The organism is Anoxybacteroides rupiense (genome assembly GCF_014196195.1).
Taxonomy (GTDB): Bacteria; Bacillota; Bacilli; order Bacillales; family Anoxybacillaceae; genus Anoxybacteroides; species Anoxybacteroides rupiense.
On record NZ_JACIDF010000001.1, the window covers coordinates 692,058 to 744,774 of the forward strand.

Genomic DNA, 52,717 nt, shown 5'->3' on the forward strand with positions numbered 1-52,717 from the left:
TCTTGATAAGAATGACAGCTTCTATTCATTTTTTTGAAATTTTCGTTTTGCAAATTTAATTCGAATTATGACAGGGATCATGCAGATTGTCAATTATTTTTTTACCGCTTGCTGAAAAAGATCGAGCTTAGCGATGCGCCGTGCCGCTTCTGTCAAACGTTCTTCGCTTGTCAACAGCCCGACGCGCACATATCCTTCCCCGTGCTCGCCAAATCCAATCCCAGGCGCCACCACAACATGCGCCTGCTCAAGCAATAAATCAGCAAAGCGTTCCGAAGTCCAGCCCTTTGGTACCGGCAGCCAAGCAAAAAAGGAGCCGGCTGGAGCACTTACGTTCCAACCAATTTCCTGTAAAGCTCCAATGAACGCATTGCGCCGTGATTCATACAACGCTACCAACTCCGTCACGCATTGCTGTGACTCAAGCAGCGCAACCGCTGCCGCTTCCTGAATCGCACCAAACAAGCTGACATATAAGTGGTCTTGCAAAAGATTGATCGCAGCAATCACACTTTCATTGCCAATCGCAAAACCTATGCGCCAGCCAGCCATATTATACGTTTTGGAAAATGTATAAATTTCAATACCGACATCCTTGGCTCCTTCCGTCTGCAAAAAGCTGATCGGTTTTTGCCCGTCAAATCCAATCGCACCATAAGCAAAGTCATGGACAACGCAAATTCCATGCTTTTGTGCAAATGAAACGGTCTCTGCAAAAAACGAGTCTGTCGCTACAGCCCCCGTCGGGTTATTAGGATAATTTAAAAACATCAGCTTGGCTTTCTCAACCACCTTTTCATCCAATTGACGATAATCAGGCAAAAAGCCGTTTTCGCTATAAAGCGGCATCATTTCCATTTTTGCACGCGCTAATGCCACTCCCGACCAATAATCAGGGTATCCGGGATCCGGCACAAGCACAACATCGCCCGGATTTAATAAGCACTGCGGAATTTCCACAAGCCCTGCCTTTCCACCGAATAAGACAGCTACCTCTCTCTCAGGATCAACCGTAACGCCATATTCGCGCTGATAGAAAGCAGCCACCGCCTCTTTTAAAAACGAATAGCCACGAAACGGAGAATACTTATGGTATTTTGGATTAGCCGCCGCTTTTTGCAGCGCTTCTACGATATGCGGAGGCGTCTGTTGATCAGGATTTCCTTGACCAAGATTAATCACATCATGTCCTTGAGCCACCACTTTTCCTACTTTGTCGACAAGCGAAGCAAAAAACTGCTTCGGAAGACTTTGCAACAACTCGGATTGGACAAATGATTTCAATTGCTTCACCTACTCAAAAAATTCTTGAAATTCTAGTCAAACATCATATATCGTAAAAATTAAATTGTAAAGACATTTTTTTGGGGTGAACAATTATGACATTAAAAATTGCTTGTCTTCAGCTCGATATTGCTTTCGGAAATCCTGCGGAAAATAAACGCCACGTTCAACAAGAGATCGAAAAAGTTTGTCAAAGCTCTGTTGACGTCATCGTCCTTCCTGAACTATGGACAACCGGATACGATCTCGCACGCCTTGACGACATTGCTGATGAGAATGGCGCTGATACCAAATCGTTTATTAGCAAGCTCGCACGCCTGCACAACGTCTGTATTGTTGCTGGCTCCATTGCCAAAAAAACCGCTGCCGGCATCACCAATACCATGTACATCGTCAATCGAGACGGCGACATTGTAGGAGAATATAGCAAGCTCCATCTCTTTCAGCTCATGGATGAGCATTTGTATTTACAATCCGGTGAATCGAGCGGCTTATTTACCTTGGAGCAAACGTTGTGCGCGGGAGTCATTTGCTATGACATTCGCTTTCCTGAATGGATTCGCGCCCATACAACCCAAGGCGCAGAGTTATTGTTTGTGGTCGCCGAATGGCCACAGCCCCGCCTTGAACATTGGCGAACCCTTTTGCAAGCGCGCGCGATTGAAAATCAATGCTATGTAATCGCCTGCAATCGTGCTGGAAAAGATCCGAACAATCAATTTGCTGGCCATTCACTTGTCATTGATCCATGGGGAGTCATCCTCGCCGAAGCCGATGAACATCCATGCTCTCTTATGGCCGAAATCCAGCTGTCAAAAGTGAAAGAAGTTCGAAAGCAAATTCCTATTTTCCAAGACCGCCGACCTGAGCACTATATTTCGGCCGAAAAAAATTTTCAAAAAAACAGTTGACAAAACTGGCAAATCGAATGTATGATTCGAATCAAGCGAATTGAAAAAAGTTTTGCATTGTTAAAAACATTCGAATAAAACCGAACAAACTCTTATCAAGAGCAGGTGGAGGGACGAGCCCGATGAAGCCCGGCAACCGACTTAACCAACGTTAAGCACGGTGCTAATTCTTGCAGCAACACGCTGAGAGATAAGAGGGGAGAAGCCGACTTCAAACCTCTTTCGAAAAGCGAAGGAGGTTTTTTCATTGTTTCATTGATTGAGTGAATGATAAGGAGGGTACAAATGATGACACATTCTAAACAATCCGTCTACGAGCCTTTAACGGAATCGGGAGCGGTTGCACTTGCTGCTCGATTAGGCTTATTTCCGGAAGGAACACCATTCATTTGTCAAGAAATTGGCGATGGTAACTTAAATCTTGTGTTCCATGTATTCGATCCCCAAACAAAGAAAGGAGTCATTATTAAACAAGCGCTACCATATGCAAAAGTGGTCGGTGAAAGCTGGCCGCTTACGCTTAAGCGGGCTGTCATTGAAAGCAATGCGTTGCGCACGTTTGCCGACTACGTTCCGCAATACGTGCCAAAGGTATACTACTCAGATGAGTCATTAGCGATTACCGTGATGGAGGATTTATCGCATCTGCAAATTGCTCGAAAAGGATTCATTGCTGGAAAAACATATCCGCTTCTTTCCCAGCACATTGGAGAGTTTATCGCTAAAACGTTATTTTACACATCGGACTTTGGCATGAACCAGCAGCAGAAAAAACAGCTGCAGCAAAATTTCATCAATCCAGAGTTATGTAAAATTACCGAAGATCTCGTCTTTACTGATCCGTTTTTCGACCATGAAACGAATAATTTTGAAGAGGAGTTGCGCCGTGACGTAGAGGCTCTTTGGAATGACGATGCGCTTCATCTTGAAGTAGCAAAACTCAAGCGGAAATTTTTAACGGAAGCCGATGCGCTCATTCATGGGGATTTACATACTGGAAGCATTTTTGCAAGCGACACAGAAACAAAAGTCATTGATCCTGAGTTTGCGTTTTACGGCCCATTTGGGTTTGATATCGGCCAATTTTTTGCCAATTTACTCCTAAATGCGTTGTCCCGTTCAGAACATGAGCCGCTATTGGCTCACATCGAAAAAACATGGAATGTATTTACGCACACGTTTGCTGCCCTTTGGGAACAGCATAATGTAGAACCGTATGCAAAAACCGAAGGATTGTTGCAAGACGTGCTGCAGCAAACGCTCATCGATGCGGTCGGTTTTGCTGGTTGTGAAATCATCCGGCGCACGATCGGCTTAGCTCATGTCGCCGATCTTGACGGAATCGAAGATCAACCTACGCGCATCCATGCCAAACAGCTTGCCCTTCAGCTCGGGCGACAACTGATTTTACATCGCCAGACGATCCATGAAGTGCAACAAATACGCTCTTTGTTCTTTCAAACATTTGCTGCCACTCATTAAACGAAAGGAAGAAGAATATGGATTCATTGCTCTCCATTCCGCGTTCTGTTGAATGGAATCACACACATTTGACCATTTTAAATCAGCAAAAGCTTCCAAATGAGACTGAATATTTAGAATTAAAAGATATTCAATCTGTGTGGGATGCAATTGCCACATTGAAGGTTCGCGGTGCTCCAGCGATTGGCATCACAGCTGCATACGGTCTTGCTTTAGCGGCACACAGCTATCAAACGAATTCTCTCGAAGATTTTCGCAACCTTCTGAAAAAGGATCGTGATTATTTGGCAAGTGCCAGACCGACAGCCGTCAATTTATTTTGGGCGCTCGACCGCTTGATGGCCAGCATTGCGAACGTTTCGTCTGTCGCCGATGCCAAAAAAGCATTGGTTCATGAGGCAATCCGTATTCAAAGCGAGGATGAGAACACATGCCGCTCCATCGGTGAACATGCCCTTTCTCTTTTTCAAGAGGGAGATCGCATTTTAACCATCTGCAACGCTGGATCAATCGCTACGGCTCGGTATGGTACCGCGCTTGCTCCCCTTTATTTGGCAAAAGAACGCGGAATTCGTCTGCATGTCTATGCTTGCGAAACAAGACCCATTTTGCAAGGCGCGCGGCTGACGACATGGGAGCTCATGCAAGCAGGCGTTGATGTAACGCTGATCACTGATAATATGGCAGCACAAACTATAAAGACAAAAGACATCACAGCTGTCATCGTCGGTGCTGACCGCATTGCCGCAAACGGAGATACCGCCAATAAAATCGGTACATTTGGCTTGGCATTGCTCGCTAAAGCATTCAACATTCCTTTTTATGTAGCGGCTCCCCTGTCCACTATTGATTTATCGACTAAGACAGGGGCAGATATTCCGATTGAAGAGCGTCCGTCTGAAGAAATAACCGAGCTGGCAGGAACACGAATCGCTCCTCCTGGAGTAAAAGTATACAATCCTGCTTTTGATGTGACGCCTCACGAGCTGATTACAGCCATTATTACTGAAAAAGGAATCATAAGCGGCCATTATGAAAGCGTGCTGACAGCTTTGTTTAAGGAGGAAATCAAGCGATGAAAAAACGACACACATTTTTGTTGGCAATCCTATTGTTATTCGGCATCATGCTCGGAGGCTGTACCAATGAACAAGATGCTGTAAGCTCTAAACCAGCGGCTAAACAAGAAAACACGGAACAGAAGGCGACGAACAATACAGCCAATGAATCCGCTTCCGCTGAGCAGGCCGCTATTCCAAATCAATTAAAAAAACCCATTAAAATTGCGGCCATTATGCAATTTTCGATCGGTACCTTCTCCTCTCAATATATTGCTGGCGTAAAAGATCAAGTGCAGAAATTTGGCGGAGAAGTACAAGTTTACAATGCTGATAACGACTTAACGAAAATGGCTTCATATGTAGAAACCGCGATCACGCAAAATGTCGATGCCATCCTTTTGGACCACGGACGAGCCGACGCATTAAAAGGGCCGGTTGAAAAAGCGGTGGCCAAAGGCATTCCTGTTGTCGCTTTTGACAACGACTTAAATATTCCCGGCGTAACCGTCATTGACCAAGATGACTATAGCCTTGCTTGGAAAACATTAAAAACATTAGCAGAAGATTTAAATGGCGAAGGAAAAATTGTTACCATCTGGGTCGGTGGTTTTACACCAATGGAACGGCGTTATGTCATTTATGACGCATTTAAAAAACGGTATCCAAGCATTAAAGAAATTGCTAAATTCGGCAATGCCAGCTCTAATACAGCATTAGACACACAAACGCAAATGGAAGCGATTTTGAAAAAATATCCGAACAAAGGCGATATCGATGCTGTATTCGCTACATGGGACGAATTTGCGAAAGGAGCCACACGAGCCATTCAACAGGCGGGCCGTACCGAAATCAAAGTATACGGCATTGATTTAAGCGATGAAGATTTGCAAATGATTCAGCAGCCAGACAGCCCATGGGTAGCAACAACCGCGACTGACCCTGCCGAAGTCGGCCGAGTCCAAGTACGGTTTGCTTATCAAAAAATTGCAGGTGAGAAAACGCCAAGTATTTATTCTCTCGAGCCACATCTGGTGAAAAAGACAGACTTGCCTAATCAGCAAGTAACAATGGGAGATCTGCATCAATACATTACTGGCTGGGGTCAATCCAACGTCGCTCTCTCTCCATGGATGAAAACATTAGAAGAACAGGGGAAAACAAAATGAGCGGGCTTTTCATGAACAATATTTATAAATCGTTCGATCGCGTGACCGTATTAAATGGCGTGAATTTCCATGTAAAGAAAGGGGAAGTTCACGCCCTTTTAGGAATGAATGGAGCCGGAAAAAGTACATTAATGAAAATTTTAGCTGGAGATCTTCAACCCAATGAGGGAACTATCACGATCGACGGCACAGACGTCAACTTTCCAAATCCGGCGGCCGCCAAGAAGGCCGGCATTGGCTTAGTGGTTCAAGAAGTCGACACAGCGCTATTCCCCTTTTTAACAGTCTATGAAAATATTGTGGCTGATGATTTGGTCCATGCCGCCCGCCATCCATTCCTTTCATGGAAAAAGCAAAAGCAGCGGGCAGCCCAAGTACTGCAGCAAATCGGGCTATCGCTTCCGCTTGATAAACGGATTCACGAGTGTACGCTGCATGAAAAACAGCTTATTGTACTAGCGAAAGTGCTTTTCTCTTCTGCCCGTTACATTATTCTGGATGAACCGACAGCCGCCTTAAGCGAGGTAGAAACAAAACGCCTTTTTTCGATTATGAAACAATTAAAAAATCAAGGCGTTTCCTTTATCTATATTTCTCATAAGCTCAAAGAGGTGAAGGAAATTTGCGATCAGGTAACCATCCTGCGCGATGGTTCCGTCGTCCATCAAGGTGATGCTGCCCAGCTGTCAATCGAAGAGATGATTTATCATATGGTTGGACGGACTCAGCAACGAAAAGAAAGAGAGCGACGCACATACGGCGAGGACATCCTTTTTGAAGTCAAGCAATTGCAAATTCCGAAAACAAACACGATGATTGATCTGCAAATTCGCAAAGGGGAAATTGTCGGAATTGCCGGATTGGTGGGGGCAGGAAAAACAGAGCTAGCCGAAAGCCTATTTGCCCATACGAAAACAACCGGGGAATGGTTGATTCATGGAAAGCGTCATACGTTTTCTTCACCAAAAGAAGCGATTGCTGCCGGCATGTGCTTTATTCCTGAAGAACGGCGAAAGCAAGGACTCTTTATGAGCGAAACGACTCGCACCAATTTAACTGTCCGTTTACTATCATCACTAGCAAAATGGCAATGGATTTCTAGAAAACAGGAGAAAGAAAGGGCTCAGCAGCTCATCGATACACTCCATATCCAGCCTTCCTCCCAGCAAGCCATCGTCAAGCAACTAAGCGGCGGCAATCAGCAAAAAATTGTCATTGGCAAATGGCTACAAACAGGCGGCGAGGTTTTTATTTTTGATGAACCAACAAAAGGCATTGATGTGAGCGCAAAAGCAGAGGTATTTGCGATTATTCGCTCCCTGGCCGAGCAAAGGAAAGCCGTTCTATATTTAACAAATGAATTTCAAGAGCTGCTCGATATCGCTGATACAATCTATGTCATGGTTGATGGACAGCTTGTACAGCGTTTTACAGCAGAGGAAGCAACATATGAACAACTGATCTATTACAGCAGCGGAGGTGGCGAAGAAAATGGCACAAGTACAAACAACAACGCTTTCAACCGTAAAGCGATCTCCTCTTAATTTTCTATATAAACACGGAACATTGCTTGCCATTCTAGTTGTCATTGCTTATTTCAGCATTACGCTTGATCGTTTTTTGACGTATGAAAATTTTAGTGATATTTTGCGGTCCATTTCGATTGTAACACTCGTAGCCATTGGCATTACATTTTCTCTTATTGTCGACGGCTTTGATTTATCCGTCGGTTCAACGGTCAGTCTCGCCACAATCGCGAGTGCAGCTTCTCTCGTTTTATATCGACAAGAAATTTTGGTCACTCTTCTCGTTCCGCTTTTATTAGGAATAGCAGTGGGCCTATTAAATTCGTTGCTCATTGTCAAACTAAAGCTCCCTGATCTTCTGGCAACACTGGCAACCATGTATGCCATCAATGGGGTGCATCTCACTTATACAAAAGGGTTTTCCATCTACAATGACATGCCCCTTCCAGACGGAGGAACGGCGCCGGGAAAGTTTATTCCGTCCTTTTTATTTATCGGCCAAGGAGAAGTAGGCGGCATTCCATTCTCTGTATTACTCATGTTATTCATTGTTGCCGCTTCCCATTTCTTTCTGACCTATACAAAGCCTGGCCGTTTATTCTACATGACAGGAGAAAATCGGGAAGCTGCCCGACTTTCGGGAATTCCAGTCAATCGCTATCGAACATATGCATATGTCATTAGCGGATTTTTCGCAGCACTTGGCGGTATCGTCCTTGCCTCGCGAATCGGAACCGGACAAGTTTCTGCCGGAGCCTCCTTTTTAATGGACGGAGTGGCCGCTGCCTATATCGGCTTTTCCGTATTCGGCGCAGGGAAACCAAACGTTATCGGCACTTTATTCGGATCCATTTTAATTGGTGTACTTTTAAACGGTTTAACCATGATGAATGTCCCATACTATGCCCAAGATATTATTAAGGGAGCGATTTTAGTAGGGGCGTTAGCGCTCTCACATCTCCAAAAGAAATAGGAATGTTTCCCCATCGGCTTATATGAAATTTTGTGATATGATAAAATTACTAGCGCATTTGTCTTATGAACGGGGGAACAAGCGGATGACGACAGCAACAACTCTTACTCACTTATTAAACAGTGCCATTCATTCGATCAAAACGGTAATTCCAGCGGGGATTGAGATTGAAAAACCGGCTTTATACCATGCTAGTTCAATCCGCTCATCTTTATCCGTGCTGATTGGAATGACTGGACAAATTCATGGGCAGTTAGTCATCGCAGGAACGAATGATCTTTTTGCGCAAATCAGTCAACTTATGTATGGAATGATGCTAGAGGGAGAAATGCTCGAATCATTTACATGCGAGTTAGGAAACATGATCGCTGGCCAATTGGCGACACACGCATCGAGCCAGCAAATGATGATGGACATCACTCCTCCCACTTTGCTTGTAGGAGAAGCGAATGTAAAAGGGTTTCAAAAAGCGATTGTTGTTCCTGTCAATATTGTAGAAAAAGGAACATTAAATATGATTGTCACTCTCCATCATGAATAAAAAAACTAGAAGCGATTTTTGCTTCTAGTTTTTTTATTCTCTAGCATAGCTTTGCTCTAAGTTTAACAGCTTTTCTTTTATATCTGTTCGACTTCCCGCATAGCCGGTTAATGAGCGATTCTTGCCAATGACGCGGTGACACGGAACTACAATGGCAAGCTCATTAGAACGGTTCGCCTGGCCGACCGCCCTTACCGCTTTCGGATTTCCAATTTTCTCAGCAATCTCGCTATAGCTTACCGTTTCGCCATATGGAATCTCGCAAAGCGCTTGCCATACCTTTTCTTGAAACGGTGTACCCTTCCATTTCAATGGAAGCTGAAATCTTTTCCGCTTTCCTCGGAAATATTCATCCATTTGTTCAAGTGCCGTTTGCAGCAACTCAGAATCGCTTTTCACCATTTCGTGGTTGCTGCTCAATTCTTCCCAGTCGTCAGCAAATAGCTCGATTTTCACAATGGCTTCCCCGTCTGAGACAATATACAAATCTCCTAGCTCTTTGGAGCTATAAACATTGTATTCTAGCTTCATGATCTCCCTCTTTTTCTGTTCTTTCAATCGGCAACGTAATATGGAAAGTCGTTCCTATCCCCACTTCGCTTTCCACATCAATTTTTCCTTGATGCTCCTCAATAATTTTATAGCTAACCATCAGCCCGAGTCCAGTTCCACGTTCTTTAGTCGTATAAAACGGTTCACCCAGCTTTTTTATTTTGTCCTGAGGAATACCGCATCCTTGATCCTTGACGGAAACGCGAATCGATTGGCGATCCACTCTTTGAATGCGCACCTGTATTTCTCCGCCTTTTGGCATCACTTCAATGGCATTTTTTAAGATATTGATAAATACTTGCTTAAGCTGATTCGGTTCGCAGTAAATATACGGCAAATCTTCGGCAAAGTCAGGGATAATTTGCACATTATGCATCATCGCCTGAGCGCTAATTAAATCAATTGTATCTTTCATAATTTTGCAAACATCATTTTGCTGGTATTGAATGGCCTGCGGTTTTGCGAGCACAAGAAACTCGGTAATAATGGACTCAATTCTCTTTAACTCAGACATAATCACATCAAAGTACATGGAGTAATCTTCGCTAATGCTGCCTTGCAACAACTGAATAAATCCTTTTAATGCTGTCATCGGATTACGAATCTCATGAGCAATTCCTGCTGCCAGCTCACCCACCACATTAAGCGTATCTGATTTACGAAGCTGCCACTCCAGTTCTTTTCTCTCAGTCACATCCCGCAGCATCATCATACCAACATTAGGAATAATTTCCCTTTTTAATGAAATTTCAACTGTTCGTTGCTCTCCCTTATTTGTTAACAGCGTCATTTCCGCATAAGCTTTGCCAAATTGCTCGCACTGCTTAATCAATTTATAAAACACCTTCTGCTCTTTTTCCGGGACCCAGTGGACAAACGGCTCATGAATTAATTGCTGCTTTGTTGCTTGAAAAATTTCGCAAGCGATTGGGTTCGCATCCAAAATACGATACCCCTCTCCCCAAAGCAGAATGCCATTCATCGAGTGATCAAAAATGCTGCGAAATTTTTGTTCGCTCTCCTGCAGTTCTTTTTCCATTTTGCGTCTTTCGGTGACGTTGCGGAAAATAGCCAAATGGAAGCCGTCAATAACTCCCTGCTTCATCGTAAACTCAAGCTGCTTATCCTCTCCATTCGGCATATGAAAGGTTAGTTCATCGCGAATTTCGCCCGTTTTTCGGAAAAGCTCAAACACATGGTGTGCCTTTTCGTCGCGATAGTCAATAAAATCAAGCAAATTTCTTCTTATGAGCAAATTGAGCGGCAGTTCGAACGTTCGGCTTGCAGCAGGATTGGCATTGACAATGTGTCCATAGTCGTTCCAAATTAAAATCGCCTCATGCGCTTGTTCAAACATCGCACGGAATCGCTCTTCGCTTTTTTGGAGCTTAATCTCCATATTTTTCTTTTCCGTGACATCGCGCATAATTGCCATATAAAATCCGCTATATACATTTGATGTCATGGTTAATTCAAACATTTTGACCGTTCCGTCAAACCGGATAAACGACAGTTCTCCCTTCGCCGTTCCTTTTTCTTTTAGTTCAACTAAAAGCTGAACAAAATCGTCTTTGCATTCTGGTGCAACGAATTGCTGGAAGGACAAATTCAGCAGCTTGGCTTTTTCTAAATTTAAGCTCATGCAAAAAGCGGGGTTTACATCAATAAACCGCCCGAATTCATCGAAAATGATAATGCTGTCTACTGCGCGATTAAATACATCCTTAAATAAAAACTCGTTGATGATTCGTTCTCGTTCCAGCGCTTTTCGCGCCGAAATATCACGCATAATGGCTAAATCAAAGTGGTTGAATGCATCTTTTTTCATCGAAAATTCAATGTGCTTGATCTTCCCGTTCGCTAGCTTAATCAGCAATTCATCGCTAAAGGAGCCAAACTTATGTAACATGGATTGCTGAAATGCTAAAATGTCTGGGGGAACCAAATCAAGAAACAAGGTAAACGATTTCCCCACCAGTTCTCCCTTGTCCATTTCAAACAGCTGACACGCTGCCTCATTCACCTCTACAAACTCACCGTTTTTATTAAAAATCACGATCGCATCTAGTGATCTTTCAAAAATAATGGAATACCCGCATAGCTGTTCTCTCAGGCGTCTATTTTCTTCTTCTAACGACCTGACGTTAATCATTAAATCTTCTTCTTCCCGATGAGAAAGGCTGTTATTCACCATTAGCACCTCTCCTTCTCCCATAACGGCATAATATTCAATTATATTCGCTATAAAAAAGGGTACTCCTTCCATTGTTTTCGAAAAAATTCCTATTAATATTCAATAAAAGGGATATTTTGTTTTTAACTGTCAAGTTGCGCTGATATTTGCTTTTTTCTTTTATCACCAATATATACTGCTTTTGTTTTTTTCATTTATCTTTTGACAAAACTGTGGTATATTAGAGTGTTGTTTTGAGACTTAAACGCTGATCTATTGAAATTCTTATTGATTAATGAACAGTCGCGATAGGCTAAGCTGTAAGCATTGCTTAGAATGTTGTGAATAAAGGAGTTTTTGCCTATGAATATCATCTGTGCGACATTAAATGCTAAGTATATCCATACAAATTTAGCGATTCGCTACTTAAAAGCATATGTTGAACCAGATTTTACCATCCAGCTTGCGGAATATACCATTAAAGATCCGGCGATGAATATTGTGACAGATCTTTATCGAAAAAAACCGGATATTATCGGTTTTAGCTGTTATATTTGGAATATTGAAGAAACCATTAAAGTCGTGAAAATGCTGAAAAAAATTGATCCTACCATTACGATTGTCGTCGGCGGACCTGAAGTATCGTATGATGTCCGCGAGTGGCTCGAAACCGTTCCCGAATTTGATTTTATCGTCATCGGGGAAGGGGAAGAAACGTTTAAACAATTTCTGGCGCAAATGAATGGAGAGCGCGATTTTAATCAGGTACACGGACTCGCCTTTCGTCAAGAAGGACGAATCGTCATCAATCCTCAACGAAACAAAATCCGTTTAGCGGAAATGCCTTCTCCTTTCCGTTTTCCGGAGGACATTCCGCATTTATCCAAGCGCATTACTTATATTGAGACAAGCAGAGGCTGTCCATTCAGCTGTCAGTTTTGTTTATCGTCCATTGAAGTAGGTGTTCGCTATTTTGACAAGGAAAAAGTGAAAGAAGATATTCGCTATTTAATGAAGCATGGGGCGCGCACGATTAAATTTGTCGATCGGACCTTTAATATAAGCCGCAGCTATGCGATGGACATGTTTCAATTTCTTATTGAGGAGCATGTTCCCGGAACCGTGTTTCAATTTGAAATTACAGCTGACATTATGCGCCCAGAAGTCATTGAGTTTTTAAATCAACATGCGCCGCCGGGTCTTTTTCGATTTGAAATCGGCGTTCAGTCAACCAATGACGAAGTAAATAAGCTCGTGATGAGAAAACAAAATTTCGCCAAGCTCACTCGCACAGTAACGATGGTAAAAGAGGGAGGAAAAATTGCCCAACATCTCGATTTAATCGCTGGATTGCCTGAGGAAGATTACACCTCCTTCCGAAATACATTTAATGATGTGTTCGCGCTTCGTCCAGAAGAGCTGCAGTTAGGATTTTTAAAAATGCTGCGCGGCACCGGATTGCGTCTGCGCGCTGCTGAATACGGATATGTATTTATGGATCACGCACCATATGAAGTATTACAAAATCATGTTTTGTCATTTGCTGAAATCATCCGCATCAAGCAAGTAGAAGATGTATTAGAAAAATATTGGAATGCCCATCGGATGGATGAAACAATCGAATACTTAGTCACCCATACGTTTTCTACACCTTTTGATTTCTTTCAAGAGTTTGGGACCTATTGGGATGAACAAGGCTGGGGACGCATCGGCCATCAGCTCGAAGATTTATTCCGTCGTCTTCATCAATTTTTGCAGGAAAAAGCCTGTGAAGATCTTTCGGTGGTTGAAGCATTGATGAAGTATGATTATTTGCGCAACCAGAAGCATAAGCCGCGGAAGCCTTGGTGGGAGGAAAAAACAGACAAAGAACGGCGCGCTGCTCTTTATCGCTCTCTTCTTGAACAGCCGTCCATTTTAGGAGAAGCTTTTATGTCTCTCCATTTAGACGAAAAAGATTTATTTAAGCATACGATTATGGAATTGGTTTCAATCGATATTGGACATTACTTGGAAACAAAAGAAATCCATTACACTCCGACCGTGATGATTGCTTATTTTGATCCAATTAAGCTGCAAACGATGATTTTCTCCGCTCCATTGTCATTATTTTCATCGACATTAAAAAAGTAGGGAACTTTCCCTACTTTTTCTTTTTTGACTTCCTCATTTCTTCCATTAGCGCCAGTATTTGCTGTGCATTGAAATCTCCTGTTTCAAAGGCAAACTCCTCTTGATTGCGATTGTCCATACGGCTATGTTCTTGGTTTTTCTTGTTCATTCGCCTTGCATTCCTTTTTTCGAATTGCGGTTAGCCCCGCGAATCATCGGTTCATCGCTTGCGTATTGCGCAATAGCTTCCGATTCGGGCAAGCTTTCCGTTGGGGTTTTGTTATTGTTTTTGGCTGCATTTTCCTTGACTTTTCGTTTCATCCTTAGGCCTCCATTATTTTTTCTTATGCTTGTATGCAATAAGGACAATCTCTTCTCCTGTTTCCTCCCGCAGCGATTTTTCAAGCTGCTGTAATTTCTTCAATGAATCGTCCCGCAAATGGGCTACAGGAAAGGCAGTATTGTTCATGACACATCCCCTTTTTTTCTTTACTTTTCGTAAAAGCTGTTTGTTTTATTCATAATATTTTGCGACGGGTTCAAACTATAATAGAGGTGAAAAATATGGACAAAGACAGCAAATTAGAATCACCCATTTTAGATGAAACGCTTCCTCATCAAATTCATGCCCCTTCTTTTAAAGGAACAGGCATTCAAATGAAACCGCCATTTGTGAATCAATATGGAGTCATTATCGGCGACAGCAAATACAATTCCCCTCATTCTCCGTTGAATCAATGGAGCGATGAAGTGGATCCAAGCGTCATGTCCGGAGAGGAATGGGTGCATCCAACCAATGATATCGGTTGGAATACACCCGAAAACCGCGAGCTACTGGAAGCAAAAAAGCGGCCGCAATCCGTTCCGTTCATGCATCCAAGCATTGACACAAGCTATGGACAAGATTGACCTTTTCTTTAATTAAGCAGGAGCTCCTTATCATTGATTGGAGATCTTTCTAAGTGGTAGACAAAGTTAAAATAGACTTTGTCTACTCTCATTTTAAAGATCGTGAATTCATTGCCATTTTCCCTCATGAGGCAAGGAACGAAGCCGAATGCGAACCAAGAAAGTGCTTGCCAACACCCACCTCCACTCCGTTAAGAGGTCGGAGACTTGTCGGTGGATCATGTAAAAAGGATCTCCTCTATTGCTTGGAGATCCTTTTTTATTTTAGTCATCATGGTTTGAGTACAACTTTAATGCAGCCATCCTTCTTTTCATCAAAAATTTCATACGCGTGCGCCGCATCCTTTAAAGGCAAACGGTGGGTAATAATGTCGGTAGGGTCGAATTTTTCTTCCACAATCCACTGATATAAAGTCGGAAGATAGTGAATCACAGGTGCTTGTCCCATCTTTAAAGTAACATTGCGGGCAAATAAATCCCCAAGCGGAAACTGGTTATAGCGCGAGCCATAGACCCCTACTAGCTGAATGGTGCCGCCTTTGCGAACCGCTTGTGTAGCAATGACAATAGCTCCCATCGCTCCCCCTTGCAGCTTTAATGCAGATTCAACCATCTCAAGCACCGTCTTTTTGCCATCTAAACCGACACAGTCAATCACGATATCCGCTCCGCCGCCTGTGATTTCTCTTATATATTCTCCCACATTTTCATATTCAGTAAAATTAATGGTCTCCACCCGATTCACATTTCGTGCATGCTCCAAGCGATAGCCGATGTAATCAACCGCAATCACTCGTTTGGCTCCTTTTAGCCAAGCAAATTTTTGCGTCAACAGTCCGACAGGGCCGCAGCCGAGAACAACTACCGTATCCCCGTCCTTTACTCCGGCTTCATCAACACCCCAAAAGGCTGTAGGAATAATATCGGATAAAAATAACAGCTTTTCATCCTCAAGTTCACAATCTTGCGGGACAACAAAAGAGGTAAAATTAGCGAATGGAACGCGCAAATATTCCGCTTGTCCCCCTGCGTAACCGCCGAACGTTTCAGAATAGCCAAAATAAGCGCCAGCATCTCCATGTTGATTCGATGTATCGCATTGGCTTTCTAATCCATGACGGCAATACCAGCATTGGCCGCAGGCAATCGTAAATGGCACAATGACTCGATCCCCTTTTTTTACCTTCGTTACTCCTGGACCGACTTCCTCTACAATGCCCATCGGTTCATGACCGATGACAAAATCATGCGGCATATTCGGAATCATTCCATGGATAAGATGCAGATCAGAGCCGCAAATAGCCGTGCTTGTAATTCGTACGATCATATCATCATCCTTGACAATAGACGGATCAGGTACATTTTTCACTTGTACGTTTTTAATGCCTTGATAAGTAACCGCTTGCATCATGCGTTTTCTCCTTTCTTTGATGGTTTTATTCCTGCCACAATCACCACACTGGCCAGCACGCATAAACCAGCTAATACGTAAAACATCATATCCGTTGATTTCTTCATTAATAGGGCAACGACTGGCGGGCCTGAAGCCACGCCGATAAAGCGCATCGAGCTATAAATCGAAGTGATGGTTCCTCGTTCTTTTTTCTCAATTCCTTCGGTAATGAGCGCATCTAGACAAGGTAAGGCAACACCAATCCCAATGCCGCTTAAAAAGAAAATGGTTAATTGAAGCCAAATATTTTCAAAAAAACTTAATAAAAATGTAGCGATGGCTAGGAGCGATACCCCAGCAAAGGTAAGCCACTTCATCAATAGTTTGTTCTTTTCAATTTTCTTTCCGGTAAGAAATGAAGCGATGCAAAGCGCCCCAAGCGGCAAAGCAAGCGCAAATCCTTTTTTTACCCCGTCCATATGATGACGGCTCTCAAGCATACTCGATAAAAAGAATAAGACGCCAAATAAAGCAAACATTAAAATTCCGCCGATCATAAAAATGGCATAAAGCCAACGCCCTTCCCTCTGAAAAATTCCTTTCATCTCATGTAAAAATTGTTTGAACGGCATAGGTTCTTGAGACTTGCGCGGAGTTTTAATAAAAAATAGCATAAGCGCAATAGAAATCGCACAAAAAATCGGAAATGAAAAAAAAGGGAAAAACCAACTAAACCCAGCAAGAAAAGCACCTAATATCGGGCTCAATACTTTCCCAAATGTATTCGCTGTCTCAATCGTCCCTAAACAGCTGCTCATTTCGCTTTCATTTTTATACAGATCGCCAACAAGGGGCAAAACGATCGGAGCTGCTCCAGCTGCCCCTGCACCTTGAAGCATTCGACCGATTAAAATAAACATATACGAATGATCCATTTTCCAGGCGGCCCACCCGGAAACAAGGCCACCAATCGCCGCTAAAATTAAACTTGGAATGATGACTTTCTTCCGTCCAATACGATCGCTTAAATATCCAGCAATCGGTATTAAAATAATAGCCACGATGGAGTACACGGTAATAATCATGCTTGATTGAAAGGATGAAATCGCCAATTCTCGCTCCATAGTCGGCAAAACAGGAATTAACATCGAATTCCCTAATGTCATGACTAAGGGAATCGATGACAAGGATATAATAGCCAGTTTTTTTCCTTTTGACTCTTCTCCTTCTCTTTTCACATTTTTATCTTGTTGAGACAACTGCTCTATCCATTCCATATAACATTCCTACCTTACATTAATATATAAATGATTAGCTCATATGAACGCGTTTTTTGCATTTTTATTCGTTCGAGTTCGATGATTGGAAATGCTGTATATAAACTTAGGCACTCCCGTCATCCTCTCCACCTCTTTTCAGCATGATGGAGCAAAGATTATCCACTTCTTTTCTCATGGTGAATGGCCTTATTGTGTGGCAAAACCTCGTAGTTCTGTTATAAAAACAGCGGACAATAACAATGAGAAGCATTTCTTTCTATAGCCTGCCTTTTAGGAAATGTACCAGCTTAATGATGGATATAGATGCCCCTAAGGCGATCCTGTTGATCCTTCCCCGTTCTAGGCATGACAAAAAGCCAAACAAGGCTGCCCCTACTCATAGATCTGTACAGCGATTCGTTAGTTCATCATTCAATAGCCGGAAAAACAACAGATACATACCAATGCTAAACGGCATCTATGGTGAAGCTATAGTAAAGGAAGAAGTTGATTTTCTCAAAGCTTTCATCATTCGTACGTCCTTTATTCCCCCTTTACGCGCTAAATGGATTCATACACGTTTAGCATCTCCTTCAATTATCATGACATTCTGTAAATTTTTTCAAAACAAAAAAGCTGATCTTATTAAAGAAGATTTTTCGATACATGTATAGAATGGAACATCTGTGAAGCTTTCTATACACGTCATCGATGACATTTCTTCTTTCTTAAGATCAGCATTTCAATCTATGCGCTCAGGCGGGTTAATTATCCAATATTCCTCGCTTTTCTGTTGAAGTTTAGCGATATCATTCTGTTTTTTAAGTAAAATAATGGAAAATCAATGGTGTGCGCTATTTTCCACCTGTAAATGATATTCCTTTGATGAAATAACGATTAAAAAAGATATAAATGAGAAGCACGGGCAAGGTGAACACCATGGATGCTGACATAATATAATTCCAATAGCTAATATACTGTCCTTTAAAGCTGTTTAAGCCAAGCGGCAAGGTAAACATTGCTGGATCAGAAAGAATAATAAGCGGACGCATAAAATCATTCCATGACCCCATAAACACAAAAATGGCTTGTGCCGCTAAAGCGGGCCTCGCTAACGGAAGCACGATCCGAAAAAAGGTTCCAATCCGGCTAAGGCCGTCCAATGCCGCCGCTTCTTCCAATTCCTTTGGGAAATTAATAAAAAACTGGCGCATCATAAAAATAAAGGTAGCATTCATCATCGTCGGTACGATCATCCCTTGATACGAGTTGAGCCATCCAAACCACTTTAAGATAAGGTAATTGGGAATCAGCGTCACCTGTGCAGGAATCATTAATACGGCTAAAATAATCACAAAAAGAGGCTTTTTGCCCGGAAATCGCAACCGCGCGAGCGCATAGCCCGCCATTGAATTAAACAACAAATTCAAAACGGTAACGGCTGCCGCAACAATCACGCTGTTAAGCAGCCATCGCGGAAACATTTCCTGTTCAACAAAAATTTTCCGGTAATTCTCAAGCGTAAACTGTTTAGGAATAAAAGAAACCGTTCCACTTACAATTTCCTCAAGTGTTTTAAACGAAGAAGAAAGCGCCCATAAAAACGGAAGCATCGTCGCTACAGCATAAAGCACAAGAATAATGTATAACAATCCTTTGGCTATCCCGATTTTTTTCTTCATCGCACCCATCTCCTTTAGTAAAGAGACTCCTCTTTTGAAAATTTTCGCTGCAACCATGTCGCCATCAAAATAATGAGCGCTAAAATAAAGGCGAGCGCTGCAGCATATCCCATCGTCCCTAATGTTTTAAACGCATATTGATAAATGAGAAGCACAATGGTGAGTGTCGAATTATCTGGACCTCCTGAACCCGCTGAAAAAATATAGGATTGATCGAACAATTGAAACGTGCCAATAAGTCCCATAATAACGACAAACGAGGTCACCGGACGCAAATAGGGCACCGTTACATACCAAAATTTTTGCAAAGCGTTAGCTCCATCCAACTCAGCTGCTTCATAAAGCGAATCAGGAATATCTTGCAGCGCTGCCAAATAAATGACCATAAAATACGGAGCGGTCGACCAAATATTCATCGCCATAATGGCGCTCAGTGCCACTTTCGGATCTCCAAGCCAATTGTAGGTTGGAAGCCCGATCGCTGCCAACACATGATTAATTAAGCCGTTTTGATTATACATCCACATAAAAATGAGCGTTAAGACCGCCGAAGAAGTTAGTGTCGGCAAAAAATAAATAATGCGAAACCACTTTTGTCCTTTTAACCCTGCGTTTAACGTAGCTGCTAATATAAGAGCAAGCACGGTTTGACAAGGCACTACAATGATGACGTACTTAATGGTATTCCATAGGGCAATTTTCGCACGCAAATCCCCACCCATTCTTTTAAAGTTGTCAATCCCGACAAATTCAAAGGAAGTGGCACCAAGCAACTGCACTTTATGGAATGAGAGAAAAACGATAAACAAAATCGGGCCGATAATAAATAACAGCAGTACAAACAGTGTTGGTGAAAGCAGGGCATAGGCGGCGCCCGCTTCTCGCCACGCTTTTTTTCTCATATTCATTCCTCTCCTTAAATGAAGGAAATTCCGTTGACTTTTCCCCTAAACGCTATTCTTTTTATCACGATCTTATATAACGCAGGTAGCTGATAGAAGAAAGCTCTTCTATCAGCTACCTCCTTTATTCGTTTCCTTTAATTTCTTTATTAGCGGTTTCTTGAGCTTCTTTTAAAGCCTCTTTCAAAGAGCGGTCGCCTAAAAATGCACTGACAAATTGGTTATTAAAGTTGTTCATAATAATTGGCAGGTTCGTCCCGTTTTGCCATACGGTTGCATAAGAAGCTCCTGCCACTATTGGCGCGCGCAATGGATCTTTGTCAAATCCAAGCTCAGCAGCGACAGATTTGCGTGATGGAAGCTCTAATCCTTTACTTGTCCATATTTTCATTCCTTCTTTTCCGGTTAAAAAGGAAAGTAATTCCCATGCTGCTTCTTTATTCTTCGCGTCTTTGTTCATAACATAGGCTACTGTATATGCCATCGTCGCTTTCTTTCCATCCAATGTTGGCACTTCAGCTGTTCCGTACTCTAAGTTCGGGAAGGTTTCATCTAAAAATGGGATAGCCCAGTTTCCTTCAATCACCATTGCTGCTTTTCCTTGTCCAAACATTTCACTGCCTGAACTCGCTCCCACTTCTTTAGGCTCTGCTGTCGACCGGTCTTTAAGATGCATATCCACAATTGGTTGAAGCGCTTCCACTACTTTTGAATCGGCAAAGCTTGCTTTATTATCAGTGACTACCTTTCCGCCTTTTGATTCTGCGAGGTAGTAAAGGCGAGCTAATTCCGGCATCACTCCAAATCCATATACGTCCTTCCCCTTTGTTAATTTTTTCGCAGCTTCCCTTAATTCATCCCATGTTTGTGGTACTTCCACACCAGCTTCATCTAGCATTTTTTTGTTATAAAATAAGGCGAGTGTTGAATATCCTTTTGGAAACCCATAAATTTTTCCATCCTTTCCTTTGAACGCATCAAGCAACGGCTTTTCAAAATCGTTTATATCAAAATCATTGGTTACATAAGAATTAAGTGGCTCTAGCACTCCCGTTTCAATTAAAGCAGGGGCTTCAAAAGCATCAAGATAAAAAACATCCGGCCCTTCTCCACCCACAAGACGTGTTTTAATCACATCCATATATTGATCTGAAATCACTTCATATTTCACCTTAATATTTGGATGGGTTTTTTCAAATTCATCTAGCGTCTGCTGAAGCAGCTTTTGCTCTGTCGGATTTCCTCCCCATCCAGCAAGCGTTACTTCCACTTTCCCATTGTTGTTTGTGCTTTCTTTGCCGCTTCCGGCCTTTTCATTGCCGCTGCTGCATCCTGATAAAGCGCTTCCAACTAATAATGAAGTCATCGCAATGGTGGCTAATTTTTTCCCCTTCATGTTTAAAAACCCCTTTCTTAAATAAAATGATCATATATACAAGGAAGAGAAGACTCTTCCTTATGTAGAAACAAAAACAAGATCGTAGCCGGTTGTATTTTCATGAACGTGAACGTTCATTTTTCCTTGCTCCCGCACAACCGTTAAGGACAGTTGTCCATCGCCAATCGCCATATTGCTTATTTTTAAAAAATTCATCGAATCCAGCAAAGTTGGTGATAGTCGAATTTCTTTTGTTAAGCTATTTGGAAACAAGCCAAGCAATGCTTGAATAAAGACAAGCGGAGTTCCTGCCGCCCAAGCTTGCGGCGAACAAGCCACGGGGTATTTCACAGGCTTGCCAAATGACTTGTCATAACCGCAAAACAATTCCGGCAAACGATCATATTCAAAATGTTCAGCCGCCTCAATCAGCCCGCTCATAATCAATGTTGCTGCGTCTCGCCGCCCCAATTTGCTCAATCCGAGTAAAATGATACTGTTATCATGAGGCCAGATGCTTCCATCATGGTAGCTCATCGGATTATATCCCGTTTCTCCTTTCCCCATTGTGCGAATTCCGTAACCAGAAAACATTTTCGGAGACAGGAGCATGCGGACGACGGCGTCTGCCCGATCTTGATTAAGCATATCGGCAAACAAAACGTGTCCCGGATTCGAAGTAATGGTGCCAACCTGCCGTTTCTGCTCATCTAACGCAATAGCATAAAACTCGACATCCTCCATCCAAAACTGCTCGTCAAATTGGTCTTTTAATGCCTTCGCCTGTTGGCGAAGTTTTTCGGCACGTTCTCCCTCATTCAATTTTTCAAAAATATCAGCAAGCCCTTTTTTCGCTTGATAAACATATCCTTGTACTTCTGCGAGAGCAATAGGAGATTTTGCGTATTCGCCGTTGCGATGCACAATAGAGTCACCGGAGTCTTTCCATCCCTGGTTGGCAATTCCTTTGCTTGATTCTTGATGATATTCAACAAACAAGTCGCCATCGCGATCGCCGTATTGATCGATCCAAGCGAGGGCAGCATCAACATTTTCTTTTAATTGGTCAACAATGGCCAAATCTCCCGTCCATTTCACATATTCTGTTAATAACACAAGAAATAACGGGGTGGCATCAATCGTTCCATAATACGGCGTAAACGGAATTTGATGGGTGTTGGCCAACTCGCCAAACCGAATCTCATGCATAATTTTTCCCGGTTGTTCATCACGCCATGGATCAAGCTTTGTTCCTTGATAACGAGCCATAGTCAAAAGAGTGCCTTTGGCAATTTCCGGATTAAAAGCAAGCAACTGTAGCGCCGCAATTAAACTATCGCGTCCAAAAGGAACCCCGAACCAAGGCAATCCTGCCACCGGAAACGGTCCGTATCCTAAATCGGTCAACAACACCCGCACATCGTTAATACCACGATGAACAAGACGTTGCAGCGGTTCGTAATCGGTCTCTATTTCTGTAATTTTTTCCTGCCATTGTTGATAAGACCACTTTAAGCGCCGCAGCGCCTCATCTGGATGAAGGACCTCGTTGGCCGCTTCTTGACCGATTTGCGGCTGCACAATAAATGTTACGGTTTCTTCAGCCGCAGGCTGGAGAGAAAAACGAAATGCGATGTCTCCATGCTCAAAAGCGGCCTTTTCTTGACGATCCCAACTAATTTTGGTGGTTCGTGTAAGCTCGTCTTCCCCCTCATAGTGGAACATAAGCGAGCGTTCTCCGACTGTTTGGCCTGTACGTGTCCCCACTTTTCCTGTTTGGAATCCGCGCACTAGAAACATGTCAGCAAAATCAACATCAACCTGGATGTTCAAATCGAAGGTCACTGGCTTTGGATAGTAATTTTTTAATTTCACGACTTCATAAAGAACATTTTCATAAATAAATCGTTTCCTTTCTATTTCGATCGACTCGCGCCATAAAATCAATTCTCCACCTTTCTCCATATGCGGATTTGTGAGCAGAATCGTCGCTGCATAGTTTTCCGCTGCATCGGACGAAAGCAGCACAGGCTCTTCGCCATTGATTCGCAAATCCCATTTGCTCAAAAAACGCGTATCTTTTATGTACAATCCTAGACCGTACGGATGATTTTCTGGGATATTCCCTTTTTGATCCGTTAACAGAAATAGCTCATTCTCTTTAATCACTCGATATTCCATTCACTGATGCCTCCTCTTGCTTGAAAGCGTTTTGGAGATCCATACGCCAAATCCGAAACGTTTTGATTTTCGTTTCCAAAACGTTTCGGATCATCAACTAAAAAAAAGCAACCTATTCCAAAACGTTTTCAATTTTCACCTTTTAAAAACCACTCCTACTCGTGGTTTTTAAAAGTCGATTCGCGTACTTTTAATTCTGTCTCTAACACTTTAATATGGGAGGTTGCTTTTCCCTCCAGCATCTCAATCAACAGCTTAGCTGCTTCATATCCCATCGCAAATTGATTTTGAGCCACCGTCGATAACGGCGGGGTCGTATAGGACGCCAAAATAATATCATCATATCCTACTACCGCTACATCTTCAGGAATGCGCTTTCCAAGTTTTTTAATCGCCTTCATGGCTCCCAGCGCCATTAAGTCACTTGCACAAAAAAACGCTGTAATTTCCGGATAGCCAGTCAATAGCCGCAACGCTTCCTGCTCCGCTTTTTCTTCCTTGAAGGCTCCATCCGCCACTAGCTGCTCGCGAAAAGGCACTTCTGCTTCCAGCAACGCTTCACAAAATCCTCTCAGCCTTTGTTCGCTAACAAATGCGTATTCATAGCCATTAATCATCGCAATGTCGCGATGACCGAGCGCAAGCAAATGGCGAACGGCTTTTTTTGCCCCAAGAACATTATCGGTTGTCACATATCCAACCGTCTCCGATTCGATCGGAATATCAATAAGCACGCAAGGAATGTCGCTCTCTACGACTTCCTGCAAATACGGATCATCAATGCGGATTCCTTGCAAAATCGCTCCGTCTACACGCCGCTCGCGGCAAAGCTGCGTATACGTTTTTTCGCGCTGCTTCGTCGATGTCGTGCTGAATAAAACCATATCATAATCTACTTCGCTTACGTATTGATTGACACCTGATAAAATTTCAAATGTAAAGTTGTCCTTTGCGCTTTCGCGCGTCAATCCTGAAACGAGCAAACCAATCGTTTTGGATTTATTCATCACGAGACCCCGGGCAAGCGTATTCGGACTGTAGTTGAGCTGTTTAGCAATTTCAATAATTTTTTGTCGTGTCTTTTCATTTACGTCAGAGTAGCCGTTCAGGGCTCTTGAGACAGTCGTAATCGAAACCCCGGCCGCTTTGGCAATATCTTTAATCGTCGTCACCATTCTTCCTCCAAAACGTTTCGGATTGCTTTCTGATTGCATTTTATCTTAACTTCTAACGGATTGCAATAAAAAAATAAACGAAGCAAACAAAATATCTGAATTTTTCTTCCTCTCCTTGACTCATCATCTTTGTATCACCATTGGCGTAATGCTCAAACGAACATACAAAGCATCAACCGAGTCATTGAACAATGGCTCATTGCCAAAAAATTGCCGCTGCCTCTGTAATTGCCATTATAAATTATTTCTCACGCCACATACTAACATTGCAAGACCATTTATCACATTAGGAGGAGAAAAAGATGGCTCGAAACAGCAACAAACTACTCGTACCTGGAATTGAACAAGCACTTGATCAGATAAAATATGAAATCGCTCAGGAATTTGGCGTACAGCTTGGCTCAGACACAGCATCTCGCGCAAACGGTTCTGTCGGCGGAGAAATTACAAAACGTTTAATAGCACAGGCTCAAAGCCAACTTGCTGGATCTTTCCAACCAACTGAATAAAAATGGCTGATTATAAATGAAGAGGCTATTCCTTTTGAATAGCCTCTCAGTCTGTTCAGACACACTTCCCGTCACCGACCTCGCCCGTCCGCCCACGAACGGCTTTCGCTCCGATTCGTATCTTCGCTTGGCTGCAGTCCTTGACAACCAAACGTTTTCATTTTGAAATGAAAAAATCAAAAAATAGGTGCTTAAAATGGCGATAGACAAAGGCCATTTTGACTTTGTCTATCGCCTCTTTTGATTTACTGTTGTTCTGGGGTAAATGTCCGCTTCGCTAACTCACTATCGAGCATAAACATGGCATTGTCGTCGTTTTGAATGCGAACAAGTTTTTGAATCATCGTATCAAACATCGATTCTTCTTCCACTTGCTCATCAATAAACCATTTTAAAAAGTTAATGGTCGCATGCTCCCGTTCATCCCACGCGATATCCGACAAGCGGTAAATTCGTTTCGTCACTTCTTTTTCATGAGCAAGCGCCTTTTCAAAGCAATCCAACACAGAGGCAAACTCATTATTTGGCGAATCGAATCCTGTTATCGTTGCACGTAAACCTAACGCATTAATAAAGTTGTAAAATTTCATGGCATGGAACCGCTCTTCCTCGGCTTGAACAAGAAAGAAGTGAGCAAATCCATCCAAGCTTTCTGACGAACAGTATGCTGCCATCGCCATGTAAGCATGTGCAGAAAAGAACTCAAAGTTCATCTGCTCATTTAACCCTTGCAAAAGCTCTTCACTAAGCATCTGTTTTCACCCCGCTTCATTCATAGTATGTCCATTATAGCAAAAAACAGAAAAGGAATGCACCTTTGCTCAAAAAAAGACCTTTGCGTTTTTTAGCAAAGGTCTTTCCAACATCATAACATTAGCTTACTTTTTCATTTGCCTCAGCTGGTCCGTTCAATGTGCTATGTCTGCGGCCATATGCAAAATAAATAACAAGACCGATGATTAACCACGATCCAAAACCAATCCATGTAGTGGCTGGAAGCTGAAGCACTAAATATCCGCAGAAAGCAACAGCCAGCAACGGAACCCAAGGAACTAATGGAGTTTTAAACGCACGTTTTAAATCAGGCTGTGTTCTACGCAATACGAGCACTCCGATTGACACGGTAATGAAAGCAAAAAGCGTTCCGATGTTTGTTAGCTCTGCTAATTTATTTAAAGGTACTACTCCTGCAAAGAAAGCAACGATTAATCCTGTCAACCATGTATTCACATATGGTACTTGTTTTTGTTGGCTAACACGTGAAAATACTTTTGGTAACAAACCGTCACGGCTAATCGCATAGAACAAACGTGTTTGTCCATACATCATAACGAGCAATACCGTAGTAATACCAGTAATCGCTCCAAGTGAGATGAAGCCGGCTACCCAATCTTGATGAATGTAATTTAACGCAAAGGCAACTGGGTTTTTCACGTTCAATTGGTCATAAGGAACAATACCTGTTAATACGAGTGACACAACGATGTATAAAGCCGTACATATTAGCAATGAAGCAATAATTCCGATCGGCATATCGCGCTGCGGATTTCTTACTTCCTCCGCCGCTGTTGAAACCGCATCAAAACCGATGTAAGCAAAGAATACAGTTGCCGCACCCGTCGCTACGCCTGAAAATCCATATGGCATAAATGGAGTCCAGTTATCTGGCTTAACATACCATGCACCCACAGCAAGGAATAAAAGAACAACGGCAACTTTAATGATAACCATAACAGCATTAAAGCGAGCAGACTCTTTCACACCGCGTGTGAGCAATAATACAATTAAAAGAACAATCAAAATCGCTGGCAAATCAATAAAGGTTCCTTTTGCTGGATCGTATGCGCTTGTTAGCGCTTTCGGAAGTTCAATTCCAAAACCGGCAAGCAATCCTTGGAAATACCCTGACCAACCAGCTGCTACTGCTGAAGAAGCGACCCCATATTCCAAAATGAGATCCCAACCTAAAATCCAAGCAATCAACTCACCAAAGGCCGCATAACTGTAAGTGTACGCACTTCCCGATACAGGAACAGTTGAGGCGAACTCTGCATAACAAAGAGCTGCAAATACGCAAGCAAGACCCGAAAGAATAAAGGAAATGACAAGTGCAGGACCCGCGTGTTCAGCAGCTGCAACCCCAGTCAATACGAAAATCCCTGTACCGATGATGGCTCCGACTCCAAGCATCGTTAAATCGAAGGCGCTTAAAGATTTTTTTAAGGACGCCCCTTTCCCTCCTGCTTCTTTCAGAAGGACATCAATCGATTTCTTTCTGAATAAACTCATTGTTTGTCTCCCCTTGTCGTTTTCTGTAGAATTTTGCAGAAGTACACGTCAAACATTGTATACTATTCAATATTTTTTGTAAAGTTGAAAAATGAAAAAAGAGTGAGATTATTTTTGGAATCGAGACAAAAAATTTAGAATTTTCCAACTTATTATTGTTACTAAACATTCTTTTGAGGTGTTATTGTTATTGTTCAATAGTGTTCGTCATTTTTCTAATAAATAATCTTCCAAAATAATGAAAATTTTTCAATTCCCAATTTACAAACTTTTCTGATAAATATATAATAAATTTGTGAAAAAAAATGTGAACACATATGGGAAGGGAGGGAAGTTTATACATTTTTCTCATCTAAAAAGATTATGAGGAGGGGCAAAACATGGAAATGCAAAAAACCGCTTCACAGCAAGACCACACGTTTACAGATTACAGTCAAATTGTCCAATCTGCTTCATTTCGGCAGCTTATGCATGCCAAAAAAAGGTTTATTTTGCCGTTTTCTTTATTCTTTATGATCTTTTACTTTGCTCTGCCGGTTTTAACATCATACTCTAAAGCGCTCAATACACCCGCCATCGGTTCCATCAGCTGGGCTTGGCTCTTTGCTTTTGCCCAATTTATTATGACGTGGGCTCTATGCACGCTCTATTCCAAGCGGGCAGCCAAATTTGACGAAATGGTAGAAAAAATCAAAAATGAAGTCAAAGAAAGGAGCCACAAATCATGAACGGCTTAGCATTTTCCCTTTTCCTGATTATTGTCGCCTTAACTCTTGTCATTACCTATTTTGCTTCCAAACGGACAAAAACAACAAGCGATTTTTACACGGCGGACAGCACCCTTACCGGCTGGCAAAACGGCTGGGCGATCGCCGGAGATTACATGTCGGCCGCCTCATTTTTAGGAATTGCCGGAATGATTGCGCTGACCGGATTTGATGGATTTTTTTACAGCATTGGCTTTCTCGTAGCGTATCTTGTCGTTCTTTATATTGTAGCCGAACCTCTTCGCAACTTGGGGAAATATACGATGGCTGATATGATTGCCGCCCGATTTGACGAAAAAAAAGTCCGCGGAGTAGCGGCTCTCAATACGATTACCATTTCCATCTTTTATATGATTGCCCAGCTTGTCGGGGCAGGCGCGCTCATTAAGCTTTTATTGGGAATTGATTATGTATATTCCGTTCTCATTGTTGGTGTGCTCATGACCGTCTATGTGGTATTCGGAGGAATGACAGCCACAAGCTGGGTGCAAATTGTCAAAGCTGTACTCCTTATGGCTGGAACGTTTATCATTTCCATTATCGTATTCGCCAAGTTCGATTTTAGCGTTGTGAAAATGTTCAATGAAGTGAAAACAGCCACTCCACTTGGTGAAGCATTTTTAAATCCTGGAAACAAATTTAAAGACCCGCTTGATACACTCTCTCTAAATTTAGCTCTCGTCTTAGGTACAGCCGGACTTCCACACATCTTAATTCGCTTCTTTACAGTAAAAGATGCACCAACCGCTCGAAAATCAGTTGTGTACGCGACATGGATCATCGGTTTATTTTATGTGATGACCATTTTCTTAGGATTTGGAGCAGCCGCATTTGTCGGCTATGACAAAATCGTGGCCGCAAACGCAGCAGGAAACATGGCCGCTCCTTTGTTAGCAGAAGCGCTTGGCGGAGATTTCTTATTCGCTTTCGTTTCAGCCGTTGCTTTTGCTACCATTTTGGCCGTTGTCGCTGGACTTGTACTATCAGCCGCCTCCGCATTTGCGCACGATTTTTACAGCCATATCATCCGGCATGCACAAGCAACGGAAAAAGAACAAATGGTGGCAGCCCGCTGGGCATCGATCGGGGTCTCCATTCTTTCTATTCTTTTAGCGTTATTTGCCCAAAAGATGAATGTAGCGTTTCTCGTTTCATTAGCTTTTGCTGTCGCTGCCAGCGCTAATTTGCCCATTATTTTGCTCACGATTTTTTGGAAACGCTTTAATACAACAGGCGCCATAACGGGTATGCTCGTTGGACTCATTAGTTCACTTCTGCTTGTCATCGTTAGTCCGAACGTTTGGTCACCGGAGCCAGGAGCTGCTATTCTTGTCGGCGAACCGCTCTTTAAACTTGCGAATCCAGGAATCGTCTCCATTCCGTTAGGATTTATCGCCGCTTTTGTTGGAACGCTTTTATCATCGAAAAAAGCAGATGAAAAGAAATTTGATGAAATTCTCGTGAAAGCGAATACAGGGATGAAAGAGCTAACCTGATCAAACAGTGAAACAGGCTGAACTCGGGACATGTTCCGCGAGCTCAGCCTGTTCTTATAATAAGCGAACCCGTAAAGTAAGCGGGATTTGAAAATGATAGCCATTGATATCATCCGTGATCGTCACCATGCCTTGATACGTCCCTGATATCGTCAAAAGCGGCAAAAAGGTGATCTGCAGTGGAATGGAAGCTGTCTCATTTGGCTGAATGGTGAGCTGCTTGGGAACACTGACAATATAATTCGCGCCAACAAGCGATAAAAATGGCTGTGATACATTTTCAATGGCGAGCGAAACATCCGCTTGGCTTTTTGTTTTATTCATAATCGTAAAAGAATGCAAAATGGTGGTATGGAAATTTGTAATCCCGGAAAGGCTTCCCACATCCAGTGACAACGTGGCATTTTGTCCGGTGGATACATACTGATGATGGTCCGTGGGCTGTCTTGTGTCTGTGCTATTTAATAAATAATAAAAAAAGAAACCGTTGCCTGTTGCGAGCTGTCCTTGAGCTGAATTTGCCTCTGTCCACACCGCCTTCGCCTCCAACGGCAAAAGCAAAAGAGCAAACATTAAAAAAATAGACAATATCGCTCGTTTACATAAAAGAACGAGCAAAAGTAAAGCAACTATGATCCCGCCGTATTTTTTTATCATATATAGCCACATTCCGAGCTTAGGAATATGCCATACATAAACTCCTTTCATATCGCTTCTTTGAACTTTTAAAGGATCCTCGATTCGATTCGCATCTCCCTTTGTCTGGATCAGAATCTCTTTTCCTTGTTCAGATACTTGCTGTCGCTTGACGCGATGCAGAACATAAGCGGATAATGCCGGATGATAAAATAGCACAATTTTTTCAGAAAGCGATTCTGCTTTGCTCAACGGTTTCGTAATGACAAGAGAGCCTTCTGGAATGGTAGGCGCCATGCTATTCGTTAGAACGACATTTCCCTTCCAACCATTCATATAAAACAAACAAATGAATAAACAAAAGCACACCGAAAAAATAACGAACCATTTCATACAAATGCGCATGCTGTCTTTCTCCTTTATCGCGACGTCCCCGGTAATTGAATGGCTTGAATGGTAAATACAATCGTTTCGGCCAGATTTTGAAACGTATTGTCCGCTGTCACAGGAAATGAAATCGTAAATTGCAGATCGTCCTTCTCTCCTGGGGGAAGTAAGAGATTGGGGCCCTGGTGAACATTTAAATCAGAAATGGCTCCATTAAAGTAGGTTGTTGTTCCATCAACAATGGACAGCTGCAAGCCGTTGGTTTGATCAGTCCAAAGCAATGAGTTATTGGAGCTTGCTTGAATAGTGTATGAAAAAGGCACGGTTCCATCGTTTTGCACGGTAACAGTCCGCACAACGACATCTCCGGGAACAAGATTGGAAACGTTAAAAATAGGGGCAGGGGAAACAGAAACGTCTAAAGTGGCGGTCGTTAAATGATTGTTAGGAGAAGTCGCCTCGTCTGTAAATAAAGCATTTGTTTCGCCTAGCAAAAGTATAGGCAAAAAGAGAAAGAAAAAGGAAACAAGCAACAGCCATTTTTTCTTTCGTTGCTTGTACATCTGAGTTCCTCCTTCATGGTCAAAAAACTTTATATATGTTATGCATTTCTGAAAAAATGGTGTGCATGAATAAAGAAAAATCCGCTCTCTTTGTTTAACCTATCCATCGAGAAATGCATATCAACATTTTCGCTTTCTCGCTGAAGCAGCTGTTTGGTCACGCTTTGAGGTGTCGAAACGATAGAACGGCTTCCTTCCAGTTAGCGATAAATTCAATGTTTTAAATTTCGATAAAAAGCCGGTCCCTGATAAGGACCGGCTCCTGGAATCAATTAAGCGTCATATATTTTTTTAAATACCGTGTAACGGTCCACTTGCTGGCGATTCACTTCATACCCGATTCCTGCCCCTTGAGGCACATGAATCACCCCGTTATGTACGGTCACCTCCGGGTCAATAATGTCCCTTTCCCAATAATAAGAAGAGGCCGCTGTATCGCCAGGCATCACAAAGTTTTCAAGTGTTGTCAGCGCTATGTTGTGGGCTCTGCCCACTCCCGATTCAAGCATTCCTCCGCACCAAACGGGAATGCCATGCTGTTGACATAGATCATGAATAAGCTTCGCTTCTGTCAACCCGCCTACACGGCCAATTTTAATATTAATGATTTTGCAGCTTCCAAGCTGAATCGCTTTTTTTGCATCCTCCCACGAATGAATGCTTTCATCAAGGCAAATGGGTGTATGCAATTTGGCTTGCAGCGTAGCGTGATCGACAATGTCATCAGCGGCGAGCGGCTGCTCAATCATCATCAGCTGAAACTCGTCAAGCGCCTGCAAACGTTCAGCATCCTCTAATGAATAAGCTGAATTCGCATCAGCCATAAGCGGCAAATCAGGAAAACGGCGGCGAACTTCACGGACGACCTCAACATCCCAGCCCGGTTTAATTTTCATTTTGATGCGCCGATATCCTTCGCCAGAATAGCGCTCAATGATGCGCAACAAATCATCCACGCTTTTTTGAATCCCAATGCTGATGCCTACTTCAATTTCCTTCTTTTTTCCCCCAAGCGCTTCACTTAATGAGAGTTCGCTTTTTCTTGCATAAAGATCCCATACTGCTCCTTCAATCGCTGACTTCGCCATATGATTTTTTCGAATCGCCGCAAAGCGCTGGCGCAACTCATTCGGATGTTCCATCGGCTTTTGCAGCACAAGAGGCAACAAAAAATCCTCCAGCATATGCCAATTCGTTTTCACCGTTTCTTCATTATACCATGGAGAATGAAATGCCACTGACTCTCCCCATCCCGATACGCCATCTTCATCAATCGCTTCCACTAAAATAAACTCCTTCTTTGTAAAAGCACCGAAACTTGTAACAAACGGTGATTTCAATTCCATTTCCATATGCCGTAAAATAACTTGTTTGATTTTCATTCGTCGCTTCTCCTCTCATCTAAAGCTAGCTTTTGGCGCTTAACTAATACGTAATACTGAACAGGCTCGCCTTCACGACGCAAAATATGCGCCACTGCCCAGCCTTGATGAAATAATGGAACAAATACCTCTCGTGTTTTATAGCGCCAATCCAAAGCCAATTCATCATCTTTCTCCTTCAGCCTCTGGAAATAAAGCGGAATAGGAACAAAAAGCAAGGATGGCTGCTCAAGGCGTTCCCGAATGTCCACTGGAAAAACAGCTTCCGGCATCCCGTCCTTTCTCTCGCGCCAATGAAGCGCTTCCGCTCCTTCAGAACCGCGGATTTGCGAAAACATATGATGCCTCTCGGTTAAATGTGAACTTAAAATTTTCCACTCAACCCAAAAACGATCAGACGGAAGATTGCGGTTGAGAGCATCGTCCATTTCTCCATAGCAGTTTTCAATATAATCGGAACAGACAGCGCCAAGCTTAGCAATATTTAAATAGCCGTTGCGGCTCTCAAGCGGATCATAAGTCCACCGAATCGTCCGGTATCCAAACCTTTTCGCTTCTTCGGCCTGCTTCATCTTGAGCATATAGCCGATTCCATGATTGCGAAATGATTCATCAATGCCCAGCATATGTGAGCATAAATAGATTTCTTCTCCTTGATATCCAGGAAAGCTATACACAAATCCGACGAGTTTCTCTTCCACATACGCTCCAATAATAATGCCGCCGTTTTTAGCTACGGTCAATGTTTGGTGAAGCGGGGTAGGGGTTGCTTTCCAAACATGCTGCTCCAGCTGCGCCATTTTTTTCAGCTCTTCAATCGTGCTAATTTTTCTTAACGAAATGTTCAACGTCTTTCTCCCCCTGTGTTGCTTGTTGGAATGTTTCGATAATCGCTCTTGCTAATATCTCGATGCCAATTAGCAAATCTTCGCGGCGAAACGTCATCGCTGGATGATGCAGACCTGGCGTCAGATCGCAGCCAAGACCGAGCATGGTTGTTTTCAATGTTGGCTTCAGCACGGAATAAAAATGGAAGTCCTCTCCACCAGATGTCACCACAGGAGGAGCGCATTTCTCCCTTCCGATCGTTTGGATAATGGCGCGTTCCATGATCGATTGCGCTTCTTGATGAACTTGGGCAGCCACAATGCGAACCCCTTGATCCAAGTGAATATCCGCTCCATAGATAAGGGAGATTCCATTTGCCACATGGTGAAGCCGTTCGAGCAGCCGCTCCATCGCCTCATTCGTCTGCGCCCGTAAATCAAGGGTAAATGCTGCGTAATCAGGAATGACATTGGCGCTTTTTTCTCCGGCATGAAAGCGCGTCATTTTTATTGACGCGGGTACTTGCGGGTCCATGTGAATATGGCTTAGCTCTTGCACGAGCGTGCTTCCTACTTCGATCACATTGACACCTAAATGAGGTCTTGCGGCATGGGCAGCGACTCCTCTAATCTCTCCTTCAATCATTTGCGCAGCTCCATGCAAAATGGCTGGAGAAGCATAGCCGCTTTTCAGCTCTTGAATGGGGCGCAAGTGAACGCCGTATAAAAACTCAACCTCATCGACTACTCCTTTCTCCAGCATTTTCAAAGCTCCTTTCCCCTTTTCCTCCGCCGGCTGAAAAAGAAGCTTCAATTTTCCTGGAGGACGATAGCCGATGCGGTTAAACAGCTTCGCCACTCCAAGCACCATCGTCATATGAGCGTCATGCCCGCAAGCATGATTCGCCTGCCACACTCCGCCAATTTCTTGCCAAAGCGCGTCCATATCTGCTCGCAAGGCTACTGTCAATGAACCGGTTCCTATTTCTCCGACCACTCCCGTGCAATCGGAAAACGTCTGAACGCGATATCCTTCTTGCAGTAGCTGCTGCCGCAAAAATTCCGTTGTTTTTACCTCTTCCCAACTAATTTCTGGATGTCGATGAAGATGATGAAACACCTCAAATATTTCCTGCTGTATACTCTCGATTGCGTTTTTCATTTTTCCTCTCCCCACTGCATTGGTTCAGCTATTGCAAACATCTTATAATATTCAAAAAAATGTTTCAATAAAATTCGTTAAAAAAACGAACTTCTATCTTGAAGTTCGTTTTTTAACCAATTGATTCGCCACTTCTGAAAAAACAATCCCCATCGCAATGGCTCCCGAAATCATAAATGCCTTGGCAGCGAGCTGGATCGCCATGCTATAGTCGTTCATCACCACATACCGCATCGCTTCATACGCCATGCCTCCTGGGACAAGCGGAATAATGCCAGAAATACTAAACACGGTAATGGGCGTTTTGTACATTCTAGCAAACAGCTGGCTCACCACGGCAATGAAAAAAGCAGAAACGAATGTGGCAAATACCGAATCCGCTTTATGTTCAACAAACGAAATATAAATAAACCAGCCAATCATCCCGACAAAACCGCAATGTCCCAGCAGTTTTTTTGGAACGTTAAACATCAAACCAAATGCGGCGGATGCAATTAAACTTGTAACAAGTTGTTCAATCATCATGCTTTTCTCTCCTAATACATCGTCAAAATCACAGCAATGCCGGTGCCGATGGCAAATGCGGTTAAAAAGGCTTCCGCTCCTTTTGATAACCCCGCCACTAAATGTCCTGCCATTAAATCACGCACCGCATTAGTAATCAGCACTCCCGGCACCAACGGCATCACCGAGCCGATAATAATTTTATCAAGACTGGTCCCTAAGCCAAGAGAGACAAGCAATACGGCAACAATCCCCGCAAGAAACGATGCAAAAAACTCAGCAAAAAAACGAATTTTTACAAGCCGATGAACATAATCCAATCCGCAGAAGCCAATCCCCCCTGAGACCAACGCCGGCAAAAAATCGTTCCATTTTCCTTGAAACATAATCACAAAACAGCCGCTCGCCACCGCAGCTGCCGCTACTTGCGCCCAAAAAGGGTAGGCAAGATGCTGTCGTTCTAATTTTTTTAATCTTTCATAGGCTGCTTCGAGCGAAAGCTGGCCGCTGCTTATTTGCCGGGAAATATCATTAACCATTGCCACCTTCTGCAGATCGGTGGATCGCTCCACAATGCGAATCAGCTTTGTCGGTCCCGCTCCATCCATCGAAAAAATAATTCCCGTCGGCGTTACATAGCTATGAGAATGCGTCATGCCAAACGAAGCGGCCATTCTCATCATCGTATCCTCCACCCGATAGGTTTCCGCCCCGCTTTGAAGCATAATTTTTCCCGCCAACAAGCAAACTTCGGCTACTTCATTTGATCGCTCCATAAAACAACTCCTTTATCCTCTAAACTCTATTGAGATATTATCGAAAAAACACGCTTTCGACAACTGCACGCTCGCTATTTATTAATCTCACACCATCAGACATTCAAACCATAATCCGTTCCCTTTTTAAATATTACAGTAGTGCGAATGGTACGATATATAGGCATGAACCATTTGTATTCGAATTTCTGCGCTAAACCAAAAGTTTTTAAAACAAAAATATATTTCTTTTTTAAATTATTTCCAAATATATTGTTCTGCTGTCAGTAAACGAATCCTTCTTATTTATAAATGCGATTGATGATTTCGGTATTCGATCAATGGCAAACACTTACCTTTTTTGGCAAAAAGACCGTTACACTCTATAGCCTCGCAAATAGGAAGCTGTCAAGTTTACATCTATTTCATTGAGCATAATGCCTCACGAGCACTATGGATTATATTCCTATAATCCCCATTTAGATACTGCAATGTATTTGCATGTCACACATGATATAGTATATAATGTGGGTGGACATATGGATTAAGGGGAACATTAGTATATGATGACGAAGCTTCCAAATAAGCTGACTTTATCTTGAAAAATCAATGAAACATTCGGAGCAAGCCAATGCTTCCCTGATTCTTGGTGGCGTTGTTGCTTTTGTAAATGATGGGTACACAAAGTTTTTGAGATGCTGTTTCTATGACAAACCATGACAAAAAATCAAGATCCATAGCCATCTTATTTCCCATCCTCTTTATCAAAATCCATTCCTTTCTCTTTTATTAGAGCAATGATTTTAAAAAGCTCTCTCTTTTCACAGCCAAGTAGCCTGTGCTAAAAATCACATCCATATATGATGCCTGATCGCCTCAATCATTGGTTGAATCACATAAACTCTCTCTTGAGATATTCATTATAGTCAATATAGAAAACTGAGATACATCATCCCCATAGTTTAGCGGATTCTTAAGCATGACACACTTATACACATCTTCTCCCGATGATTGAGCCAAGGGCTACTCTTAAACAAGTTAAAAACAGCGGCCTGATCATAGGGATGCCACGATAATATGTCACAAGTGTTGATTATTCGTTGCTTAACTTAAACTGGCTTAACACCCGTTTTTCTATCTCTTTCCTTGAATGAGAATGTCAGCGGGCCCATCTATTTGTCCACAAAGCATTTGTTGTTTGAAAAGGGCATAACTGTCAACACCATCGCCTGCTGGCTATGACAGAAAAGTGAGAAATCAAACGGTACCAATAAGGTTTTATTGGATCATCAACACGCCTGATTATATTTTCTGCTCCTATCCCTAGGGATGAAATGGACCCGATAAAGCGAGCTCTCTTTCCATCCATTTTCATCACCTAGGCCAAGAATACTGGAATGATGCTGCAAAGATGTCTAATTCTCATGAGAAATTAGCACATCCCTATCTTCCAATCCTTTAGGTTTTTCTCTCCTGTCAGCCGAGGATTAAATAGTTTTCTCCTTATCATGTCGTTGATTTTGGACATGTTTGAAAACCTTAAGACCAAGACGGAAATCATCTAAAATCATTTGGAACTAATTTTCCCTTATTCCATTTAAGAAATCATTTAATAAAAAGGAGTGTTATTTGATGCGTATTAGAGAAAGCGAGCTTCCCGGCATTGGGTATAAGTTTGAGATTATTACAAAAAATCAAGATAAGCTTGTCATCGTTATTCACGATGATGGACGAAGAGAAATCTACCATTTTGACTCTGATAATCATGAAGAAGTTCTTAGTACAGCTACATTCGATGACGTTGAAGCTAGACAAATCGCTGGCATTTTAGGCGGCATGGCCTATAAACCGAAAGCATTAGAAAGTGTCGATTTTGCCTTTGATGACTTAATTATCGAATGGTATCAAGTAGAACCTGGCGCACCCGTTATTAATAAAACGATCGGGGAAGTAGATATCAGAAACAATTTTGGCGTAACTGTCATCGCCATTAAGAAAAAGAAGACGAAAAAAACGATCAATCCTGGTCCTGATACCGTCATTGAGGCCGGTGATACTTTAGTCGTTTCCGGAGAACGAAGCCAATTAAAAGAACTCATTAATAACTTATTAACCAATAGAGGAAAGGAGTGACCGATATAGATGGATCATCTGGTATTCCAAGTCGGTACAGCGCTTGTTCTTGTTTCCATTGCCTCGCTTATTGCCCATAAACTTAATTTTTCAATTATCCCTTTCCTGATCGTTTTAGGCATGCTAGTTGGTCCGCATGCCCCAACAATCGGGATCATCGATCTCACCTTTATTGAAAGTCAGGAGATTATTCAATTTTTAGGAAGAATCGGCGTTTTGTTTTTGCTTTTTTACTTAGGATTGGAATTCTCGGTTGGCAAACTAATAAAGTCTGGCCGCAACATTGTAGTAGGCGGGAGCCTCTATGTAAGCATCAATTTTATTTTAGGGATTCTTTATGGATGGATCGCCGGGATGCCGTGGATGGAAGCACTGATTATCGCTGGACTTGTCAGTGTCTCTTCCAGCGCCATCGTTGCAAAAGTTCTGGTGGATTTAAAGAGGACAGCCAATCCAGAAACAGAGTTAATCTTAGGAATTATCTTGTTTGACGATATCTTCCTTGCTTTATTTTTAACGACTATGTCAGGAGTTTTATTGGCTGGTTCCACTTCTGTCTTTGGAATCGTTACCTCAGTCCTTATCTCTGTCGGTTACATGCTGTTGTTTTTTCTCATTGCCCGAAAAGGTGCTCCTCTTTTAAACAAATGGTTAAACATTAAATCTGACGAGATTTTCATCATCGTTATATTTGCCACCTTATTTTTCATTGCCGGCTTTTCTGAAACGCTTCATGTTGCTGAAGCAATTGGTGCTTTACTGCTAGGGCTGGTTTTTTCCGAAACAGATCATCGCGATCGGATTGAACACATGGTTGTTCCGTTTCGAGATTTCTTTGGAGCCATTTTCTTTTTCAGCTTTGGATTAAGCATTGATCCATCTACACTAACAAATGCGATCTGGTTAGCATTAGGTGCTGCTTTCCTTACGATTGCCGGAAACTTTGTAGCTGGAATGATCGCAGGAAGAAGAGCCGGGCTGTCTCATAAAGCCTCCACTAATATCGGCTTAACGATTATCGCCCGCGGAGAGTTTTCCATCATTGTTGCGAACTTAGGAATTTCGGCAGGTCTAAACCCCGTGTTGACTCCTTTTACCGCCCTTTATGTTCTAATTTTGGCGATCGCTGGACCACTGTTGGCAAAAGAAAGCAAAAATATTTACCAGTTTTTAAATCAATTTTTCAAATGGAGTCATACCCCTGAAAGAAAAAAAATAAACGTTCCCGGTGAATAAAGTGAATCGTATGAATCTAAAAAATAAAAAATCGATTAGACCTTCATTTATATAAAAATTTTAACGATTATTAACTAAAACCTTGTGATTCTATTCACTAAAAAATCCCACTATTTCACTTTGTTTAGTGATATTTCAAGAAGAAACGGTTTGCTCATTCTTATTTTGTTAAAACTCTACGATTCTTCGCTTATCTCAAATATGATCCCCCTTCGCGCGGAAATGCCTATTGAATTGAATGGATGGCGAGAACTAAGAACATCATGCCTCTTAGTTCAAAAAGGTGTCGGCGGGCTATGAAACTGCCCGCCGATCATTTTGTTATCTTTTTCTATAAAATATGTTATTAAATTCCGAGCCAACTCACTCGTTCAAATCGGATGGATAATCCATTCATTATCAGCACATGGACCTGGACATGCGCATGCTCCTTATAAAACAAGCTAGCCTCCTCTCTCCGAACAACCGAGACGTTTTTTCTCTTTCAACATAGATTCGCGCTTTTATTCACGTGCAACAAAAAAGCCCGATATCTTCAAGCAAGATACCGAGCACTGTTTCTATACATATCCCAACCTTGCGGAAATTTGTTTGCCAATTTGCTGCATTCTTCCTTGCAGCAGTTTGATCCGCTCATCGGTCATTCTTATTGTCGGACCAGAAAGGCTGACAGCGGCAACAACCTTTCCCCCATGCGCAAAAATCGGTACAGCAATACAGCGAATCCCGTATTCGTTTTCCTCTAAGTCGAGAGCATAGCCCTTCTGTTTGACTTGAGCGAGCTCTTGCAAAAAGGCATTTTGATCGGTTATCGTTTGATCCGTATGCCTTGGCAATCCTTTGCGCTCTAAAATATCGCGGACAACATCCGCCGGCAAATGGGCTAAGATCGCTTTCCCTACTGCCGTGCAATGCATTGGGGCTCTTCTGCCGACTTTTGAATGCATGCGCAGCGTTTCCGTTCCTTCTAGCTTTTCGATGTAAATGACTTCTCCTTGGTCATATACGACAAGATGAATGACCTCATTTGTTTCCTTTTCTAATTCCTGCAAATATGGCTTGGCCTCTTTTCGTAAATCGATTGATTCAAGCAACTTCGAGCTCAGCTCTAAAAATTTATAGCCAAGTTTGTAACGGCTTGTTTCTTCATCTTGCTCCATATATCCATATTGAACCAGTGTGGATAAGATTCGATATACAGAGCTTTTGTTAATATCCATCTGTTTAGCAATTTCTGTAACGCCTAAGCCATCCTTTTCCGAACAGACAATATCGATAATGTCTAATGCCCGGCTCACAGACTTGACCATATTTTCTCTTTCCATGCTCTCTCACCTCTGTCACAACACATAATAATTCATTATACCATTGATTTCCGGGCATTTAAGCGGTTACTGACCGGCTTGAACACTTTCTTGTGCCGCAACAAATGGATTGCGAAGCGTTCCAATCTCTGCAATCTCACATTCAATCAGATCCCCCGGCTTAACAAATTCGGCCCCTACTGGACTTCCCGTTAAAATCACATCTCCTGGCTTCAGCGTCATAATATTCGATAGATAGGAAATCATTTTACAGATTGAAATTACCATAAGTTCCGTCGGACTATTTTGTTTTTCAACACCGTTCAATCTTGCCTTTACACTCACCTTGAAAGGATTGAGCTCCGTTTCAATGACTGGACCTAATGGGGTAAACGTATCAAATGCTTTGCCGAGCGTCCAATGGCCGTCTTGATGAAAAAATTGCGGTGCCGTTACATCGTTCCCAACGGTATAGCCGAACACATAATTCAATACATCTGATTCTGGAATATGTTTCGCTTCTTTTCCAATCACCACCGCCAATTCTGATTCAAACTTCACGTGGTCGATTCCTTTTGGAATGATAATTTCTTCTTCAGGCCCGATCACCGATGAAGCAGGCTTAAAGAAAAACACCGGAATTTCCGGCAGCACATCCGGAATCTCTTGTTTTTGCGAGACGTAATTGGCACCGATTCCGATGATTTGATTCGGCTCTAACGGAGCAAGAAGCTTGACCTCATGCCCAGAAAATGTTTTTTCTGTATACTCCCATTTTCCAAACATATCCCCTTGAATTTCTCTGATCCTACCATCTGTTACGATACCTGTGTACCTTTCTCCGTTCGCTATAAATCTAGCAAATTTCATCCCTTTTCTCCTCTCGTCCAATCTGTCATCCGCTCTTGAAAGAGTCCTGTGACTTGCCTTTTCGCCAATCAACTGTGTGATAAAAGAGCTAAATCACACCTTTTTCCAACCTGTTTTTATGAAAAGAATGTCTGACTCTCGAACGATTCTGAAAATCATTCAACCATGATTCAGCGATCAGCCATTTCCCTTCTGCCGCTGATAGCACATTATATAGTGATAAACAACTCCCGATTGGCCATCCATTGGCGGCGGCTTCTGCAACGTTTAAATCAAGTGAAAAAATCACGGAACAACTTCCCCATCCTTGTTCACCGTATCACGTAGATGAAAGGGCATCCTAAATAAATAGAATGCCCTCATTGTTCCTTGTAGGTCTCCTACTGTTTTACCGCAAACTTCGCCTTGGCTTCTAAGCGGCGGCGATGCAAAATTGGTTCCGTGTAACCGTTCGGCTGCTCATAGCCTTTGAAAATAAGGTCGCAGGCCGCTTGGAAGGCGACAGAATGATCATAGTCTTCTGCCATTGGCCGATAAGCAGGATCTCCAGCGTTTTGCTCATCGACGACCTTCGCCATGCGTTTTAATGTCTCGAGCACTTGTTCTTTCGTGCAAATTCCGTGATGAAGCCAGTTGGCGATATGCTGACTTGAAATTCTTAAGGTCGCCCGGTCTTCCATCAGCCCAATGTTATGAATATCAGGAACTTTCGAGCAGCCAATTCCTTGTTCCACCCAACGGACAACATATCCAAGAATGCCTTGAGCGTTATTATCTAGTTCTTGTTGAATTTCTTCCGGAGTCCAGTTAGGATCGACGGCCACTGGAATTTGTAAAATATCATCGCGGAAATCTTTCAACTCTTTGCTTAATTCATTTTGTGCCTTGGTTACATTGATTTGGTGATAGTGGAGAGCATGCAAGACCGCTGCCGTTGGAGAAGGTACCCACGCTGTATTGGCGCCTGCCTGAAGCTGACTGCCTTTTTGCTTCAGCATTTCCGCCATCATATCCGGCATGGCCCACATTCCTTTGCCGATTTGCGCCCGACCTTGCAAACCAGCAGCAAGCCCAATGCTTACATTTGATTTCTCATAAGCTTGCAGCCATGCTGATGTTTTCATATCGTTTTTGCGAATCATCGGCCCCGCTTCCATTGAAGTATGGATTTCATCCCCCGTACGATCTAAGAAACCAGTATTAATAAACACGATGCGGTCTCTTACTTGATAAATGCAGTTTTTCAAGTTCAGCGTTGTGCGGCGTTCCTCGTCCATGACACCAATTTTGATGGTATTTCGCTCGAGGCCCAGCATATCTTCCACACGGTCAAATAATTCATTCGCAAAAGCCACTTCTTCTGAACCGTGCATTTTCGGCTTCACAATGTAGATCGAACCCTTTGCGGAATTTTTATAGCGGCCATTGCCTAACAGAGAATGTTTCGCAATTAAACTAGTCACAACCGCATCCAAAACCCCTTCATAAATTTCCTGGCCATTCGGATCTAATACGGTATTATTCGTCATCAGATGGCCAACATTGCGAATGAACATGAGCGAACGTCCCCGCAATACCAATTCTTCTCCATTTGGCTTTGTGTAAATCCGGTCAGGATGGAGCGTGCGCGTTATCGTTTGATTGCCTTTTGCAAATGTGGCTGTCAAATCTCCTTTCATTAAACCTAATAAATTGCGGTATACAAGGACTTTGTCCTCCGCATCGACGGCGGCAACAGAATCTTCTCCGTCCATAATCGTCGTCAACGCTGCTTCCAATAAAATATCTTTCACACCCGCCGCATCGGTTTTGCCGACAGGATGATGGCGATCGATTTGGATTTCAATATGCAAGCCGTTATTTTTCAGCAAGATAGCCGATGGCTCTTCCGGATCTCCTTGATAGCCGACCCATTTTTCCTCATCTTGCAGGTTTGTCGTCTTGCCATCCTTGGTGAAAACAGATAATTTTCCATCAAGGACCGCGTACTTGACGGCATCTTTATGGGAGTAACCGTTTAACGGCGCCGCTTCATCGAGGAATTGCTTAGCATAGGCAATCACTTTCTCGCCGCGGACAGGATTGTAATGAGCGCCACGTTCCGCGCCGTCCTCTTCACTGATTACATCCGTTCCGTAAAGAGCGTCATAGAGACTCCCCCAGCGCGCGTTCGCTGCGTTCAGCGCATAACGGGCGTTGCTGACAGGGACAACTAGCTGTGGTCCAGCCTGTAGAGCGATTTCATCATCTACTCCTTCAGTTGTGATTTGAAAATCTTCTACTTCTGGTTCTAAATAGCCAATTTCCTCTAAAAATGATTTATATTGATGAAAATCAAAATTTTCTCTATGCTGGCGATGCCATTCATGAAGTTTTTCTTGAATTTCATCACGCCGGGCAAGCAACTCTTTATTTTTCGGCGTCAAATCGTTTACTAGCCTTTCTAAATCCGCCCAAAACTGTTCGTTTTCAACTCCGCTTTCGGGCAAAACCTCTTGGTTGATAAACTCATAGAAAAGGCGGGCAACTTGAAGATTTCCTACTTTTACATAGTCTTGCATACAACCACTTCCCCCATTTCATCCTCATCGATTTTTTAAAAGTACTTCCTTCCTCATACAGAGAGTTTCTGTTTGTTATTACGAAACGTCGTTTCTTAATTTATTAAAAAAATAATAGCATAAAGTTGCAGGTGCTTCAATAATTTTCAAAAAATTATTTCATTTTCTCATTTCTTTTCACTTCGACACAACGCCCTGGTGTCGGAAATAACTTTCCAGCATTTAATAAGTTTTTCGGATTGAATACGTCACGAATATTGGTTTGTGCGGCAATTTCTTCGTCGCTGAAAATGAAACGCATTTCTTCTCGTTTTTCAATGCCCACTCCATGCTCGCCGGTGATCGATCCGCCAGCATCGGCACAAGCTTGCAGACATTCGCTTCCAGCCGCCAATGCCATTTCTGTTTCCCCTGGTTTCCTCGAATCAAAAAGGACAAGTGGATGAAGATTTCCGTCCCCAGCATGGAAAATATTCGCGATTCGCAATCCATATTTTTCGCTTATTTGTCTGATTCGTTCTAGCACTTCCGGCAGCTTGCTCCGCGGAATCACCCCGTCTTGCACTAAGTAGTCCGGAGAAATCGCTCCCATCGCCCCAAATCCCGTTTTTCGATTCGCCCACCATCTTTCCCGTTCCTTCTCATCTTGGGCTACTTTCACTTCACGAACATTTCGGCTTCGGCATACCTTTAATATTTCTTGAATCTGTTCATCGATGCCAGCAGAAATACCATCTACTTCAATAAGCAAAAGCGCTTCAATATCTTTCGGATGCCCTACTGGAAACGCCGCTGCTTCCACCCCCTCAATCGCTGTTTTATCCATCATTTCAAGGGCAGCGGGAACAATTCCGGCGGAAATGATATCAGACACGGCTTGGCTGGCATCGGAAACTTTATCAAAATACGCCAGCACCGTTTGTTTCGCTTCAGGATTTTTTAAAATGCGAACGGTGATTTTCGTTACAATTCCTAACGTGCCTTCCGATCCTGTCAATATTCCAAGCAAATCATATCCAGGCGGATCAAGAACTCCGTTTGTGCTTATTTCAATCATTTCCCCATTTGGCAAAACAACTTCCAGCCCCAAAATATGGTTTGTCGTCACGCCATATTTTAAGCAGTGGGCTCCCCCGGCATTTTCAGCAACGTTCCCACCGATCGTACAACAATATTGGCTTGATGGATCAGGAGCATAATAATAGCCTTTATCAGCAATCGAATGGGTCAGCTTCAGATTTATAAAGCCCGGCTCGACCACCGCACGTCGATTTTCGAGGTCGACCGATACAAGCCGCTTCATTTTGGTTAAGCTAATGATCACCTCGCCATTTAACGGAATCGCTCCGCCGCTTAATCCCGTTCCTGCACCGCGGGCAAGAAAGGGCAAATCATACTCATGGCAATATTTCACAATCTTCGCAACTTCCTCTGCGCTATTGGGAAACACGACTGCCCTCGGTAAATGGCGATGAATCGTAAAACCATCACAGTCATATGCAAGCAAATCTTCTTTTTTATAGAGAATCGCTGAAGTACCAACGATTTTCGCAAGATTTTCGATATGTGTATCCTTTATTTGCCCACCTTTTATCGCCATGATTCTCCCACCTTTTGTTGATCCTCTTTTTGATATGCCCAATCAAGCAACTGAACGGTATGCACAATTTTTTGGTTTCTTCCGTATTTCAGCACTCCCATCGCCATTTGCAGCATACAGCCGGGATTCCCCATCGAAATCATTTCGACCTCTTCAGGAACATGCTCCATTTTACTTTTTAGGACAGCTCCTGCCATTTCCGGATGAGTGATATTGTAAATGCCGGCACTTCCACAGCAACGGTCGGCATTCGGCATATGCACCATTTCCACCCCGGGAATGCTAAGAAGAATGTCGCGCGGCTCCCGGCGTATCCCTTGACCATGCGCTAAGTGGCATGCATCATGATACGTAATCCTTGTTTTGATTTCTGCTTTTGGCTTTTCATACCCTGTATCATAAAGATATTTAGAAATATCTTGTACCTTCGCAGCAAACCGTTCTGCTTTTTCACGCCACTCTTGATCTTCACGAAATAATTCTGGATATTCTTTCAACATGCAGCCGCAGCCTGCTGCATTCACAATGACTGTATCGGCATCTTTAAACGCTTCGATATTCTGCTTCGCCAGCTTTCTTCCTGTTTCGCGGTCGCCGGCATGAACATGCAGCGCTCCACAACACGTTTGATTTTGTGGGATTGTCACATTATTTCCATTGCGGGTTAATACACGAATCGTCGCTTCATTTATATCACTGAACATCACATCCATGACACATCCAGTTAAAAGGGCAACTGTCCGCTTCGTTTCCCCTTTCGCTTGAATCATGCCGGCCTGTTTGTATTTTTGGCGAACCGGCTGTTTGACTTTCGGTAAAATCGCTTCCATTTCCACTAAATGCTCCGGCATCATATGAATCAGCCGCGTCTTACGCGCCATCTTTTGCAACCCGCTCGTTTGGTAAAACTTCAACAACCTCCCTAATAAATGCAAGCGATTCGCATGCGGAAATACCCCCTCAAGAAAAAATTTGCTTACCGCTCCTTTCCATCCGGTCAATGGCATCGCTTGACGAATTTGTCCGCGCGCCTCTTCGATCAACCCTCCGACATCGACATCAGCAGGACAAGCGGTCGTACACGCTCGGCAATCAAGGCAAGCAAAAACCGGATCGGCAAACGCTTCATTCACTTCCAGCTTTCCTTCGGCAACCGATTTAATCAGATGGACGCGCCCGCGCGGAGAATGCTGTTCTTGACCCGTTTGTTCATAAGTTGGACAGGATTCCAAGCACATGCCGCAATGAACACAATCGGCCCATTTGCTTTCATCAGGAGGGTCATTCCAAAGATAATTCCCCAAGCTCGCCTCTGTACATGCCGGTGCTTGTTTTACATCGCTCTCTCTTACACTCACATTATATCCCTCCTACAAATCGTCCATGATTAAGGGTAGAATGGGGGTCTATTTTTGTTTTAATACCTTCTAATAGGAAGAAATAAGACGGTTTTTCGCCCCAAACCTCTACTTTTTGCCGAAGCGCCAATGGCAAATGTTTCACAATCACGTATCCGCCAAGCGGGATCACAAACTGACGAAGCCGCTCAATGGCAGCAACAACCTCTTCGCCCGTCCCTTTGATATATATTTGACATAGTCCATGCCCAAGACCGCCATGCGCCTCAACAGCTATATTCATAGCGTCTTGTAAAATATGACTTGCTTTTATGACTTGAAGAGCATCGAGATTGACAACGCCGATTTTCAAAGCAGCCTCTATTTCGTTGCTGCTTCCGCTTTCCCTCCCATTCGGAGCGATGGTGTAAAATTGTTTCCAAAATGCTCGCGCTTCTTTTAATGGTAAAATCGTTATATTTGTTTTTGCTGGCTGAATGCGCTTGACAAAATTCTCCTGGTAATGGACAGCGCTTTCGACATCTTCAAAGCTGATCGCTACTGTATAAGCATGATTCCCTGTTAACCGCTCCGATAAAGAAGGGCTTAACAATTCCAGGGATGTCGGTTCCATCAACGAATCTAGCAATTCCACAGCAAAAGCGCGTATTTCTTCCATCTTTCCTTCTTGAAAGGATAATAGAATAAGGCTTTCATATTTCGGAAGCGGGCGAAGCTTCAACGTTACTTCCGATATCACTCCGAGCGTCCCCATAGAACCGATAAACAGCTTGTTCATATCATAGCCAGCCACATTTTTAACCACTTTGCCGCCCGAGCGGATAATCGTTCCATTCGGGTAAACAATTCTCATTCCAATGACGCTGTCGCGAGCAGAACCATAACGAAATCGTTTCGGACCGCTGTCGTTCGCTGCAATCACTCCACCAATCGTGGCATATTCTGGCCATATCGGATCTAACGCGATCGTTTGGTTATATTCGGCTAAATATTCCTGCAAAGATTGAAATGGTGTCCCGGCTTTAACCGTTAATGTCATGTCACCAACGTTATGCTCGACAACTCCTTTATATTCCGCCAGTGAAAGCAAAAGATCGGCGACTTCCGTTCCCCCGCCAAATCCTCTCTTCGTTCCGCCGCCGGCAATCGTTACTTTTTTTCCATGGTTGTCTGCATACATTAAAACATTGGAAATCTCCTCTTCCGACTGCGGACAAACGGTGACCCGACCGCTATTTCCCAACGGATGTCCCACATCTTCTTCTACTTGAACGTGGCTGTCGCGCAAAATCGCCTTTAATTCTGATAAAAATTCTGTGGCGAGCAATCCTCACACCCCTCATTGTTTCGTAATAAGAAACATTGTTTCTATAATTTTGTGCAACGAATCCTTTAAGCATCATCACTGAAATGTATACTACTTACCATTTATTTAATCATTTTTTCCACTATTTTTCAATTAATTTTTAGAATTTATAAAATAGTATAAATATATCATTTCCCCAGTGCTGATATGATCTAGTATGCTACTAAAAAACAGAATGATCTTCCTGCTTCTTCTCTCGAACAAGAAACGCCAGTGAACCTATTCATTTGCCCACAAAGCGTTCCTTAGATGAAAATAAATGGCTTGAACAGCTTTTTTGCCTGCGGGAGGGTCACATAATTAGCAACGCCTCCTTCTGAATCGTTACATTCACTGGAGTTTTCGTGAGAATCTCGCCATCGCTTTGGACAATTATCGGCGGTTCAGCGATAATTTCTACCTGTTTTCCTTTGATCATGGTGACACTTGGATGTGAAACATGCTTTCCTTTATACGCTTTTGGAAACGTGTGTAACAGCTCCCATTTTGTGACGCTATGTACGATACAAATGTCAAAAAGTCCGTCATCGTAACAAGCATCCGGACATATTTTAATCCCTCCGCCGTAATTCGGAGTATTAGCAATGGCAATGAACCATACATTTGAAAAAGATTGAACCTCCCCGTCAATTTTTAATTGAATGCGGACGGGACGATATTGGAATAAAGCATGCAAAACGCTCAATCCATAGGAAAGATCGCCTAACCTAACGAGATTTAATAAATCTTTATATTTAGCGGTATTGTTGATTTCGGCCACTTTGCCGTCAAATCCGATTCCCGTTACAGTCATGCAGTATTCTTCGCCAATTTTTCCAACGTCCATTTTTCTTTTCTTTCCTCTTAAAATACGTTCCAACGCCCTTTTATAGTCCATCGGTATATCAAGAGCCCTTGCTAAATCATTTCCTGACCCTGCCGGAATAATCCCTAAAGGTATATTCGAATGAATGAGCCCGTTTGCCACATCGTGGATTGTGCCATCGCCGCCAACGGCGACAACCGCATTGCATGCTTTAGAAGAAAACTCCTTCACTATTTCTACCGCATGTTTTGGACGTTCTGTAAAACGAACTTGATAATTTACCTGCTTCTCTTGAAGCAGCTTTTCAACCTTTTTCCAAACTTTCAGCCCTTTTCCGTTTCCCGAGATTTTATTAACAACAAAATAATAGATCATATCGATCGTTCCCTCTAATCAAAGATCGTAACATGAAAATCCCAAACAAGGTCCCGCTTTACATCGGGACGCTTGTTTTTCTCTTTTTACTTTACCGATTTGAGAATTCCGGCCATTTGCTGCTCGTGCCGAAGAAAAAATAAAGGCCCTACCGTTTTTCCTCATGAGCGGTACTCTAAGCGATGGCAACCGTCCTTTTTTCTTGTTTTATTCCCTCTCGCTAAGGTAAGGTTTCGAAGGGATCAATGAGCATAGCGACATGCCATTTAGGAGACAAGAACCGCCCATTTCGCTGAGTCAATCTCATTCCGCTGACATTTGTTTCCATGTCTTTTCCTCGAATACCGGCATGCTCATCTATTTCGACTTCCATAGCTCCCTCTCCTTTTTCTTTTCTAACGTTTTTAATCAATCTGCCCGACCGGCAGCCCTTGCTCTCTTAGCTCCCGCCAAATGTAACGATCGAGCGCATAGGGCTCTTCTGCTTTGAACACTTCCACTTCCGCCAACGTAAGTAACAGTTGAAACGGTTTTCCAAATGCTTGCCCATACAATAGAAAAAAGTTCGTATGGTGATCAATGTAAAAAATCGCTGTAGAATCCCATTGACGAAGCTGACGTTTTACACCGCTGGCAACATGTAAAGCGAATGAAGCAGCTTTCATATGGCACGCCATGTACCTGCGGATCGTTTCGCTCATCATTCTCGCCCCTTTCTCAATAAGGATGGTCACAAACGGCTCTGCCAAAATAAAAAGCTCTTTCCGCCATGAATGACGCGAAAAGAGCTTGAAGCCGTCCTTATCATTCAAAGCGAAGCGCTTTGCGGGTAGGAGCACCTTGCGTCAAGCGCAGGTTGCTGTGAAGTCATTGAGCCCGATCTCTCGTTCACTCTTGATAAGACTTATTCAGTTATTCCTATGCTACCATTATTTTATGGAAATGACAACCATTTTTTAATTTCCAAAAACTAAGATTCATAACATCGAAATAACAAGGACTTCTTCATTACGATCGACCATCGTCGCCAGATCATTCGTCCTATTCCTAGCCCCCGCTAGATGATCCCCTTTCTTTTATAGGGACATATAAATGAACTTTACACTTTCCTTCCGGATCTGTTTCTGGATTATTCATACAAAATTCCAGGCACGGCCTATCATCCGCATCATACTCACTATTTGGCAACCACTGTCCAAATAAACTTTGATACGCAATCGCTAATTTATCAATCGTATCGTAAAACTGATATAAGGCATATAATCCGCCAGGTATTGTTTTATATTGAATATCGGGATCTTCATCTCCCTTGAAACCGGTCGGCAGCGTCACACACGCATCATAGCGGCAAGCAAATTCTTCTACAACAAGAGGATCATCCAATGAGATGCCAATAAAATCGTGCTCTGGCGGATACAATCCGTTTCGGTTTGCCCATTCGTTTAATTGATTCCATGCATAATACGTTTCTAAATAGCTACCCACATGCCTAATAAAAGCCACTTCATAGTCAGGAAGCTCTTTAATCGTTATATTCATGCTCCATATTCTCCTTAATAAATGATGGTTAGCGTAAGTATAACGTATCGGAGCAGACCATTCTTCTTGATTCTTGCTTATATCTAATGAAATATTGCGATTTTGATGTTTTTTTCTTACGTCACTGGGAACCATGTGAAAATGTTGTTTAAAAGCAGCATTAAAATTTGAAACGGAGCCAAAACCACAGAGATTGGAGATTTCCAAGATAGATTTAGTCGTTTCAGTTAAGTAATACACCGACTTTTGCAGACGAATTTTTTTCACATAAGACATCGGTGTCATTCCAACAATCGAAGTGAAGATACGATTAAAATGATATTTCGAAAAATGGGAAACGTTGGCTAATGTATCAAGATGAATAGGCTCGTCATAATGATCATGAATATACTTGACGGCTCTTTCAATTCTTTCATAATAATCCCTTCTCATTTCATTGCCTCCTAATATTCGCTGAACCCTACTCTTTCACTAATAGTATCGCATGGGAGCTATCACGATTTTCCCTCGTTCTTCAGCGGCAACTCTAACACCATTATGTTTGTAAATAATTCTAATTGCACTGTTTCTAATGACTGTTCTTGAAGTGCCGTTCTTCATTACATCTTCAACAACATTTGTCGGAATCCCTCCCGTTTGATGCCCTCTTGCATATCCTATTGGCTGTCCAGCCACGGCCGCATTTTCCGAAACCGACAACACTTTGCCCCACGGGTCATAGCTGTAATTCGCGACCGTTGTTCCATTTTCATCGACCATCCGCACGACATCGCCGCGGTAGTTGATGACATAATAGAACGGATCGCCGTTTTGGTTCGTCACCGTATTTGGTTTCCTGTTCGCCCATACCGTTTAGTCGTTATCGCCATCATATCTTCAAAAACAAATATGATGGTTATCATCGCGATAACCACCAAAAAATTCAATCTAATTATACATTTCTTTTTTTATCTTTAGAAATAATTCTATTTCTTCTGGCTCTTGCTCACTTAATCCATCAAAATGCTTCTCGGAATGCACTAATTCATCATACCCCCAGATTGCAGAAATCCCTTCCTCGTCATATCCATAAAACTTGTAATACCATGTTTCAGGTATTTTATTTTCAATAACTTCAAATAATTCTGCCGGATACCAATAAGGAGTTTCGTAATCGTCAAATAAAAGATATCTTAACCCATCTTCATAAAATAATATTCCATAGACATTATAATCTCTATTAACTTCTATTCCGTTATAGGTGGTTTTTTGATTATAACCTTCTCTTACCTTTCTTGGACTAAATAAATAGCCATCATCTGTAATACATCTAACCTTCAAACATTATTCACTCCTATCACTTAAATTTAAAGTCATCAAATTTTCCCGTTTTGATATTGTAATTAAAGTGAATATTGATATTTCCTTTGGAAGTCTTAATAATTCTTTGCATTTTTACCCATCCTTCTGAACCCAGCCATCTTTTATCATTCATTTTACTTCTTGGAACTACCTCCCTAGCTCCAGCAAGTGGATTTGATAATACTTCCTTCATGGCTAACTGTTCTTCAAGGCTGTTAGGGGTTGTTCTTCCTGTTGAACCTCTACCTAATGATTTCTTTTTTAGTAGACTATTGAGGTTTCCAGTACCCTT

The 52,717-nt window shown here is 42.6% G+C and carries 50 protein-coding genes and 3 riboswitches (1 of these 53 running past the window's edge); of the genes, 14 read left to right on the forward strand and 36 right to left on the reverse strand.

Annotation, left to right across the window (positions count from 1 at the left end; all coding sequences use genetic code 11):
- A riboswitch (SAM riboswitch) is annotated at nucleotides 1-12 on the reverse strand (it extends 96 nt beyond the left edge of the window).
- 81 nt (nucleotides 13-93) lie between these two features.
- The gene (locus tag GGQ95_RS03290; RefSeq protein ID WP_159719540.1) at nucleotides 94-1,284 is read right to left on the reverse strand and encodes a pyridoxal phosphate-dependent aminotransferase; all 1,191 of its coding nucleotides are present in this window, start codon (nucleotides 1,282-1,284) and stop codon (nucleotides 94-96) included.
- A 95-nt stretch (nucleotides 1,285-1,379) separates the two neighbouring features.
- On the opposite strand from GGQ95_RS03290, the gene GGQ95_RS03295 reads away from it, so the two are divergent.
- From GGQ95_RS03295 to GGQ95_RS03325, 7 genes are all read left to right on the forward strand, one after another.
- Entirely contained in the window at nucleotides 1,380-2,195 is an 816-nt protein-coding gene (locus GGQ95_RS03295) for a carbon-nitrogen family hydrolase (RefSeq protein WP_159719539.1), read from the forward strand.
- Between the two features lie 89 nt (nucleotides 2,196-2,284).
- Nucleotides 2,285-2,392, forward strand: a riboswitch (SAM riboswitch).
- A gap of 91 nt (nucleotides 2,393-2,483) precedes the next feature.
- Complete coding sequence (gene mtnK, locus GGQ95_RS03300) at nucleotides 2,484-3,677, forward strand: S-methyl-5-thioribose kinase (protein WP_183186351.1); 1,194 nt, start codon at nucleotides 2,484-2,486, stop codon at nucleotides 3,675-3,677.
- Between the two features lie 17 nt (nucleotides 3,678-3,694).
- Complete coding sequence (mtnA, locus tag GGQ95_RS03305) at nucleotides 3,695-4,756, forward strand: S-methyl-5-thioribose-1-phosphate isomerase (protein WP_066146932.1); 1,062 nt, start codon at nucleotides 3,695-3,697, stop codon at nucleotides 4,754-4,756.
- Complete coding sequence (locus GGQ95_RS03310) at nucleotides 4,753-5,904, forward strand: sugar ABC transporter substrate-binding protein (RefSeq protein ID WP_080862837.1); 1,152 nt, start codon at nucleotides 4,753-4,755, stop codon at nucleotides 5,902-5,904. Before mtnA ends, GGQ95_RS03310 begins: the two co-directional genes overlap by 4 nt.
- Nucleotides 5,901-7,448 (forward strand): sugar ABC transporter ATP-binding protein, encoded by a 1,548-nt coding sequence (locus GGQ95_RS03315; protein ID WP_183186317.1) that lies wholly within the window; start codon nucleotides 5,901-5,903, stop codon nucleotides 7,446-7,448. Before GGQ95_RS03310 ends, GGQ95_RS03315 begins: the two co-directional genes overlap by 4 nt.
- A complete protein-coding gene (locus GGQ95_RS03320; protein WP_066146926.1) occupies nucleotides 7,396-8,403 on the forward strand; it encodes an ABC transporter permease in 1,008 nt (335 codons plus the stop codon). The genes GGQ95_RS03315 and GGQ95_RS03320 overlap by 53 nt, the downstream gene beginning before the upstream one ends.
- A gap of 85 nt (nucleotides 8,404-8,488) precedes the next feature.
- A complete protein-coding gene (locus GGQ95_RS03325) occupies nucleotides 8,489-8,944 on the forward strand; it encodes a chemotaxis protein CheX (protein ID WP_066146924.1) in 456 nt (151 codons plus the stop codon).
- A 33-nt stretch (nucleotides 8,945-8,977) separates the two neighbouring features.
- On the opposite strand, the gene GGQ95_RS03330 is transcribed toward GGQ95_RS03325, so the two are convergent.
- Together GGQ95_RS03330 and GGQ95_RS03335 are read right to left on the reverse strand one after the other, a co-directional pair.
- A complete protein-coding gene (locus GGQ95_RS03330; RefSeq protein ID WP_044746728.1) occupies nucleotides 8,978-9,475 on the reverse strand; it encodes a methylated-DNA--[protein]-cysteine S-methyltransferase in 498 nt (165 codons plus the stop codon).
- Entirely contained in the window at nucleotides 9,450-11,687 is a 2,238-nt protein-coding gene (locus GGQ95_RS03335; RefSeq protein ID WP_159720791.1) for a PAS domain-containing sensor histidine kinase, read from the reverse strand. Before GGQ95_RS03335 ends, GGQ95_RS03330 begins: the two co-directional genes overlap by 26 nt.
- A 345-nt stretch (nucleotides 11,688-12,032) precedes the next feature.
- On the opposite strand from GGQ95_RS03335, the gene GGQ95_RS03340 reads away from it, so the two are divergent.
- Nucleotides 12,033-13,802 (forward strand): B12-binding domain-containing radical SAM protein, encoded by a 1,770-nt coding sequence (locus GGQ95_RS03340; protein ID WP_183186319.1) that lies wholly within the window; start codon nucleotides 12,033-12,035, stop codon nucleotides 13,800-13,802.
- 10 nt (nucleotides 13,803-13,812) lie between these two features.
- On the opposite strand, the gene ykzE is transcribed toward GGQ95_RS03340, so the two are convergent.
- From ykzE to GGQ95_RS18555, 3 genes are read right to left on the reverse strand one after another with little or no spacing between them, the layout of a single operon-like run.
- Nucleotides 13,813-13,950 carry a protein YkzE gene (gene ykzE / locus GGQ95_RS03345; RefSeq protein ID WP_183186320.1) on the reverse strand — a complete coding sequence of 46 codons (138 nt, stop codon included), beginning with the start codon at nucleotides 13,948-13,950 and terminating at the stop codon, nucleotides 13,813-13,815.
- Nucleotides 13,947-14,102, reverse strand: a complete 156-nt coding sequence (ykzP, locus tag GGQ95_RS03350; protein ID WP_183186321.1) for a protein YkzP — start codon at nucleotides 14,100-14,102, stop codon at nucleotides 13,947-13,949. The genes ykzE and ykzP overlap by 4 nt, the downstream gene beginning before the upstream one ends.
- 13 nt (nucleotides 14,103-14,115) lie before the next feature.
- On the reverse strand, nucleotides 14,116-14,250 hold the full coding sequence (locus GGQ95_RS18555) for a hypothetical protein (RefSeq protein WP_255357493.1): 135 nt from the start codon (nucleotides 14,248-14,250) through the stop codon (nucleotides 14,116-14,118).
- Nucleotides 14,251-14,345: 95 nt separating this feature from the next.
- Between GGQ95_RS18555 and GGQ95_RS03355 the strand changes: the two genes are divergently transcribed.
- Nucleotides 14,346-14,690, forward strand: coding sequence for a DUF3905 domain-containing protein (locus tag GGQ95_RS03355; protein WP_044746731.1), 345 nt, complete (start codon nucleotides 14,346-14,348; stop codon nucleotides 14,688-14,690).
- 271 nt (nucleotides 14,691-14,961) lie between these two features.
- On the opposite strand, the gene GGQ95_RS03360 is transcribed toward GGQ95_RS03355, so the two are convergent.
- The 7 genes from GGQ95_RS03360 to GGQ95_RS03390 all read right to left on the reverse strand — a co-directional run bounded on the left by GGQ95_RS03360 (nucleotide 14,962) and on the right by GGQ95_RS03390 (nucleotide 24,657).
- On the reverse strand, nucleotides 14,962-16,098 hold the full coding sequence (locus GGQ95_RS03360) for a zinc-dependent alcohol dehydrogenase (RefSeq protein ID WP_044746782.1): 1,137 nt from the start codon (nucleotides 16,096-16,098) through the stop codon (nucleotides 14,962-14,964).
- Entirely contained in the window at nucleotides 16,098-17,360 is a 1,263-nt protein-coding gene (gene bcbE / locus GGQ95_RS03365; protein ID WP_044746732.1) for a bacillibactin exporter BcbE, read from the reverse strand. Before bcbE ends, GGQ95_RS03360 begins: the two co-directional genes overlap by 1 nt.
- A gap of 836 nt (nucleotides 17,361-18,196) precedes the next feature.
- The gene (locus tag GGQ95_RS03370; RefSeq protein ID WP_183186322.1) at nucleotides 18,197-19,024 is read right to left on the reverse strand and encodes a carbohydrate ABC transporter permease; all 828 of its coding nucleotides are present in this window, start codon (nucleotides 19,022-19,024) and stop codon (nucleotides 18,197-18,199) included.
- 14 nt (nucleotides 19,025-19,038) lie between these two features.
- Nucleotides 19,039-19,926, reverse strand: a complete 888-nt coding sequence (locus GGQ95_RS03375) for a carbohydrate ABC transporter permease (protein ID WP_231734591.1) — start codon at nucleotides 19,924-19,926, stop codon at nucleotides 19,039-19,041.
- Between the two features lie 124 nt (nucleotides 19,927-20,050).
- The gene (locus tag GGQ95_RS03380) at nucleotides 20,051-21,322 is read right to left on the reverse strand and encodes an ABC transporter substrate-binding protein (RefSeq protein ID WP_183186323.1); all 1,272 of its coding nucleotides are present in this window, start codon (nucleotides 21,320-21,322) and stop codon (nucleotides 20,051-20,053) included.
- Between the two features lie 60 nt (nucleotides 21,323-21,382).
- Complete coding sequence (locus GGQ95_RS03385) at nucleotides 21,383-23,485, reverse strand: amylo-alpha-1,6-glucosidase (protein ID WP_183186324.1); 2,103 nt, start codon at nucleotides 23,483-23,485, stop codon at nucleotides 21,383-21,385.
- Nucleotides 23,486-23,640: 155 nt separating this feature from the next.
- A complete protein-coding gene (locus GGQ95_RS03390) occupies nucleotides 23,641-24,657 on the reverse strand; it encodes a LacI family DNA-binding transcriptional regulator (protein WP_066147676.1) in 1,017 nt (338 codons plus the stop codon).
- A gap of 305 nt (nucleotides 24,658-24,962) precedes the next feature.
- Between GGQ95_RS03390 and GGQ95_RS03395 the strand changes: the two genes are divergently transcribed.
- Nucleotides 24,963-25,169: an alpha/beta-type small acid-soluble spore protein gene (locus tag GGQ95_RS03395; protein ID WP_080862831.1), complete on the forward strand. Its 207-nt coding sequence runs from the start codon at nucleotides 24,963-24,965 to the stop codon at nucleotides 25,167-25,169.
- A gap of 245 nt (nucleotides 25,170-25,414) precedes the next feature.
- Here the strand turns inward: GGQ95_RS03395 and GGQ95_RS03400 are convergent, their stop codons facing one another.
- Nucleotides 25,415-25,921: a ferritin gene (locus tag GGQ95_RS03400; RefSeq protein ID WP_044746739.1), complete on the reverse strand. Its 507-nt coding sequence runs from the start codon at nucleotides 25,919-25,921 to the stop codon at nucleotides 25,415-25,417.
- A gap of 121 nt (nucleotides 25,922-26,042) precedes the next feature.
- Nucleotides 26,043-27,458 carry a branched-chain amino acid transporter BcaP gene (gene bcaP / locus GGQ95_RS03405; protein ID WP_159719531.1) on the reverse strand — a complete coding sequence of 472 codons (1,416 nt, stop codon included), beginning with the start codon at nucleotides 27,456-27,458 and terminating at the stop codon, nucleotides 26,043-26,045.
- Between the two features lie 386 nt (nucleotides 27,459-27,844).
- Between bcaP and GGQ95_RS03410 the strand changes: the two genes are divergently transcribed.
- Both GGQ95_RS03410 and GGQ95_RS03415 read left to right on the forward strand, forming a co-directional pair.
- On the forward strand, nucleotides 27,845-28,186 hold the full coding sequence (locus GGQ95_RS03410; RefSeq protein ID WP_369815499.1) for a DUF485 domain-containing protein: 342 nt from the start codon (nucleotides 27,845-27,847) through the stop codon (nucleotides 28,184-28,186).
- Nucleotides 28,183-29,721, forward strand: a complete 1,539-nt coding sequence (locus tag GGQ95_RS03415; protein ID WP_066146900.1) for a solute symporter family protein — start codon at nucleotides 28,183-28,185, stop codon at nucleotides 29,719-29,721. The genes GGQ95_RS03410 and GGQ95_RS03415 overlap by 4 nt, the downstream gene beginning before the upstream one ends.
- A gap of 54 nt (nucleotides 29,722-29,775) precedes the next feature.
- Here GGQ95_RS03415 and GGQ95_RS03420 read toward each other — a convergent pair whose 3' ends face one another.
- The 7 genes from GGQ95_RS03420 to GGQ95_RS03450 all read right to left on the reverse strand — a co-directional run bounded on the left by GGQ95_RS03420 (nucleotide 29,776) and on the right by GGQ95_RS03450 (nucleotide 35,958).
- Complete coding sequence (locus GGQ95_RS03420; RefSeq protein WP_183186325.1) at nucleotides 29,776-30,762, reverse strand: signal peptidase I; 987 nt, start codon at nucleotides 30,760-30,762, stop codon at nucleotides 29,776-29,778.
- A 14-nt stretch (nucleotides 30,763-30,776) separates the two neighbouring features.
- Nucleotides 30,777-31,307, reverse strand: coding sequence for a TasA family protein (locus GGQ95_RS03425; RefSeq protein ID WP_066146896.1), 531 nt, complete (start codon nucleotides 31,305-31,307; stop codon nucleotides 30,777-30,779).
- A 272-nt stretch (nucleotides 31,308-31,579) separates the two neighbouring features.
- Complete coding sequence (menC, locus tag GGQ95_RS03430) at nucleotides 31,580-32,689, reverse strand: o-succinylbenzoate synthase (RefSeq protein WP_066146894.1); 1,110 nt, start codon at nucleotides 32,687-32,689, stop codon at nucleotides 31,580-31,582.
- Nucleotides 32,686-33,537, reverse strand: coding sequence for a GNAT family N-acetyltransferase (locus GGQ95_RS03435; protein ID WP_066146892.1), 852 nt, complete (start codon nucleotides 33,535-33,537; stop codon nucleotides 32,686-32,688). Before GGQ95_RS03435 ends, menC begins: the two co-directional genes overlap by 4 nt.
- Nucleotides 33,512-34,678 (reverse strand): M20 peptidase aminoacylase family protein, encoded by a 1,167-nt coding sequence (locus GGQ95_RS03440; RefSeq protein WP_066146890.1) that lies wholly within the window; start codon nucleotides 34,676-34,678, stop codon nucleotides 33,512-33,514. Before GGQ95_RS03440 ends, GGQ95_RS03435 begins: the two co-directional genes overlap by 26 nt.
- A 93-nt stretch (nucleotides 34,679-34,771) precedes the next feature.
- A complete protein-coding gene (locus tag GGQ95_RS03445; protein WP_080861493.1) occupies nucleotides 34,772-35,203 on the reverse strand; it encodes a threonine/serine exporter family protein in 432 nt (143 codons plus the stop codon).
- 11 nt (nucleotides 35,204-35,214) lie between these two features.
- Complete coding sequence (locus GGQ95_RS03450) at nucleotides 35,215-35,958, reverse strand: threonine/serine exporter family protein (protein ID WP_066146888.1); 744 nt, start codon at nucleotides 35,956-35,958, stop codon at nucleotides 35,215-35,217.
- 1,611 nt (nucleotides 35,959-37,569) lie between these two features.
- Here GGQ95_RS03450 and GGQ95_RS03455 point away from each other — a divergent pair.
- Both GGQ95_RS03455 and GGQ95_RS03460 read left to right on the forward strand, forming a co-directional pair.
- Nucleotides 37,570-38,070: a cation:proton antiporter regulatory subunit gene (locus GGQ95_RS03455; protein ID WP_044746749.1), complete on the forward strand. Its 501-nt coding sequence runs from the start codon at nucleotides 37,570-37,572 to the stop codon at nucleotides 38,068-38,070.
- A 9-nt stretch (nucleotides 38,071-38,079) separates the two neighbouring features.
- On the forward strand, nucleotides 38,080-39,306 hold the full coding sequence (locus tag GGQ95_RS03460) for a cation:proton antiporter (protein ID WP_183186326.1): 1,227 nt from the start codon (nucleotides 38,080-38,082) through the stop codon (nucleotides 39,304-39,306).
- 560 nt (nucleotides 39,307-39,866) lie between these two features.
- Here GGQ95_RS03460 and GGQ95_RS03465 read toward each other — a convergent pair.
- The 14 genes from GGQ95_RS03465 to GGQ95_RS03530 form a co-directional block, all read right to left on the reverse strand.
- Nucleotides 39,867-40,631, reverse strand: coding sequence for an IclR family transcriptional regulator (locus tag GGQ95_RS03465; RefSeq protein WP_183186327.1), 765 nt, complete (start codon nucleotides 40,629-40,631; stop codon nucleotides 39,867-39,869).
- A 66-nt stretch (nucleotides 40,632-40,697) separates the two neighbouring features.
- A complete protein-coding gene (locus GGQ95_RS03470; protein ID WP_159719527.1) occupies nucleotides 40,698-41,480 on the reverse strand; it encodes a fumarylacetoacetate hydrolase family protein in 783 nt (260 codons plus the stop codon).
- Between the two features lie 88 nt (nucleotides 41,481-41,568).
- The gene (locus GGQ95_RS03475) at nucleotides 41,569-41,769 is read right to left on the reverse strand and encodes a hypothetical protein (RefSeq protein ID WP_183186328.1); all 201 of its coding nucleotides are present in this window, start codon (nucleotides 41,767-41,769) and stop codon (nucleotides 41,569-41,571) included.
- 91 nt (nucleotides 41,770-41,860) lie between these two features.
- Nucleotides 41,861-44,041 carry a malate synthase G gene (locus GGQ95_RS03480; RefSeq protein ID WP_183186329.1) on the reverse strand — a complete coding sequence of 727 codons (2,181 nt, stop codon included), beginning with the start codon at nucleotides 44,039-44,041 and terminating at the stop codon, nucleotides 41,861-41,863.
- A 154-nt stretch (nucleotides 44,042-44,195) separates the two neighbouring features.
- A complete protein-coding gene (locus GGQ95_RS03485; protein ID WP_183186330.1) occupies nucleotides 44,196-45,641 on the reverse strand; it encodes an FAD-binding oxidoreductase in 1,446 nt (481 codons plus the stop codon).
- Nucleotides 45,632-46,999 carry a (Fe-S)-binding protein gene (locus GGQ95_RS03490; RefSeq protein ID WP_183186331.1) on the reverse strand — a complete coding sequence of 456 codons (1,368 nt, stop codon included), beginning with the start codon at nucleotides 46,997-46,999 and terminating at the stop codon, nucleotides 45,632-45,634. Before GGQ95_RS03490 ends, GGQ95_RS03485 begins: the two co-directional genes overlap by 10 nt.
- 1 nt (nucleotide 47,000) lies before the next feature.
- Nucleotides 47,001-48,326 (reverse strand): FAD-binding oxidoreductase, encoded by a 1,326-nt coding sequence (locus GGQ95_RS03495; RefSeq protein WP_183186332.1) that lies wholly within the window; start codon nucleotides 48,324-48,326, stop codon nucleotides 47,001-47,003.
- Between the two features lie 331 nt (nucleotides 48,327-48,657).
- A complete protein-coding gene (locus GGQ95_RS03500) occupies nucleotides 48,658-49,545 on the reverse strand; it encodes a diacylglycerol/lipid kinase family protein (RefSeq protein ID WP_221211963.1) in 888 nt (295 codons plus the stop codon).
- Nucleotides 49,546-49,765: 220 nt separating this feature from the next.
- Nucleotides 49,766-49,918, reverse strand: a complete 153-nt coding sequence (locus tag GGQ95_RS03505; protein ID WP_156487517.1) for a hypothetical protein — start codon at nucleotides 49,916-49,918, stop codon at nucleotides 49,766-49,768.
- Between the two features lie 31 nt (nucleotides 49,919-49,949).
- On the reverse strand, nucleotides 49,950-50,294 hold the full coding sequence (locus GGQ95_RS03510) for a hypothetical protein (protein WP_244963552.1): 345 nt from the start codon (nucleotides 50,292-50,294) through the stop codon (nucleotides 49,950-49,952).
- A 49-nt stretch (nucleotides 50,295-50,343) separates the two neighbouring features.
- Nucleotides 50,344-50,449, reverse strand: a riboswitch (SAM riboswitch).
- A gap of 143 nt (nucleotides 50,450-50,592) precedes the next feature.
- Complete coding sequence (locus GGQ95_RS03515; protein ID WP_183186333.1) at nucleotides 50,593-51,516, reverse strand: AraC family transcriptional regulator; 924 nt, start codon at nucleotides 51,514-51,516, stop codon at nucleotides 50,593-50,595.
- A gap of 39 nt (nucleotides 51,517-51,555) precedes the next feature.
- Entirely contained in the window at nucleotides 51,556-51,906 is a 351-nt protein-coding gene (locus tag GGQ95_RS03520) for a hypothetical protein (RefSeq protein ID WP_183186334.1), read from the reverse strand.
- Between the two features lie 105 nt (nucleotides 51,907-52,011).
- Nucleotides 52,012-52,404 carry a hypothetical protein gene (locus GGQ95_RS03525; protein WP_044741807.1) on the reverse strand — a complete coding sequence of 131 codons (393 nt, stop codon included), beginning with the start codon at nucleotides 52,402-52,404 and terminating at the stop codon, nucleotides 52,012-52,014.
- Nucleotides 52,405-52,420: 16 nt separating this feature from the next.
- Nucleotides 52,421-52,717, reverse strand: a 297-nt coding sequence (locus GGQ95_RS03530) for a hypothetical protein (protein ID WP_221211964.1), incomplete at its 5' end; no start/stop codon positions are given.

Bases quoted from the DNA above. Each gene is read 5' to 3' on its own strand.
- mtnA (WP_066146932.1), top strand. From the start codon at position 3,695: ATGGATTCATTGCTCTCCATTCCGCGTTCTGTTGAATGGAATCACACA.
- GGQ95_RS03355 (WP_044746731.1), top strand. From the start codon at position 14,346: ATGGACAAAGACAGCAAATTAGAATCACCCATTTTAGATGAAACGCTT.
- GGQ95_RS03515 (WP_183186333.1), bottom strand. From the start codon at position 51,516: ATGAGAAGGGATTATTATGAAAGAATTGAAAGAGCCGTCAAGTATATT.
- GGQ95_RS03395 (WP_080862831.1), top strand. From the start codon at position 24,963: ATGGCTCGAAACAGCAACAAACTACTCGTACCTGGAATTGAACAAGCA.
- GGQ95_RS03295 (WP_159719539.1), top strand. From the start codon at position 1,380: ATGACATTAAAAATTGCTTGTCTTCAGCTCGATATTGCTTTCGGAAAT.
- GGQ95_RS03450 (WP_066146888.1), bottom strand. From the start codon at position 35,958: ATGGAGCGATCAAATGAAGTAGCCGAAGTTTGCTTGTTGGCGGGAAAA.
- GGQ95_RS03480 (WP_183186329.1), bottom strand. From the start codon at position 44,041: ATGCAAGACTATGTAAAAGTAGGAAATCTTCAAGTTGCCCGCCTTTTC.
- mtnK (WP_183186351.1), top strand. From the start codon at position 2,484: ATGACACATTCTAAACAATCCGTCTACGAGCCTTTAACGGAATCGGGA.
- GGQ95_RS03420 (WP_183186325.1), bottom strand. From the start codon at position 30,762: ATGCGCATTTGTATGAAATGGTTCGTTATTTTTTCGGTGTGCTTTTGT.
- GGQ95_RS03465 (WP_183186327.1), bottom strand. From the start codon at position 40,631: ATGGAAAGAGAAAATATGGTCAAGTCTGTGAGCCGGGCATTAGACATT.
- GGQ95_RS03400 (WP_044746739.1), bottom strand. From the start codon at position 25,921: ATGCTTAGTGAAGAGCTTTTGCAAGGGTTAAATGAGCAGATGAACTTT.
- bcbE (WP_044746732.1), bottom strand. From the start codon at position 17,360: ATGGAATGGATAGAGCAGTTGTCTCAACAAGATAAAAATGTGAAAAGA.
- GGQ95_RS03470 (WP_159719527.1), bottom strand. From the start codon at position 41,480: ATGAAATTTGCTAGATTTATAGCGAACGGAGAAAGGTACACAGGTATC.
- GGQ95_RS03425 (WP_066146896.1), bottom strand. From the start codon at position 31,307: ATGTACAAGCAACGAAAGAAAAAATGGCTGTTGCTTGTTTCCTTTTTC.
- menC (WP_066146894.1), bottom strand. From the start codon at position 32,689: ATGAAAATCAAACAAGTTATTTTACGGCATATGGAAATGGAATTGAAA.
- GGQ95_RS03500 (WP_221211963.1), bottom strand. From the start codon at position 49,545: ATGATCTATTATTTTGTTGTTAATAAAATCTCGGGAAACGGAAAAGGG.
- GGQ95_RS03440 (WP_066146890.1), bottom strand. From the start codon at position 34,678: ATGAAAAACGCAATCGAGAGTATACAGCAGGAAATATTTGAGGTGTTT.
- GGQ95_RS03445 (WP_080861493.1), bottom strand. From the start codon at position 35,203: ATGATGATTGAACAACTTGTTACAAGTTTAATTGCATCCGCCGCATTT.
- GGQ95_RS03320 (WP_066146926.1), top strand. From the start codon at position 7,396: ATGGCACAAGTACAAACAACAACGCTTTCAACCGTAAAGCGATCTCCT.
- GGQ95_RS03375 (WP_231734591.1), bottom strand. From the start codon at position 19,926: ATGAGAAAAAAAGCGTGGCGAGAAGCGGGCGCCGCCTATGCCCTGCTT.
- GGQ95_RS03340 (WP_183186319.1), top strand. From the start codon at position 12,033: ATGAATATCATCTGTGCGACATTAAATGCTAAGTATATCCATACAAAT.
- GGQ95_RS03410 (WP_369815499.1), top strand. From the start codon at position 27,845: ATGCAAAAAACCGCTTCACAGCAAGACCACACGTTTACAGATTACAGT.
- GGQ95_RS03315 (WP_183186317.1), top strand. From the start codon at position 5,901: ATGAGCGGGCTTTTCATGAACAATATTTATAAATCGTTCGATCGCGTG.
- GGQ95_RS03485 (WP_183186330.1), bottom strand. From the start codon at position 45,641: ATGGCGATAAAAGGTGGGCAAATAAAGGATACACATATCGAAAATCTT.
- GGQ95_RS03360 (WP_044746782.1), bottom strand. From the start codon at position 16,098: ATGCAAGCGGTTACTTATCAAGGCATTAAAAACGTACAAGTGAAAAAT.
- GGQ95_RS03385 (WP_183186324.1), bottom strand. From the start codon at position 23,485: ATGGAATATCGAGTGATTAAAGAGAATGAGCTATTTCTGTTAACGGAT.
- ykzP (WP_183186321.1), bottom strand. From the start codon at position 14,102: ATGAAACGAAAAGTCAAGGAAAATGCAGCCAAAAACAATAACAAAACC.
- GGQ95_RS03380 (WP_183186323.1), bottom strand. From the start codon at position 21,322: ATGAAGGGGAAAAAATTAGCCACCATTGCGATGACTTCATTATTAGTT.
- GGQ95_RS03325 (WP_066146924.1), top strand. From the start codon at position 8,489: ATGACGACAGCAACAACTCTTACTCACTTATTAAACAGTGCCATTCAT.
- GGQ95_RS03460 (WP_183186326.1), top strand. From the start codon at position 38,080: ATGGATCATCTGGTATTCCAAGTCGGTACAGCGCTTGTTCTTGTTTCC.
- GGQ95_RS03310 (WP_080862837.1), top strand. From the start codon at position 4,753: ATGAAAAAACGACACACATTTTTGTTGGCAATCCTATTGTTATTCGGC.
- GGQ95_RS03505 (WP_156487517.1), bottom strand. From the start codon at position 49,918: ATGGAAGTCGAAATAGATGAGCATGCCGGTATTCGAGGAAAAGACATG.
- GGQ95_RS03455 (WP_044746749.1), top strand. From the start codon at position 37,570: ATGCGTATTAGAGAAAGCGAGCTTCCCGGCATTGGGTATAAGTTTGAG.
- GGQ95_RS03330 (WP_044746728.1), bottom strand. From the start codon at position 9,475: ATGAAGCTAGAATACAATGTTTATAGCTCCAAAGAGCTAGGAGATTTG.
- bcaP (WP_159719531.1), bottom strand. From the start codon at position 27,458: ATGAGTTTATTCAGAAAGAAATCGATTGATGTCCTTCTGAAAGAAGCA.
- ykzE (WP_183186320.1), bottom strand. From the start codon at position 13,950: ATGAACAAGAAAAACCAAGAACATAGCCGTATGGACAATCGCAATCAA.
- GGQ95_RS03415 (WP_066146900.1), top strand. From the start codon at position 28,183: ATGAACGGCTTAGCATTTTCCCTTTTCCTGATTATTGTCGCCTTAACT.
- GGQ95_RS03370 (WP_183186322.1), bottom strand. From the start codon at position 19,024: ATGAAGAAAAAAATCGGGATAGCCAAAGGATTGTTATACATTATTCTT.
- GGQ95_RS18555 (WP_255357493.1), bottom strand. From the start codon at position 14,250: ATGAACAATACTGCCTTTCCTGTAGCCCATTTGCGGGACGATTCATTG.